Annotated in this window: 49 protein-coding genes and 1 pseudogene (1 of these 50 running past the window's edge); 20 read left to right on the forward strand and 30 right to left on the reverse strand. The window is 58.9% G+C overall.

Going from position 1 to position 57671, the window contains the following annotated elements; genetic code table 11:
- A partial coding sequence (locus tag CKW18_RS05240) for an S-layer family protein (protein WP_095187793.1) occupies positions 1–6647 on the forward strand: 6647 nt, incomplete at its 5' end.
- 229 nt (positions 6648–6876) lie between these two features.
- On the opposite strand, the pseudogene CKW18_RS31430 reads toward CKW18_RS05240, so the two are convergent.
- The 8 genes and pseudogenes from CKW18_RS31430 to CKW18_RS05275 all read right to left on the reverse strand — a co-directional run.
- Positions 6877–6969 (reverse strand): annotated as a pseudogene (locus CKW18_RS31430) (DUF6124 family protein); the annotation flags it as partial.
- A gap of 175 nt (positions 6970–7144) precedes the next feature.
- Entirely contained in the window at positions 7145–7504 is a 360-nt protein-coding gene (locus tag CKW18_RS05245) for a DUF6124 family protein (RefSeq protein WP_095187794.1), read from the reverse strand.
- A 494-nt stretch (positions 7505–7998) separates the two neighbouring features.
- Complete coding sequence (locus CKW18_RS05250; protein ID WP_095187795.1) at positions 7999–11061, reverse strand: YncE family protein; 3063 nt, start codon at positions 11059–11061, stop codon at positions 7999–8001.
- 237 nt (positions 11062–11298) lie between these two features.
- Complete coding sequence (locus CKW18_RS05255; RefSeq protein WP_095187796.1) at positions 11299–11658, reverse strand: DUF6124 family protein; 360 nt, start codon at positions 11656–11658, stop codon at positions 11299–11301.
- Positions 11659–12054: 396 nt separating this feature from the next.
- A complete protein-coding gene (locus CKW18_RS05260; RefSeq protein ID WP_095187797.1) occupies positions 12055–14652 on the reverse strand; it encodes a hypothetical protein in 2598 nt (865 codons plus the stop codon).
- A 304-nt stretch (positions 14653–14956) separates the two neighbouring features.
- Positions 14957–16906, reverse strand: coding sequence for an Ig-like domain-containing protein (locus tag CKW18_RS05265; RefSeq protein ID WP_095187798.1), 1950 nt, complete (start codon positions 16904–16906; stop codon positions 14957–14959).
- 272 nt (positions 16907–17178) lie between these two features.
- Entirely contained in the window at positions 17179–17574 is a 396-nt protein-coding gene (locus tag CKW18_RS05270) for a YbaN family protein (RefSeq protein WP_095187799.1), read from the reverse strand.
- 10 nt (positions 17575–17584) lie between these two features.
- A complete protein-coding gene (locus CKW18_RS05275) occupies positions 17585–18172 on the reverse strand; it encodes a YecA family protein (protein WP_095187800.1) in 588 nt (195 codons plus the stop codon).
- A 400-nt stretch (positions 18173–18572) separates the two neighbouring features.
- On the opposite strand from CKW18_RS05275, the gene recQ reads away from it, so the two are divergent.
- The 3 genes from recQ (at position 18573) to CKW18_RS05290 (ending at position 23178) form a co-directional block, all read left to right on the forward strand.
- The gene (gene recQ, locus CKW18_RS05280; RefSeq protein WP_095187801.1) at positions 18573–20702 is read left to right on the forward strand and encodes a DNA helicase RecQ; all 2130 of its coding nucleotides are present in this window, start codon (positions 18573–18575) and stop codon (positions 20700–20702) included.
- Positions 20703–20836: 134 nt separating this feature from the next.
- Complete coding sequence (locus tag CKW18_RS05285) at positions 20837–21271, forward strand: MarR family transcriptional regulator (protein WP_095187802.1); 435 nt, start codon at positions 20837–20839, stop codon at positions 21269–21271.
- A 128-nt stretch (positions 21272–21399) separates the two neighbouring features.
- Positions 21400–23178: a FimV/HubP family polar landmark protein gene (locus CKW18_RS05290; protein WP_095187803.1), complete on the forward strand. Its 1779-nt coding sequence runs from the start codon at positions 21400–21402 to the stop codon at positions 23176–23178.
- Between the two features lie 142 nt (positions 23179–23320).
- Here CKW18_RS05290 and CKW18_RS05295 read toward each other — a convergent pair whose 3' ends face one another.
- Positions 23321–25510 carry a patatin-like phospholipase family protein gene (locus tag CKW18_RS05295; protein WP_095187804.1) on the reverse strand — a complete coding sequence of 730 codons (2190 nt, stop codon included), beginning with the start codon at positions 25508–25510 and terminating at the stop codon, positions 23321–23323.
- Positions 25511–25581: 71 nt separating this feature from the next.
- Here CKW18_RS05295 and CKW18_RS05300 point away from each other — a divergent pair, with 71 nt between their 5' ends.
- Complete coding sequence (locus CKW18_RS05300; protein WP_095187805.1) at positions 25582–25869, forward strand: SelT/SelW/SelH family protein; 288 nt, start codon at positions 25582–25584, stop codon at positions 25867–25869.
- Here CKW18_RS05300 and CKW18_RS05305 read toward each other — a convergent pair.
- Positions 25863–26756 (reverse strand): DMT family transporter, encoded by an 894-nt coding sequence (locus CKW18_RS05305; RefSeq protein WP_095187806.1) that lies wholly within the window; start codon positions 26754–26756, stop codon positions 25863–25865. The two genes, CKW18_RS05300 and CKW18_RS05305, sit on opposite strands and share 7 nt — an antisense overlap.
- A 188-nt stretch (positions 26757–26944) precedes the next feature.
- Entirely contained in the window at positions 26945–27709 is a 765-nt protein-coding gene (locus CKW18_RS05310; RefSeq protein ID WP_095187807.1) for an AraC family transcriptional regulator, read from the reverse strand.
- Positions 27710–27844: 135 nt separating this feature from the next.
- Here CKW18_RS05310 and CKW18_RS05315 point away from each other — a divergent pair, with 135 nt between their 5' ends.
- Positions 27845–28660: a UDP-2,3-diacylglucosamine diphosphatase gene (locus CKW18_RS05315; RefSeq protein ID WP_095187808.1), complete on the forward strand. Its 816-nt coding sequence runs from the start codon at positions 27845–27847 to the stop codon at positions 28658–28660.
- A 140-nt stretch (positions 28661–28800) separates the two neighbouring features.
- Here CKW18_RS05315 and CKW18_RS05320 read toward each other — a convergent pair whose 3' ends face one another.
- On the reverse strand, positions 28801–29391 hold the full coding sequence (locus tag CKW18_RS05320; protein ID WP_095187809.1) for an HD domain-containing protein: 591 nt from the start codon (positions 29389–29391) through the stop codon (positions 28801–28803).
- A gap of 26 nt (positions 29392–29417) precedes the next feature.
- Positions 29418–29729, reverse strand: coding sequence for a DUF962 domain-containing protein (locus CKW18_RS05325; protein ID WP_095187810.1), 312 nt, complete (start codon positions 29727–29729; stop codon positions 29418–29420).
- 164 nt (positions 29730–29893) lie between these two features.
- On the opposite strand from CKW18_RS05325, the gene CKW18_RS05330 reads away from it, so the two are divergent.
- Entirely contained in the window at positions 29894–30955 is a 1062-nt protein-coding gene (locus CKW18_RS05330) for an AraC family transcriptional regulator (RefSeq protein ID WP_202864023.1), read from the forward strand.
- Here the strand turns inward: CKW18_RS05330 and CKW18_RS05335 are convergent.
- Entirely contained in the window at positions 30912–32366 is a 1455-nt protein-coding gene (locus CKW18_RS05335) for a TrkH family potassium uptake protein (RefSeq protein ID WP_095187812.1), read from the reverse strand. The genes CKW18_RS05330 and CKW18_RS05335 overlap by 44 nt on opposite strands.
- 121 nt (positions 32367–32487) lie before the next feature.
- Here CKW18_RS05335 and CKW18_RS05340 point away from each other — a divergent pair, with 121 nt between their 5' ends.
- On the forward strand, positions 32488–33054 hold the full coding sequence (locus CKW18_RS05340; protein WP_095187813.1) for a nitroreductase family protein: 567 nt from the start codon (positions 32488–32490) through the stop codon (positions 33052–33054).
- A gap of 111 nt (positions 33055–33165) precedes the next feature.
- On the opposite strand, the gene CKW18_RS05345 is transcribed toward CKW18_RS05340, so the two are convergent.
- The 6 genes from CKW18_RS05345 to CKW18_RS05370 form a co-directional block, all read right to left on the reverse strand.
- Positions 33166–34506 carry a cell wall metabolism sensor histidine kinase WalK gene (locus CKW18_RS05345; RefSeq protein ID WP_095187814.1) on the reverse strand — a complete coding sequence of 447 codons (1341 nt, stop codon included), beginning with the start codon at positions 34504–34506 and terminating at the stop codon, positions 33166–33168.
- Between the two features lie 177 nt (positions 34507–34683).
- Entirely contained in the window at positions 34684–35133 is a 450-nt protein-coding gene (locus CKW18_RS05350; protein ID WP_095187815.1) for a Spy/CpxP family protein refolding chaperone, read from the reverse strand.
- 237 nt (positions 35134–35370) lie between these two features.
- Positions 35371–36048, reverse strand: a complete 678-nt coding sequence (locus CKW18_RS05355) for a response regulator transcription factor (protein ID WP_016771129.1) — start codon at positions 36046–36048, stop codon at positions 35371–35373.
- A 7-nt stretch (positions 36049–36055) separates the two neighbouring features.
- A complete protein-coding gene (locus CKW18_RS05360; RefSeq protein ID WP_034153246.1) occupies positions 36056–36466 on the reverse strand; it encodes a translation initiation factor 2 in 411 nt (136 codons plus the stop codon).
- Between the two features lie 110 nt (positions 36467–36576).
- Positions 36577–36876: a YciI family protein gene (locus CKW18_RS05365; protein ID WP_007984134.1), complete on the reverse strand. Its 300-nt coding sequence runs from the start codon at positions 36874–36876 to the stop codon at positions 36577–36579.
- 1 nt (position 36877) lies between these two features.
- On the reverse strand, positions 36878–37474 hold the full coding sequence (locus CKW18_RS05370; protein WP_095187816.1) for a septation protein A: 597 nt from the start codon (positions 37472–37474) through the stop codon (positions 36878–36880).
- Positions 37475–37561: 87 nt separating this feature from the next.
- On the opposite strand from CKW18_RS05370, the gene CKW18_RS05375 reads away from it, so the two are divergent.
- From CKW18_RS05375 to rluB, 6 genes are all read left to right on the forward strand, one after another.
- Complete coding sequence (locus CKW18_RS05375) at positions 37562–38425, forward strand: PHP domain-containing protein (protein WP_095187817.1); 864 nt, start codon at positions 37562–37564, stop codon at positions 38423–38425.
- Positions 38426–38438: 13 nt separating this feature from the next.
- Positions 38439–39068 carry an L-threonylcarbamoyladenylate synthase gene (locus tag CKW18_RS05380; protein ID WP_095187818.1) on the forward strand — a complete coding sequence of 210 codons (630 nt, stop codon included), beginning with the start codon at positions 38439–38441 and terminating at the stop codon, positions 39066–39068.
- A gap of 123 nt (positions 39069–39191) precedes the next feature.
- Entirely contained in the window at positions 39192–39890 is a 699-nt protein-coding gene (locus CKW18_RS05385) for a ScpA family protein (protein ID WP_170947221.1), read from the forward strand.
- 11 nt (positions 39891–39901) lie between these two features.
- Positions 39902–40879, forward strand: a complete 978-nt coding sequence (scpB, locus tag CKW18_RS05390) for an SMC-Scp complex subunit ScpB (RefSeq protein ID WP_095187820.1) — start codon at positions 39902–39904, stop codon at positions 40877–40879.
- 147 nt (positions 40880–41026) lie between these two features.
- Positions 41027–41218 carry a DUF1289 domain-containing protein gene (locus CKW18_RS05395; RefSeq protein ID WP_016771121.1) on the forward strand — a complete coding sequence of 64 codons (192 nt, stop codon included), beginning with the start codon at positions 41027–41029 and terminating at the stop codon, positions 41216–41218.
- 154 nt (positions 41219–41372) lie between these two features.
- The gene (gene rluB, locus CKW18_RS05400) at positions 41373–42593 is read left to right on the forward strand and encodes a 23S rRNA pseudouridine(2605) synthase RluB (RefSeq protein WP_095187821.1); all 1221 of its coding nucleotides are present in this window, start codon (positions 41373–41375) and stop codon (positions 42591–42593) included.
- Positions 42594–42769: 176 nt separating this feature from the next.
- On the opposite strand, the gene CKW18_RS05405 is transcribed toward rluB, so the two are convergent.
- Positions 42770–43735, reverse strand: a complete 966-nt coding sequence (locus CKW18_RS05405) for a leucyl aminopeptidase (RefSeq protein ID WP_095187822.1) — start codon at positions 43733–43735, stop codon at positions 42770–42772.
- A gap of 71 nt (positions 43736–43806) precedes the next feature.
- Positions 43807–43944 (reverse strand): hypothetical protein, encoded by a 138-nt coding sequence (locus CKW18_RS30515; RefSeq protein ID WP_003222780.1) that lies wholly within the window; start codon positions 43942–43944, stop codon positions 43807–43809.
- An 893-nt stretch (positions 43945–44837) separates the two neighbouring features.
- Between CKW18_RS30515 and CKW18_RS05410 the strand changes: the two genes are divergently transcribed.
- Positions 44838–46256, forward strand: coding sequence for an amino acid permease (locus CKW18_RS05410; RefSeq protein WP_095187823.1), 1419 nt, complete (start codon positions 44838–44840; stop codon positions 46254–46256).
- A 74-nt stretch (positions 46257–46330) separates the two neighbouring features.
- On the opposite strand, the gene glyA is transcribed toward CKW18_RS05410, so the two are convergent.
- The gene (gene glyA / locus CKW18_RS05415) at positions 46331–47680 is read right to left on the reverse strand and encodes a serine hydroxymethyltransferase (RefSeq protein WP_095187824.1); all 1350 of its coding nucleotides are present in this window, start codon (positions 47678–47680) and stop codon (positions 46331–46333) included.
- Positions 47681–48212: 532 nt separating this feature from the next.
- Here glyA and CKW18_RS05420 point away from each other — a divergent pair.
- Positions 48213–48818, forward strand: coding sequence for a helix-turn-helix transcriptional regulator (locus tag CKW18_RS05420; protein ID WP_095187842.1), 606 nt, complete (start codon positions 48213–48215; stop codon positions 48816–48818).
- Entirely contained in the window at positions 48802–49677 is an 876-nt protein-coding gene (locus CKW18_RS05425; RefSeq protein WP_095187825.1) for a queuosine precursor transporter, read from the forward strand. Before CKW18_RS05420 ends, CKW18_RS05425 begins: the two co-directional genes overlap by 17 nt.
- Before the next feature lie 54 nt (positions 49678–49731).
- On the opposite strand, the gene queC is transcribed toward CKW18_RS05425, so the two are convergent.
- Positions 49732–50430 (reverse strand): 7-cyano-7-deazaguanine synthase QueC, encoded by a 699-nt coding sequence (queC, locus tag CKW18_RS05430; RefSeq protein ID WP_095187826.1) that lies wholly within the window; start codon positions 50428–50430, stop codon positions 49732–49734.
- Positions 50431–50594: 164 nt separating this feature from the next.
- Between queC and arfB the strand changes: the two genes are divergently transcribed.
- A complete protein-coding gene (arfB, locus tag CKW18_RS05435) occupies positions 50595–51008 on the forward strand; it encodes an alternative ribosome rescue aminoacyl-tRNA hydrolase ArfB (RefSeq protein WP_095187827.1) in 414 nt (137 codons plus the stop codon).
- On the opposite strand, the gene CKW18_RS05440 is transcribed toward arfB, so the two are convergent.
- The 6 genes from CKW18_RS05440 to phhA form a co-directional block, all read right to left on the reverse strand.
- On the reverse strand, positions 51005–52201 hold the full coding sequence (locus CKW18_RS05440) for an MFS transporter (RefSeq protein ID WP_095187828.1): 1197 nt from the start codon (positions 52199–52201) through the stop codon (positions 51005–51007). The two genes, arfB and CKW18_RS05440, sit on opposite strands and share 4 nt — an antisense overlap.
- 103 nt (positions 52202–52304) lie before the next feature.
- On the reverse strand, positions 52305–52487 hold the full coding sequence (locus tag CKW18_RS05445) for a hypothetical protein (protein ID WP_042558181.1): 183 nt from the start codon (positions 52485–52487) through the stop codon (positions 52305–52307).
- Between the two features lie 69 nt (positions 52488–52556).
- Positions 52557–52688: a hypothetical protein gene (locus tag CKW18_RS30905; RefSeq protein WP_016987951.1), complete on the reverse strand. Its 132-nt coding sequence runs from the start codon at positions 52686–52688 to the stop codon at positions 52557–52559.
- Positions 52689–52957: 269 nt separating this feature from the next.
- The gene (locus CKW18_RS05450; RefSeq protein ID WP_095187829.1) at positions 52958–54151 is read right to left on the reverse strand and encodes an amino acid aminotransferase; all 1194 of its coding nucleotides are present in this window, start codon (positions 54149–54151) and stop codon (positions 52958–52960) included.
- Complete coding sequence (locus CKW18_RS05455) at positions 54151–54507, reverse strand: 4a-hydroxytetrahydrobiopterin dehydratase (RefSeq protein WP_095187830.1); 357 nt, start codon at positions 54505–54507, stop codon at positions 54151–54153. Before CKW18_RS05455 ends, CKW18_RS05450 begins: the two co-directional genes overlap by 1 nt.
- A 69-nt stretch (positions 54508–54576) precedes the next feature.
- Positions 54577–55368, reverse strand: a complete 792-nt coding sequence (gene phhA / locus CKW18_RS05460; protein WP_095187831.1) for a phenylalanine 4-monooxygenase — start codon at positions 55366–55368, stop codon at positions 54577–54579.
- Positions 55369–55750: 382 nt separating this feature from the next.
- Here phhA and CKW18_RS05465 point away from each other — a divergent pair, with 382 nt between their 5' ends.
- Positions 55751–57310: a sigma-54-dependent transcriptional regulator gene (locus CKW18_RS05465; RefSeq protein ID WP_095187832.1), complete on the forward strand. Its 1560-nt coding sequence runs from the start codon at positions 55751–55753 to the stop codon at positions 57308–57310.
- 311 nt (positions 57311–57621) lie between these two features.
- Positions 57622–57671, forward strand: partial view of a flagellar basal body rod protein FlgF gene (locus CKW18_RS05470; RefSeq protein ID WP_095187833.1) — the 5' end (the start) only. 691 nt of this gene lie beyond the right edge of the window; only the first 50 of its 741 coding nucleotides appear in the window; its start codon is at positions 57622–57624; its stop codon lies beyond the right edge, outside the window.

Consider the following 57671-nt stretch of genomic DNA (forward strand, 5'->3'; position numbering starts at 1 on the left):
ATTTCACCTACACCATCACCGACTCCGATGGCGACACCAGCACCGCGAATCTGGTTTTGCAGATCCACAACAATGACGACCCGGTGATCATCAACGGCTTGGATGTGAACGGTGGCGAACTCACCGTTTACGAGAAAAACCTCAGCGACGGCAGCACACCGGATGCCACCGCGCTGACCCAAAGCGGCACGTTCACCATCACCGCGCTGGATGGCGTCACCACGCTGACCGTCGGCGGCATTGCCGTGGTGACCAACGGCGTGGCCGCAGGCTTCCCGCAATCGGTCACCACGCCACTGGGCAGCACGCTGACCATCACTGGTTTCAACGCCACCACCGGCGTGGTCAGCTACAGCTACACCCTGATCGACAACGAAGCCCATCCAACCGCCAACGGCGCGAACAACCTGCCAGAGCAGTTCGCCGTGACCGTGGTGGATGACAACGGCACCACCGCCAACGCGACGCTCGACGTGAACATCGTCGACGACCTGCCAAAAGCCGTGGACGACAGCAACCCAACTACCGCTTCGGAAAGCCAGCTGACCCTGACTGGCAACGTCCTGACCAACGACGTAGAAGGCGCCGACCGCGTAACCACTGGCCCGGTCACCGCTGGCACGTTCAACGGGACTTACGGCACGCTGGTACTCAACGCCAACGGCACTTACACCTACACGCTGAACACCAGCGACGCCGACTTCAAAAACCTGCACGGCGGCGGCAACGGCACCGAGAACTTCACCTACACCATCACCGACTCCGATGGCGACACCAGCACCGCGAATCTGGTTTTGCAGATCCACAACAATGACGACCCGGTGATCATCAACGGCTTGGATGTGAACGGTGGCGAACTCACCGTTTACGAGAGAAACCTCAGCGACGGCAGCACACCGGATGCCACCGCGCTGACCCAAAGCGGCACGTTCACCATCACCGCGCTGGATGGCGTCACCACGCTGACCGTCGGCGGCATTGCCGTGGTGACCAACGGCGTGGCCGCAGGCTTCCCGCAATCGGTCACCACGCCACTGGGCAGCACGCTGACCATCACTGGTTTCAACGCCACCACCGGCGTGGTCAGCTACAGCTACACCCTGATCGACAACGAAGCCCATCCCACCGCTAACGGCGCGAACAACCTGCCTGAGCAGTTCGCTGTGACCGTGGTGGATGACAACGGCACCACCGCCAACGCGACACTCGACGTGAACATCGTCGACGATCTGCCAAAAGCCGTGGACGACAGCAACCCAACTACCGCTTCGGAAAGCCAGCTGACCCTGACTGGCAACGTCCTGACCAACGACGTAGAAGGCGCCGACCGCGTAACCACTGGCCCGGTCACCGCTGGCACGTTCAACGGGACTTACGGCACGCTGGTACTCAACGCCAACGGCTCTTACACCTACACGCTGAACACCAGCGACGCCGACTTCAAAAATCTGCACGGCGGCGGCAATGGCACAGAGAACTTCACCTACACCATCACTGATTCCGATGGCGACACCAGCACCGCGAATCTGGTTTTGCAGATCCACAACAACGACGACCCGGTGATCATCAACGGCCTCGATGTGAACGGTGGCGAACTCACCGTTTACGAGAAAAACCTCAGCGACGGCACCAGCCCCAACACCCCGGCGCTGACGCAGAGCGGCACTTTCACCGTGACCGCCCTCGACGGCTTGCAAACCCTGACGGTGGGCGGCATCAATGTGGTCACTGGTGGCGTGGCCGCAGGCTTCCCGCAATCGATCGTCACGCCGCTGGGCAGTACGCTGACCATCACGGGCTACAACCCGGCGACCGGCGTGGTCAGCTACAGCTACACCCTGGTCGACAACGAAACTCATCCGAACGCTAACGGCGCCAACAGCATCACCGAGAACTTCAACGTCGTCGCCACGGACACTGACGGCAGCACCGCCAGCGGCCAGATCAACGTCAACATCGTCGATGATCTGCCGAGTGCTTATTCCGACGCGGCGTCGGTGGCGGAGGGCGGCACCGTCAGCGGCAATGTGCTGGACAACGACATCGGCGGCGCCGACGGCCCGGCCGTCACGGGCGCAGTAGTCGGCGTGCGCGCCGGCGCGGATACCTCGACCTCGGCCATCGGCGGCCTCAACAGCAACATCAACGGCACCTACGGCTACCTGACCCTCGATGCCAACGGCAACGCCGTCTATCACAGCAACCCAAATGCGGTGAACGGCCCGGGCGCGGTGGATGTGTTCACCTACACCGTGCGCGATTCCGACGGCGATGAAAGCACCACCACCATCACCATTGATGTCGCCAACAGCAAGCTGTACGCAACCAGCGACACCGACGTCACTGTCTTTGAGAAAGCCCTCGACCTGACCAAGGACGGCGCCGATCTGGCCCCTGGCACCGTCACCGGCAGCGACCCGACCAACACGGGCGAAACGGCGTCCGGCACGCTGGTCGGCTCGGTGACTGGCGCCGTCGGCGCGATCAGCTATGCGCTGGTCGGCAGTGCCACCGGCAACTACGGGCAGATCGTCCTCAACCCCAACGGCACCTACACCTACACGCTGACATCGCCAGCGAGCACCACGCCGCATGCCGACGACGGTGCCAATACCCTGACCGAAACCTTCACTTATCAGGCCACCGATTCACTGGGCAACGTCGTCACCAGCACCCTCGTCGTCAGCATCGTTGATGACGTGCCGAAAGCGGTGAATGACAGCAACGCCAGCAGCGCTTCGGAAACCCAACTGACGCTGACCGGCAACGTGCTGACCAACGACGTGCAAGGCGCGGACGCGGTCGCGACCGGTCCGAATGCCGGGCCTATCACGCCTGCCACGGTCGTCGGCACTTACGGCACCTTGGTGCTGAACGCCAACGGCACTTACACCTACACCCTGGACAGCAGCGACGCCGACTTTAAAGCCCTGCACGGCGGTGGCAACGGCACTGAAACCTTCACTTACACGCTGACCGATGCCGATGGCGACACCAGCACCGCCAACCTGGTGCTGAATATCCATAACAACGATGATCCGGTGGTGCTCAACGGTCTCGATGTGAATGGCGGCGAACTCACCGTCTACGAGAAAAACCTCAGCGACGGTACCAGCCCTGACACCCCGGCGCTGACCCAAAGCGGCACCTTCACCGTCACCGCGCTTGATGGTCTGCAAACCCTCACCGTCGGCGGTATTGCCGTGGTCACCAATGGTGTGGCCGCAGGCTTCCCGCAATCTGTTGTTTCGCCGCTGGGCAGCACGTTCACCATCACCGGTTACAACCCGGCGACCGGCGTGGTCAGCTACAGCTATACCCTGGTGGATAACGAAACCCATCCGAATGCCAACGGCGCCAACAGCATCACCGAGAACTTCAACGTGGTGGCGACCGACACCGACGGCAGCACCGCCAGCGGTCAGATCAACGTCAACATCGTCGATGACCTGCCGACCGCCAAACCCGACACCGGCTCGGTGGCGGAGGGTGGCACGGTCAATGTCAGCGTGCTGGGCAACGACATCAGCGGTGCCGATGGCGCGGCCTCGGTGGTCGGCGTGCGCGCGGGCAGCAACACCGGCACCTCGGCCGTCGGCGGCCTCAACAGCAACATCAACGGCGCCTACGGTTACCTGACCCTGGACGCGGCGGGCAACGCCGTTTATCACAGCAACCCGAACTCGGTCAGCCCACCGGGCGCCACCGACACCTTCACCTACACCATCCGCGACAGCGACGGCGATGAGAGCACCACGACCCTCACCATCAACGTCGCCGACAGCAAACTCGTGGCTTCGGTCGATCAGGACGTGACGGTCTATGAAAAAGCGCTCGACCTGACCAAGGACGGCGCGGATCTGGCCCCCGGTACAGTCACCGGCAGCGACCCGAGCAACACCGGCGAAACCGCCACCGGCACCCTGGTGGGTGCGGTTACCGGCGGCGCTGGCGCGATCACCTACACCCTGGTCGGCAGCGCCACCGGCACCTATGGGCAGATTCAGCTCAACGCCGACGGCACCTACACCTACACGCTGACCTCGTCACCGAAAACTTCGCCGAACGCCAACGACGGGCCGAACACTCTCAGCGAAAGTTTTACCTACAAAGCCACCGATGCACTGGGTAACAGCACCACCAGCACCCTCGTCGTCAACATCGTCGATGACGTGCCCAAAGCCGTGGCCTCGGATCGCTCGGTGGCGGCGGTGGAAATCGATTCCAACCTGCTGATCGTTCTCGACATCTCCGGCAGTATGGCCGACGCCTCCGGCGTGCCGGGCCTGTCGCGGCTGGCGCTGGCCAAGCAGGCGATCAGCGCCTTGCTCGACAAGTACGATGATCTGGGCGATGTGAAAGTGCAGCTCGTCACCTTCAGCAGCAACGCCACCGACCGCACCTCGGTGTGGGTGGATGTGGCCACGGCCAAAACCATTCTCGCCGGCCTCACCGCCGGCGGCGGTACCAACTACGATGCCGCCGTGGCGGTGATGCAAACTGCGTTCAACACCTCGGGCAAACTCACCGGGGCGCAGAACGTCGGCTACTTCTTCTCCGACGGCAAACCCAACGAGGGCGACATCAACGCTGCCGACGAAGCCGCGCTGAAAAACTTCCTCGATGCCAACAACATCAAGAACTACGCGATCGGTCTGGGCAGTGGCGTGAGCAACGCCAACCTCGATCCGCTGGCCTACGACGGCATCAGCCACACCAACACCAACGCGGTGGTGGTCACCGATCTCAACCAGCTCAACTCGGTGCTCTCGGGCACCGTGCAAGGCGCGCCGGTCACTGGTTCGTTGCTGGGCGAGGGCGGTACTTTTGGTGCTGATGGCGGCTTCATCAAATCCATCGTGGTCGACGGCACCACGTACACCTACGATCCGAAGGCCAACGGCGGCCAAGGCTCACTGGTGCCAAGCGGCGGCGTCAACCACGGCACTTTCAACACCGTGAACAACACGCTGAGCATCGCCACCAACAACAGCGGCACGCTGCTGATCAACCTCGATACTGGCGAATACACCTACACCTCGCAAAAAACCACCGCCGTGGTGATCACCGAGAACATCGGGTTCACCGTCAGTGACAACGACGGCGACCTCGCCAGCTCGACGCTGACCGTGAAAGTGATCCCTAACGCGCCACCAGTGGCGGCGGACGACCACGTCATCACCAACGTGCTGTCGAGCAACATCGTCGTGCCGGGTGAACTGTTGCTGGCCAACGACACCGATCCGAACGGCGATACCCTCAACGCGACGCCAACCAGTTTCAACACCGGTTGGATCTCGAAAGCGGCGGACTTCACCGGCACCGGCGCGATCAGCTTCACCGGCACCAATGCCAACAACGCCGCCAACCAGAACCTGGCCAACGTGCGCAATGCGTTCTCGGCCAACGCGGCAACCATGACCGCCGTGCTGGTGGTCAGCGGCTACCTCGGTGGGGTGAGCAACAGCAACGCCAACGATGAAGATCGCATCACCGTCAACCTGCGCCAGGGCGAAACCCTCAATCTGGATCACAACCTGGCGGCCGGTAACGTCAGCATGGAGTACTCGATCAACGGTGGCGCGTACATTGCGCTGGCGGACGGGCAAACCCTCACCGCGACGTCGGACGGCGTTTACCAGATCCACATCACCAACATCACCAACCCAACAGGTGGTAACGCCAACGGGTCGGAAAACTACCAGCTGACCATGACCCTCAACTACGCCGGGGCGCATGACATCACCCCGGACTACCACGGCACCTACACCGCCAATGACAACCACGGCGGCAGCGACACCGCCGCCGTGACCATCAGCTATCAGGATGGCCACACGCTCACCGGCACAGCGGGGGATGACATTCTGGTGGCCGGCACCGGTAACAACATCATCAATGCCGGTGACGGTAACGATGTGCTCACCGCCGGTTCCGGCAACAACGAATTGCATGGCGGCGCGGGCAATGACTTGCTCTACAGCGGCCCGGGCAACGACCTGCTGGACGGCGGCACCGGTATCGACACCGCGAGCTATGCGCATGCCACCGCCGGAGTCACTGTCAACCTTGGCCTGCTTGGCGCGCAAAACACCCTTGGCGCCGGGACCGACACCCTGACCGGCATCGAAAACCTCGTCGGCTCGAACTTCAACGACACCCTCACCGGCGACAACAATAACAACGTGATCAACGGCGGTCTGGGTAATGACATCCTTAATGGCGGGGGCGGCGATGATCTGCTGATCGGCGGCCTGGGCAACAACACGATGACGGGCGGGGCAGGGGCCGACACCTTCCAGTGGCTCAAGGGCAACAGCGGCCACGACCTCATCACCGACTTCACCCCCGGCACTGACAAGCTCGATCTGTCGCAACTGCTGCAAGGTGAAAACGGCACCACGGCATCGCTCGACGACTATCTGCACTTCACCGTCACCGGCACAGGCGCGTCCGTGATGACCAGCATCGACGTCAGCGCCATGGCCGGCGCCACCCCCAACCAGACCATCGACCTGGCCGGCGTCAACCTCGCCAGCCACTACGGCGTAACGCCGGGCGCGGGCGGGATGATTGCCAGCGGGCATGACACAGCGACGATCATCAGCGGCATGCTCAATGATCATTCGTTGAAGGTGGATACCGTCTGATCAAGGCCTGAAACGACAAAACCCGCCGTCCCGGTTGAACGGGACGGCGGGTTTTTTCTGCCTGAAGCGATGTATCGCCTGTGAGTCAGTCTTCGCGGGCAAGCCCGCTCCCACAGGTTTGGCGGTGGGGCAAAGATTTGTGATCGACCCGGATCCCTGTGGGAGGGGGCTTGCTCCCGAAGGCGTCAGCCACCACAACACATCAATAAAGGCTTGTCACTGAGGCCTGCTACTGCGGCAGTTCCAGATTATTCAGCACCCGATTCACCGCCAGCTCTCCCAGCATGATCAATTGCGCAATGCCCAGCACGGTTCTGCGTTGCTTCTGCCTGAAGCGATGTATCGCCTGTGAGTCAGTCTTCGCAGGTAAGCCCGCTCCCACAGGTTTGGCGGTGGGACAAAGATTTGTGATCGACCCGGATCCCTGTGGGAGGGGGCTTGCTCCCGAAGGCGTCAGCCACCACAACACATCAATAAAGGCTTGTCACTGAGGCCTGCTACTGCGGCAGTTCCAGATTGTTCAGCACCCGATTCACCGCTAGTTCCCCGAGCATGATCAATTGCGCAATGCCCAGCACGGTTCTGCGTTGCGGCGCGGGCAACAGGCGGGCGAAGTCATGGGCGATGGTCTTGGCCGATGCGAGTGTTTCGCAGGCATCGAGCAGCAATTCCTCGTTTTTGGTGTCGGCAGTCGCGGCATACATCCCGCGGGTTTTACGGGGCTGCGGCGTGGATCCGGGCGGGCAGAGGTAATGATCGAGGGCGCGGTCGGCGGCTTCGTGGAGTTTTTTTGAATCGAGGGATTCGTAAGGGGAGGTGGCGTCGGTTTCAGGCGGGTTGGGCGTTGGTTTGATCATGGTGAAGCTCCTACAGGTGAGGCCACCAAAACCTGTCGCTAAACAAGAAAAGGTGGCGGCTGGACGCAGGTTAGCGAACCGGGTGTAGGCGCCCGGCAGACCCGAAGGTCTCCCACGCACAGCCGCCATGACATCAATTGCAGACAGATCGTTTGCAATGAGTTTTGGAGCGCTGGTGCGCCTACACAGATTCGGGTCGCTAAACCCGATCGCTGAATGAGTCAGCGACCGACCCACAATAGAACCCGCCCCCAAGGCGCACAAGCCGGCGGATTCTGGCTTAGCTGTAGGCAAAGGCGCAAGGTTGCGTAGCCTGGAAGGCGTGTCTTCAGGTGTCTTTTAAACAGTCTGAGGTTTCCAGATAAATAAATCTGCCTCGGTTTTGCACTGAGTCAGCTTCTCGCGAGCAGGCTCGCTCCCACAACGGAATGCGGTGAACTGTGGGAGCAAGTGTGTTCATCCTGCTCTTTGTTACTGCCAATCGGTCCATATACTTAGTTTGGATGCACAGTAATCTGATTCGCGCTGAAATTGGAGAAGTATGCACGGGTGCCGTCGGCGCTCATGGCGGCGCTAATACAGTTACCCCCGCCAGGAATGCGACGTACATTAAAAGTTGTAGTGTCGACGATCACGGTATCTTTGACTCCATTCCATTCACTGGCACAGAGATACCTGCCGTCCGCACTCAGTGCCAATGCCCACGATGCTATTCCTATTGGGACATAACGGACCACAGTATTGGTCCTGGTATCAATTACCTCGATCCTTTGCAATGATTCCATTGCAGCAATGTAGATGTGGTGGCCATCCGGACTTACCGCAATGTCATGCGGGTTGGTTCCGACCTCAATGTGACGGAGAACACTATGTGTTTTTGTTTCAATAATCGAGACGCTACCAACGAACCTGGGAAAGACGGTGGTTCCGTTAGCGTTGGTAGCGTAGACATGTTCACCATCCGGACTGACGGTAACTCCCATATTGTTTTGCTGAAGAACTATTGTATGCAGCACAGCGAGGCTAGAAGTCTTAACTACGAGCAGTCTGCCATTGAAGGTTCCGGGGTAGGTGAAAGCGCCGCCGGCAATATAAGCATGGGAGCAATCCGGGCTCAAAGCAATTTGTCCACCGCCAAAATTTAAATTGTTGAATGGTAAGTTTCCAACTATTTCAAAGCTTGTCGCGTCGATTACGAACAGGCCTGGGCCAGCAGCTGCCGTTAAGGAACCTGTAAAGTAGATCAGGCTGTTATCCGGGCTAACGGATACCCCCGATGCTGACAGGAATGAAAGGGTATGAATGACCTTAAGAGAAACAGTATCGACGACAGACAGTGTGGCACTTTGGCCAGTATTGCTCGAGGCATAAATCCGATTTCCGTCGGGGCTTAATGCGAAATAGCCAACATTGGGTATGCCTATTGTTCCGATGGGGCCTTGGGCTCTGACCGTTGCCGCTGTCTTGGCAGTCAGGGTCGTTCCATAAGCCGCAGTCAAAGAGTACTCACCCGTCGTGGTATGGCCCACTACACCGATGACAGTAATCTTGCCATGTTCGTCAGTCACAAAGTCTTGGGTGCCTCCTTTGCCATCCCTGAAGGTTAAACCTGCAGGTATCGTAATTTTGACTGTTTCACCTGATAAACCGAAACCGGACTTTGCTAACGTCAGGCGTAAGGTAAACCGGCCAGCCGGGGCAATGCTGTAAGGACCGTTATCAAAAGTCAAAGTGGTCTGCGGCGCCAGAATTCTCAATCGCAACTCGGCAGAAGGTGTTTCCACGTTATCGCTGATTAATACCCAGCGAACTCTGAGGTTTCTTCCTTCATGCCTTTTGAGTAGCGGGTGGTCGAGCGTGAAGTTGGCGCGTTTTCTATCGTTTAATGGCCTCGGCGCAAAAAACGGAGTGCCGGGGAGTGCATTGAGTAACTCCAGGCGGGCTTGAACTCCGGGGTTGGCCGGCAGGTGTTCAACCCTCACTATTATCCCGTCAGGATAGAGGTCTGTATTGATCGGGTTCTGGGCTGGCGCCACTAAAAAAGGCGGGCGCAATTCCACGACTGCGGGTTCGCCAAACATCACATTCAGCAACCCGGAAGTCACTTCCCTCTCACCCGTATTGGTGATGGTGACTTGTACTGTCAACGGCGTGTTGGGGTAAGGCGCAATATACGGGGCGTCGATTTTAAAGATGACCGGTTGCGTCGGGACGGTGATGATCTGTTGAAAAATGAACAGCGCCACAATCCCGTTCTTGTCAGTGGTCTGCCAGCGCAGTTTGACGATAGCGCCTTCTTTCAGCGGCCAGTAACTGGCGAGGGTTACAGTCGCGATGGCCGTCTCGACCGGCAGTTTGCCTTCCACCAGCGGTTCGATCGTTGGCAGGCCCAAGGGGTGTGATGTGCCTTTGAAAGTGGCTTCGGCAGTTTTGGATAGTTGGGTCTTGCCGGCTCTGGTCAAGCGGTAAGACGCTAGCGCTGAACCGCCGATCAGATTGCGAACCCATTCATTTTTCACGGCGAAGGTCACAACTCGGCTGGTGACGTTCAGTGTCTGGCTATAGGTGTGAGTGACCTGCTCGCCGCTTTTGGTGACCGCGGTCAGTATTAACTCGATCACGTCACCTTTGGCAAAAAGATCAATGACGATGATATTCATGTCATAGCCCTTGAGCGAGTCGTGGTTAACCACGTCGTTAGCATCGGCCGGATCGAAAACCGGTGCTCTCAGTAACGCCGCACCGGGCTTGAACGCGAGGATCTGCGCATCTGACCAGCCACTGCTGTTTTCCACCACATCGAAGGCTCCCCAGCGCACTATCACGCTGTCGGTGAGGGGGAGTCTGGCGAGCATTTGCGGCGTCAGCTCAAAGATCACATCACCCAATTCGGTAACCTTGGTCTCCAGCTCCAGAGTACCAAAGGCCAACACCACGATATCGCCGATGGATTGATTGTCATACTTGCGCACCGTGACGAACATACCCTCCTTGATCACTGTCTGGTCGACGACACTCTCCGAAGCTACCGGCAGCTTGAGGCCCTGATTGAAGGGCTTGCCGCCGTCGGGATCCGCCTCACCCGGTGCGGGGTATTTGTAAAACAGTTTCACCGCGTCTGAGCTTTCAGTGGTGTTGCCGCTCACGCGCACCACTTCGAACCAGAAATCCTCGTTTGTTTTCTGTTGAGGCGAAAACCTGGCCTCCAGATCTTTGACGGAGATATAAAACGGAATGTTTTTAGCCTTGTGGTTCGCGTCGAAATGCGCTTCGGTGACCGAGAACTCCGCCACGGGAGCATTTTGGTTTTTGATAAATACCTTGATGTTGTCGCCAACGGACATGTTCAAGTACACGAGGATATACACCAGTAAGCCGTGACGGCTGGCACTGACAAGATTGATGCCGAGTCCGAGGGCTCCGTCCTCTTGAAGCTTGAAGCCTACCGGGTAGGGCGGCGATAGCTTCACGGCGAACACACCGAAGCCGGAAGCAACAGGCGGAAATACCAGCATTTGATTTGAAGCAGGATCGGGATCGGTCACTGGGCTGTTCATGCGCGCTTTCCTTCCATAGGAGGTGCCTAGGGGGCACCGGCAAGAAATGATTAGAACGCTGGAGAAAGACCCTGCCTACTGTCATATCTGACAGGTGCTTGAAGGTTTCAGATGAACGGTCGTGCGTGTCGGGCGTTGGGATGACAAACCCGCCGTCCCGGTTGATTGGGCCGTTGGGTTTTGTCTGCCTGACGTGATCGTTCCCACGCAGAGCGTGGGAACGACCGGTTGTCTGACTTACCCCGGCAACTCCAGATTATTCAGCACCCGATTCACCGCCAGTTCCCCGAGCATGAGCAATTGCGCAATGCCCAGCACCGTCCTGCGTTGCGGCGCGGGCAACAGGCGGGCGAAGTCATGGGCGATGGTCTTGGCCGAAGCGAGTGTTTCGCAGGCATCGAGCAGCAATTCTTCGTTTTTGGTGTCGGCAGTCGCGGCATACATCCCGCGGGTTCTACGAGGCGGCGGCGTGGATCCGGGCGGGCAGAGGTAATGATCGAGGGCGCGGTCGGCGGCTTCGTGGAGTTTTTTTGAATCGAGTGATTCGTAGGGGGAGGTGGCGTCGGTTTCGGGTGGGTTGGGTGTGGGTTTGATCATGGTGAAGCTCCTTGATGAATGGAGCTGCCAACGTTCGCGGTCAAACAAACAGGGTGGCAGCTGTACGCGGGTTGACCGACCGGACATCAAGGACTCCGGCACACCCGAAGGTGTCCCACGCACAGCCACCGCGACATGATTTCAGGCAATGCCTGAACACGTGCAGGACGCTGCTGCGCCTTGATGTTGGGCGGACGGTCAAATCCGATCACTGATTCGTCAGCGACCGCCCCACAATAGAACCCGCCCCCAAGGCGCACAAGCCGGCGGATTCTGGCGTAGCTGTAGGCAAAGACGCAAGGTTGCGTAGCCTGGAAGGCGTGTCTTCAGGTGTCTTTTAAACAACCTGAGATTGCCAGATAAATAAGCCTGCCCCGGTTTTTGCTCCAAAGGCACTTAGCTCGCATAAAGGGCATCCACGAACATGTCATTGTGGTTAGTAAACTCAACCGAAATTATGTTGGCATGGCTCGAGGTATAGGAAACGTAGGCATGTTGAAACGAGTTGGTGTAAGGCAGGGGTCTGCGAGCAATAATGTTGCCCGCTTCATCCCGGTAAATCACCGCGTCGTTTTCCTGCAACTGATGCGAGTCAATGAGGAAGCTGACGGAGGTTGCCGGGCTGGGGAATGTGAAGCGAACGCTGCCCAGCATATTCAATGTGCGTGAGCCGAGCAGGGGCGTGTGGTGTTGCCCCGGCAAGAGGTGAGAGCTGGTGATAAAGGTAATGCCTCCCAGGTTGGTGAGAATGATGCCGCTTGGCAGTGTGTAGGGCTGGCCCGTCTGGAAGTAGATCAAAGGTGTGCTGTCGAAGTTTTCGTGTGCTGTGAATGATGGGCGGCGCACCGTATAGACGCTGTCTCGCAAATGCACAGGATTGGATGGCAGGGCTCTGTTGCTCACACTGGTTTTAAGTGTGACGGTGGTGTTGTTCGGCAGGCTTTGCAGAGGTGCACGGGCAATCGACCGGCTCAAACCGTTAATGGTGTCGCTTGCTGTGACCGAATGGTTTTGCAGCACAGCGATGGATTGCCCTGTTGCAGTTAAAAGAAATGCATTGACCAGTTGCCCCACTTCAATCCAGGGCCACGGCCCCAGCCAGTACGTTGCATTGCCAGTAAATCTGCTGAGGTCAATGACTGAGCCATTCGCTTCGCGAATTGTCGCCTGGGGCAGACGCGAATCGACTGGAGAAATAGGCAATACGGTGAACGTGGCAGCGGGGGACTCGCCGACCTGCTCCCCAGCCCTGTGCAGACGCCACAGGAACCTGATCGCTCTCCCGTGTCTTGCTGCCAGGAATGCTGAACTCAACTTGATATCGGCATTGTTGTCACGGTCAAACTGCGCCAATGGAAACTGTTGAGCAGGCGAATCAACGTCAACTGGCTGCGCTAAATCCCCGGCCCGTGCGCGAGGGTAGTGAATGCGCAGCGTCACCCCGTTCCTGTAAGTAATCGCATCTACCGGGCTCGTGGCGTCTACGAGTAACGGCGGTAACAAGTCGATGGTTGTTTCTTCGCCAAACTTCAACACGCGCAATTGGGAAACGACTTCCACCTCACCCGGATTGGTAATTGTGTTCTGCAGAAACAGCGGTTTATTGGCGTAGGGCGCGATGTATTTGGCTTCCACGGTGAAGATGACAGGTTGCAACGGGTCGGTGACGATCAACTGGAAGATAAACAAGACGCCGATATTGTCCTGATCACTGGTTTGCCAGCGAAGTTCGACTTTCGCACCTTTTTTCAAAGGCCAGTAATCGGCGACTTTCACGGTAGCCCTTAGCGTATCGACTGGCAGTTTACCGTCCTCCAGCGGCTCGATAATCGGCAGGCCCAATGGCAGGGAGGTGCCGCTAACCGTTACGTCTGCGGGTTTTGAAAGCTGAGTCTTGCCTGTTTTGATCTGTGAGTAAGACGCCCGCACCGAACCACCGATCAGATTGCGAACCCGTTCATTCTCCACCTCAAACTTCACCGCCCTGCTGGCGACGTTGAGTGTCTGCCTGTAGGTGTGAGTGACTGGCTCGCCACTTTTGGTAACCGCTGCCAATAGCAGTTCGATCAGGTCTCCTTGCGCGAAGACTCCGGTGACAAGGATATTCATGAAAGCGTCTTCGAGCATTTCGTAGTTGACCACGTTGTCGGCATCGGCCTGCTCGAAAATCGGTGCCCTCAACAACACCACGCCAGGTTTGAATGTGAGGATCAGTGGATCCGACCAACCACTGGAGTTTTCCACCACATCGAATACTTCATAACGCACTACCAGACTATTGGTAGGTGCCAGCGTGGCGAGTTGCTCAGGCGTCAATTCAAAAATCACATCGCCCAATTCGGTGACCTCGGTCTCCAGTAGCAGAGAACCAAAGGCCAACACCACGATATCGCCGATCGATTGGTTGAAGTACGCCAGCACCGTGACGAACATGCCTTCATCGATCACGGTCTGATCGACGACACTTTCCGAAGCGACTGGCAGCTTGAGGCCCTGATTGGATGGCATGCCGCCGTCGCTGTCGGGTTCTCCGGGCGCGGGATATTTGTAGAATAATTGAGCGTGCGTTGAATCTTCGGGGGTATTACCGCTCACGCGCGTGACCTCGACCCAGAACGCCTTGTTTTGCTCCTTCAGGGGTTCAAATTTGGCCTTCATGACTGCGGCGGGAATGTAGAACGGGATGTTTTTGGCGGTGCCGTCAGCTTTGAAATGCGCCTCGGTGACCGAGAATTCGGCGACAGGGATGCCCTGATCTATGAAGACTCTTATCCCGTCACCGATGGCCATATTGATATAGGCCAGAATGTATACCAGCAACCCGCTACGGTCGCCGGAGACCATTGCGATGTTGACCCCATGCGCACCATCATCCTGGGGTTTGAAATTGATCACTAAGGGCGGCGGAACGGCAAGCACACCGATGCCAGGATCAGGCGGGAACACTACGGTTTGATTTGAAACAGACTCGGCGTTCGTGATCGGACTGTTCATGCGTGCTCACCTTCCATAGGCGGTGCCTGAGGGGCACCGGCAGGAAATGATTAGAACGCCGAGAAAAGATCCTGCCTACTGTCATATCTGACAGGTGCGGGCATTTTTAAGACGAACGGTCAGGAGCGTCTGACTTTAAAACGCAAACCCCGCCGTCCCGATGATCGGGGCGGCGGGGTTTGTCTGCCTGAAGAGATGTATGGCCGTGAGGCAGCTTTCGCCAGCAAGCCCGCGAAGGGGGGAACTGGGGACGGTTTCCTCACGCAGTTGAATGCTGATCAGCCTCCGGGTTTCTCCAGCCCGATCATGATGGAATCAGGGTAAATGCGGGGCCCTCAAAGCCTCTTATCCCCTCAGGTCCCCAAGCAATCGCAGACAAATTACCGCCCGGCGTGATGTAGTGTCCCGCCACGAGTCTTTGTTGCGTCGGCGTCTGATAGACAACCCTGTAACGTGGGTCCATACCCGTGGTTGCCTGTCTGAAAAACTGATGATAGTTAGAAAAATTTGCTTCAAATGCCCGAATGACCGGGCCGGCATCTACCGCGCCGGGTAATACCACACCGCCTCTTGCCACGCCCCATGAGTGGAGCTGATCAAAATTCATTCTGTCGGTAATGGGACTCAGGATCAGGGTATAGATATTTGACACTCGCACTGGAAAGGACACTTCAGCGCCTGTGCCGTCCTTTGCGATGATGTTCGCTGTTCCGCTACGTAATCCGGATACTTTCCCCGTATTGCTCACATGGGCGATAGCTGGATTCGAAGATCTGTAGGTGATGCCAGGCACGCCCCCGGTCGCCTGCCGAATCCCCGTATTGCGTGGAACTTCTCTTGTTGAGAGCCCGTAGGACTGGTGAAACTTGACACCGTCCAGCACCATCAACGAACTATCGATCGACAATGGGCTTCTGATCGTCAATGTCCTCTGCGTCGACTCGGCCCCGCTGCCATACAACGCTTTGACCTTGTAGCGGTGATTGCCGAGTGTCTGGGCCCTCAGGGTGCAAGTCCATTCACCGGAGTCAGGTACGAGGATCGTGGCCTTCAACACATTCGCGTCAAGCAGTTCAATGTTCTTCCCGGCGTGCCCCTTGCCGACCAATACGAATGTGGTTTCGGGGGTACTGGTACCGTCATGGATCTCAACATTACTCGGCAAACCTTTGAGCGAATCAATCGTTGGAGGGACATAGGCGATCTTCGAAATACTCAGCTTCAGCACGGGAGATTTTTCTGCTTGCCCGCCATTGGGATTCAGAATCCATTGAAATGAAATCTCCGTACCTTGCCGAGCTACGAGAAACGCCTGCGTCAGCACCGTATTGACGCGATTGTTTGTGTCGAATTTCTCCAACGGATATGGAGGTGTCCCGTCCGGAGGATTGACCTCGACCAATTGCGCCCAGTCGTCAGGCAGGGCGCCCGGGTGTTCAATTTGCACTGTCACACCCTCCGGATAGGCCGGTACATCAATCGGACTGACCGCTGGTTTGACCAAGGTGGGGGCGAGCAACGGCTCATCCTGAGTGAGGTGAATATCCAATGTCGTGCTGGCGGAAATGGCAGTGTGGCCCAACTGGTCGACCACCACAAAATCGACTTCGCTTCGGCCTTCTCCCACTTTTTCGAAGTCGGCGGTATACAGCGTCATGGTCACGGGGGTTGGAGGGTCGCTCACCTCCAGGGTGAACAACTCATTGCCCATCCGAAGGCGCACCTCATCATAGGCCTGCACGGGGTTGTAGGTGAGCGTGAATTGGACTCCTTGCTCCGCCCGTTCAGAGCTGACGCCATTGGTGACCACGTCGTCTGGGATTACGAGGGTGAGGTTGACCGGTCCGCGCAGGTGGTAGAGCAAGAGCAGGTCGCGCGACTTTTCGACGTTGCCACTGAGGCGCCTCACTTGGTAATGCAGGCGGTTGACGCCGTGAATGAAATGCCCGTGCGGTACGTTCAGGGAGATGCGCTTTTGCTCGTCGCCAGGCTGGATAGTGGTGCTGTCCACCGGCGTGGGGTGGCCATTGACATGCAAGTCAACCGAATCGTATGCCTCCACGACCTGATTGCTAAGCTGCATTTCAGTCAACGGATCAGCCACGCACAGCAGGCCGGCAGGCTTATCGTTGTAGAGCGGTCTGGGGACGCCGACGTTGGCGCGTTCAGGCGGTTTGATCGGCTGCAGCGAACCGGGTACGAAAAGCGGAAAAAGATCAAAAACCACATCAAGCGTAGAATCGTTGATTTCCATGATGCTCTCCTGACCGAAACAGGTCGGTGGGTGGTGGTAGGAAGGCATCACACATCGTTTGTAGAGCACCGGCAACTGTCAGATCTGACAGGTGAGGGCAGATTTCAGACAAGCGGTCGTTGCGCCTTGGGCTAAAACGACAAAATTTTTCACCTCCGGTAGATGAAGGACGTTTTTTCTGTCTGGAAGGCATGGGTTTGCGATGAGTCAGTCTTCGCGAGCAGGCTGGCTGCCACTGCGTGCCCTGAAAAAGAGAGGGGCTTTACCGAGACTCAAGACTTGCGCAGGGTCTTCTGCCGCAAAATATAAACCGTCACCAGCACCGCACTCGTCAACATAAACCCCCGCGCCCACATCAACGGCACCAGGTAGCAGGAAAACAGAATGCTCGCCCACATCAGCCCGATCGCATAGACCTTGCCCTTGAGCGGAATGCCGTTGCCGTCGAGGTAATCGCGGATCCACGGCCCGAGCCGGGGATGCTCGACCAGCCATTGATAAAAACGCGGAGAGCTGCGCGCGAAGCAGGCCGCGGCGAGCAGAAGAAAAGGGGTGGTGGGCAGGACGGGCAGGAAAATCCCGATCACCCCCAATGCCACGCTAAGCCAGCCGATGGCCAGCAGGATGTAGCGCAACATCAGGGGGCGGTTGCCTATGGGGTTGTCCATAGGCCGGTTCTTAGTGGTGACGTGGCTTGAGGATCGCCGGTTTTTCGTCAGGCGCCTGGCACAACAGGTACAGCGCGGTCAGGGCTTCCGGGATCTGTACGATCATGTCGTCCATCAGGTTGGCGTCTTTGGCAATGTCTTCGAACTCTGGCTGTTCGTCGAACAGGCCCGAACCGACCATGATCGGCAGGAGCATTTCGCTGACTTCTTCTTCGGCGGTTTCGAACCAGGCGGCTTCACGCAGGAACACGCCTTCCATGAAGCCGATGCACCAGCCGCGCAGCTCGGAATCGTCCGGCTCTTCGCCCAGATCCAGTTCGCAGGGCAGCTCGAATTCTTCGTCGGACGCCAGTTGACGGGCGATGTGCGCCTTGAGGCCGATCAGCGTGGCTTCGATCTCTTCGCGCTGGGCTTCGCCGCTGTAGTGCGGTTCTTCGGCGAACAGGGCGTCGATCCATTCACGCTCCGGCACTTCTTCCGAGCAGATCGACAGCGCGGTCAGGTAACCGTGGGCGGCCACGTAGTCCAGCGCCTCGTCATGCAGTTCGTCGGCGTCGAGGAAGACTTGCAGGCGGGTCAATTGCTCAGCGAAGGACATTACGGGGCTACCTTGGGGGAATAAACAATGCGGGAATTCTAGGCCTTCTTGCGCGCTCAAGCCAGCCGCATGGCAGATTTGCCGCAATTGCCGGACAGCATTGCAAACCTTGTGGGAGCGAGCCTGCTCGCGAAAGCGGCGTATCAGGCGCCTTTGTATCTACTGACCCATCGTGTTCGCGAGCAGGCTCGCTCCCACAGGGTCGTTGGGAGGCTGCTTACAGAATGTGTCTTATAAGCGGCACCCTGTGCAGGGGAGGGCTCGGGTATACTGCCGCGTTTTGCGATCCCTGCCCGTATTGCGGCCGCTGTGCAACGCGCCCTTACCTTTTGTTTAAAGCAGCCATGGCTGACTTGAACCAGCCTGAGCAGGGATGTATCGGTAGATTTTTGGAGTTTTTATGCTCGAACAGGCTCAACGCGTCCTCAAGGACATCTTCGGCTACGACAGTTTCCGTGGCCGTCAGGGTGCAATCATTGAGCGCGTGGCCAGCGGTGGTGATGCGCTGGTGCTGATGCCTACCGGTGGCGGCAAGTCGCTGTGCTTCCAGGTCCCGGCACTGCTGCGTGATGGCCTGGCGGTGGTGGTCTCGCCGTTGATTGCCTTGATGGACGATCAGGTCGCCACCCTCGATGAACTGGGGGTCGCCGCCGCAGCGCTGAACTCCACGTTGAGCGCCGAACAGCAGCGTGATCTGGCTGCGCGGATCAAACGCGGTGAAGTGAAGATGCTCTATCTGGCGCCGGAGCGTCTGGTGCAGCCGCGCATGTTGTCTTTCCTGCAGGGGTTGAACATCGCGCTGTTCGCCATTGACGAAGCACACTGCGTGTCGCAATGGGGTCACGACTTCCGTCCGGAATACCTGCAACTGGGCCAGTTGGCCGAGATGTTCCCGGACGTGCCGCGCATCGCCCTGACCGCCACTGCCGACAAGCGCACCCGCGAAGAAATCGTCACGCGTCTGCATCTGCAGAACGCCGAGCGCTTCCTGTCGAGCTTCGACCGGCCGAACATCTTTTATCGCATCGTTCCCAAGGAGCAGCCGCGCAAGCAGTTGCTGGCGTTCCTCGCCGAGCGACGCAGCGACGCCGGCATCGTCTATTGCCTGTCGCGCAAGAAAGTCGAAGAAGTCGCGGCGTTCCTCAGCGAACAGGGTTTCCCGGCGCTGCCGTATCACGCCGGCCTGCCCAACGAGCTGCGTGCGTTCAACCAGAAGCGCTTCCTCAATGAGGAAGGTCTGATCATGGTCGCCACCGTGGCGTTTGGCATGGGTATCGACAAGCCTAACGTACGCTTTGTCGCCCACCTCGATCTGCCGAAATCCCTTGAAGCGTATTACCAGGAAACCGGGCGCGGCGGCCGTGACGGCCTGCCGGCGGATGCGTGGATGGCCTACGGTCTGCAAGACGTGGTGATGCTCAAGCAGATGCTGCAGAACTCCGAAGGCGACGAGCGCCACAAGCGTCTGGAGCAACACAAGCTCGACGCCATGCTCTCGCTCTGTGAAGAGACCCGTTGCCGCCGGCAGACGCTGCTGGCGTATTTCGATGAAGACATGCCCGAGCCGTGTGGCCATTGCGACAATTGCGTCGATGGCGTGCAGACCTGGGACGCCACTGAACCTGCGCGTCAGGCGCTGTCGGCGATTTTCCGCACCGGCCAGCGTTATGGCGTCGGCCATCTGGTCGATGTGCTGCTGGGCAAGGACAATGAAAAAATCCGTAGTTTTGGCCATCAGCATCTGTCCGTGTATGGCGTCGGCAAGGCACTGAGCGAGAGCGAATGGCGTTCGTTGTTCCGCCAGTTGGTCGCCCGTGGTCTGGCCGATGTCGATCATGAAGGCTATGGCGGTCTGCGTTTGAACGACAGTTGCCGGCCATTGCTCAAGGGCGAAGTGAGCCTGGAACTGCGCCGCGATTTGAAACCACAAGTCACCGCCAAAACTGCCAGCAAGAGCCCGGCCAGCCAACTGGTGCGTGGCGAAGAACGCGAACAGTGGGAAGCCCTGCGTGCCTTGCGCCGCAAGTTGGCCGAAGAACATGGCGTGCCACCGTACGTCATCTTCCCGGATTCGACGCTGCTGGAAATGCTCCGCAGCCAACCGACCTCGCTGGCGGACATGGCCCGGGTCAGCGGCGTTGGCGCGCGCAAGCTGGAGCGTTACGGTGAGGCCTTCCTCGAAGTGCTCGGTGGCGAAGCCGAGGCGCCGAAAGTGGTGGCCGATGTGCGCCACGAGCTGATCACTCTGGCCCGCGCCGGCATGACCCCGATGCAAATCGCCGGGCAGTTGCAGTGCTCGGAGAAGAACGTTTACACCATGCTTGCCGAGGCGATTGGCAAACAGCAGTTGTCATTGGAGCAGGCGCTGGATCTGCCGGAAGAATTGATGGGCGAAGTGCAGGACGCGTTCCTTGATGGCGAGGGCGAACTGCCGTCGGTCGCCGAAATCGCCGAGCTGTTTGCCGGCCGCGTGCCGGAAGGCGTGCTGTATTGCGTGCGGGCTGCGCTGCAATCGGAATTCGAGATGTGAGACGGCGTTTGCGCCAACCCCCATACAGTTGTAACGATTCAGTACAGACCGCCACTTGCCTATAGCTGCAGCTCATGCTTAGCTGACTAATAATTAGTTTTTCTCTATTACATCAGTCTAATCATGAGTGTTTTATGCCGTTAACCGATCAACACCGCTTTGGCATGCAACTGGCCCAGATGTCTCGCGGCTGGCGTGCCGAGCTGGACCGGCGTCTGGCCGGTCTGGGCTTGTCCCAGGCGCGCTGGCTGGTGCTGCTGCATCTGGCGCGTTTCGAGGAAGCACCGACCCAACGTGAGCTGGCGCAAAGCGTCGGTGTCGAAGGCCCAACCCTGGCACGCTTGCTCGATAGTCTGGAAGGCCAGGGTCTGGTGCAACGCCAGTCCGTGATGGAAGACCGCCGGGCGAAAAAAATTGTCCTCTGCGCTCCGGCTCTGCCGCTGATCGAACAAATCGAAACCATTGCCACACAATTGCGTCACGAATTGTTCGAAGGCGTCGATGAGGCGGATTTGAAGGTGTGCATGCGCGTTCACGGGCACATTCTGGCCAACCTGGAAAGATCTTGAGGCACAACCGCGTGCCGGTTTTTTGAGAGATCGCGCTGAGCAGACTATAAGAACTACTGGGCAATATCGTGTTCGTACCGGATGTGCGAACCGCATAGAAGTCGGTTTTGCTTATTTAAGGGATGCTCATGCTTGCAAGTTGGCACGTGGTACTGCGCGTTTGCGCCAAAGGGTTGTTGGTTGCTGGCGCAGTCGGCTATTCAACCTTGTCGCTGGCCCTGGGGCTGGGTGAGATCACGGTTCACTCAGCCCTCAATCAGCCGCTCAAGGCCGACATCGCACTGGTCGATGTCGGCGGTCTGACGCAGAACGATCTCTCGGTGAGCCTGGCCACAGCGGACGAATTCGGCAGTGCCGGGGTCGAGCGGGTGTTCTTTCTCAACGACCTCACGTTCACGCCGATCCTGCATGGCAATCGCCAGATGATCCGGGTGACCTCCAGCAAACCGGTCAACGAACCCTTTCTGAATTTCCTCGTACAGCTCAATCAGCCCAATGGCCGCTTGCTGCGTGAGTACACGGTGCTGATCGATCCGCCGGGTTCGCCCGGTATCGTTCCGGCCACCGACGAGCCGGATCCGCGCGCGCAGTCCTCGGCGTTCCCTACTGTCGAACCGATGACCGCGCCGCCACAGGCAGTTCAAGGCAAGCGTGACACGCCAGCTCCGCCATCAGCAACGCCGCCGGCCAACGATGCGCTCGCCGAGCAACTGGCCGCCAGCGCATTGCAGAACCAGCAGTTGCAAAAAAACCTCGACGAACTGAACACGAAATTGCAGGCGCAGGATGTGCAGATTGTCGCTGGCAAGAGGCAGGTCAGTGACCTGCAAACCCGCTTGGCCGAACTGCAAAAGGCACCGCCCGCTCCGGCAGTGACTGCGGCACCTGCGCCGGTTGTTGCACCGACCGAAGCCACAGATGAAGGTTTGAACTGGCCGCTGCTCGGGGGGCTTCTGCTGTTGCTGGGGGCATTGGCTGCGCTGTTCCTTTATCGCCGCCGGCAACAACAGAAACCGGGTGACGCGCCGCTGCCGATCGTGCCGCTGCACGATGAAGCCGACGTGGATGAGGCCGAACCTGCCGAACACGTCAGAAGTCATGCCGCGACCGAGCATCGCGAGGAACCGGCCGCAGGCGATGTTCTGGAAGCGGTGGGGATCTATCTGGCCTATGGGCGACTCGGTGAAGCGGCCGGGTTGTTGCGTGATGCATTGCACAAGGAGCCGGAGCGCATCGATCTCGGTCTGCAATTGCTCGACGTGTTGGGGCGTCAGGGTGATAGCGCAGCGTTCGAGCAACAGGAAAGTCATCTGCGAGCGCTGGGTGTGGAGGCGCAATCCTTGGAGGACATACGCGCCCGGCATCCGAAACTGGTGACTGCTGCATCGCGGGTGGCAGCCGCGCCACTGGTCGCCAACGCCGCGCCGGTGATTGCCGTTGCCCAAGAGCCTGCGGCAACCGAGGACGAGTTCGAGTTGAATCTGGAAGCGTTGTCGATGGATTCCAGTTGGGATCTGGAGGACAGCCGTTCGGCGTCGGTTCAGCCATCCGCCGAAACTTCTGCTCTCGGCTCCAGCCTGCAAGTGTTGCCTCAGGATTTTGAGTTGCCGGAAGCCACCGCCAGTGGAGACGCTGAGCTTCAGTGGATCCCGGAGTCGGAGGCGCAGCCGCTGGACGATGACTTCCTTGAAGCATTTTCCGATCCGCAGCCGTCGCTGGCGCTGGAGCCCTTGAATTTACAGATGTCAGTGCCAGACGAGGCGGGGGCGGGGAAGCTCGAACAGGCCCAGACCTGTATCGATGATGGCGACATCGACAGCGCGATTGCGCTGCTCAATGAATTGCTCAAGGACGGCGATGAGCCCTTGAAGCAAACCGCCCGAACCCTTCTGGCAGGCATCCGCTGAATTGAGTGTCAGGTGTTGTTGGGCTTGACTGTCCTGCCGCCTTCGCGAGCAGGCTCGCTCCCACAGGGGAACGCTATCCAACTGTGGGAGCGAGCCTGCTCGCGAAGGCGAATCATCAGGCGCCATCAATCCCGGGCAGTGCTCAAAACGTCTGCCCCAGATTCAAATACACCGCCTGTTCATTCGCATCATTCAAGCCATAACTGAAATTCAACGGCCCCAACGGCGTGTCGAAACCGATAAACACACTCGCCGCATTGATGTAGCCACTGTCGAATTCGTTGTCGTTATTCCACGCCCGCCCGCGCTCCAGCGACGCACCGGCGTACAACGGGAAGTCCAGCGGCAGATACGAACGCGGCGTCAGGCGGCGGTAATACACCGCCCGCATCAAGCTGACGTTCTGCCCGGAAATGGCATCTTCGCGAAAGCCCGACAACTGCCGTGCGCCACCGAGCAGGAAGCTCGACGTCACCACGTTGGTGTCATCGAGCGTACGGCCATAGCGCCCGCCCAGAATCAATGTGTCCGGGCCGTGGCTCATGGCTTTGTCGAGCTTGAATTCCCACTGCCGGTAACGCGTGTCCGAGCCCAGGCTCGGTTCGAATTGCAGGAACGTCAGACTGACGTCTTTGCCTTCGTGGGGGTAGTAAACGTTGTCCAGCGAATCGTAGGAATACTTCAGCGAGTAGAAGCCTTCATTGAAGTTTTCGCTGGGCAGGTCCTGATCGCCAATACGCACATCGGCCTTGCCCCAGGCTTCACCGACGCCGAACCGCACTTCACCGTTGTTGCCAATCTGCCGCCCAACGTTCAGGGCCATGCCGTAACGCTCGACGCGGTATTGCGCGACCGGATCGTTGTCGAGCACCGCGTCGACGTTCTGCGCCTCGAACACCACCGAGGGCGCGATGAAATAGCGCGAACCGACGTCCAGTGGCTGATAGAACTCGCTGTACAGCTCCTGTTTGTCGCCGAGTTGCACACGGGTCAGCCATTCCGCACCGAGGCGGTTGATGCCGTTGACTCGGTAACTGGCGCCGAGGTTGAAGGCGCTGTCGCCGCGCATGTCGTCCGACAGGTTCAGACCGACCCTCAAGTAATCGGTGCCACTGCGCTTGCCTCGGGCATTGATCACCAGGGTGTGATCCTGGCCCTTGTGGACCACGCGATATTGCACCTGCTCGAAATAGTCGAGGCCGTACAAAGTGCCCATGTCCGAATGCAATCGGCCCAGATCCAGCGGCTCGCCGATGGGTTGGCGGATGTAGTAGCGGATCACGTCGTCATCGACTTTCGAGTCGTTCTCGACCCTGATCGCGGTAATGATCGGCGTGCGCTGGCCCGGCGCGCGGGCGGCGTTGAGCTCGGCATTCTGCGATTCGCTGGGCTTGAGCCCGGCGAGGCGCGCGTCGAGGGTTTTCGTGGCGCGGTAACCGGCGTCGATCATCTCCTGGGCGCGGCCGAAATCAGTGACGCCGAAACTCGCCAGCGCCGGTTGGATCAGCACGTCTGTCGATTTCAGCGCGGCCAGTTGTTCTTCGGAGTTGCGTCGGGTCATCAGGGTGATCGACTGGTTCAGCACATCGACCACGGTGGTCAGTTGTTTGCGATTGCGCAGCGGCGTGCCGATGTCGACCACAATGGCGATGTCGACGCCCATTTGCCGCGCGACATCGAGCGGGATGTTGTCGGTCATGCCGCCGTCCACCAGCAGCCGCCCGTCGAGTTCGACCGGAGCGAACACCGCCGGGATCGACATGCTGGCGCGGATCACCTGAGGCAGGTGGCCTTTGCGAAACACCACTTTTTCGCCGTTGGCGATGTCGGTGGCCACGGCGCGGAACGGGATCGGCAGTTTGTCGAAATCGCGGGTATCGCTGGTGTGGGCCAGCAGGCTTTCCAGCAGCAGCGCCAGATTTTGCCCCTGAATTACCCCCAGCGGCAGGCCGAGGCTGCCGTCGTCGCGAAAGCTCAGTTTCTGTTTCACCAAGAAATCGCGGTCATCCTGTTTGCGCCGAAACGGCACGTCTTCCCGGGGTGGCGCATCGGACAGCGCCTGTTGCCAGTCGATGCTCAGAGCGAGCTTTTCCAGTTCGTCGATCTTGTAGCCCGAGGCATAGAGGCCGCCAACCACCGCGCCCATGCTGGTACCGGCAATCGCGTCGATCTTGATGCCTTGCTCCTCCAGCGCCTTGAGCACGCCGATGTGCGCCAACCCGCGCGCGGCGCCGCCGGACAGCACGAGGCCGACTTTCGGTCGCGGCGCTTCGCTGGCGAAGGCGAACAGAGGAAGAAAACCAAGCAGCAGGCAGAACAGCAAACGGCGCATTGTGAGTCTCGGGGCAAGCAGTAAAGCCGGCTATTATAGCGGCGCCCTCTGTCTCAGGAGTTTCAGCGAACATGACTGTCGCAAAAGCAGAAGTTGTCATCACGTATTGCACTCAATGCCAGTGGCTGCTGCGCGCGGCGTGGCTGGCGCAGGAACTGCTCAGCACCTTTGGCGATGATCTGGGCAAAGTGTCATTGGTGCCGGGTACCGGCGGAGTTTTCCACATTACGTGCGATGACGTGCAGATCTGGGAGCGCAAGGCCGATGGCGGTTTTCCCGAAGCCAAGGTGCTGAAGCAGCGAGTGCGCGATCAGATCGATCCTGACCGCGACCTCGGCCACAACGACCGTACTCAGTGAGAGGTTGCTTCGGCGGCGACGGTTTTTTTGTCGGCCTGGCCGGACATCCGCGCTGACACCGCGATGGCGACGATGATCAGCGCGCCGCCGAGCAGCATGCGCAGCGTCGGGTTCTCATTGAACAGCAGCCACGCGATGGTGATGCCGTAGACCGGCTCCATGGCGAACACCACTGCGGCGGTGCGCGCCTTGATTACCGCCAGGCTGGCAACGAACAGACTGTGGGCGACGCCGGTGCAGAACACCCCAAGCAGGGCGATCCATAGCCAGTCGAGTGCGCGCACTTCGCTCAGTTGCGGCGCCGCCACCGGCAGCAGACACAGCGCCACCACCACGTTTTGACACAACGCCGCCTGCACCGCCGGGACACGCCCGGAGCTGGCGCGGTTGGTCAGCGACAGCAGGGAAAACAACAGCCCGGACAGCACCGCCCAGAGCAGACCGACCGTCGCGCCGCTGGCCAGATCGAACGCCGGGGTCACCAGCACCAGACCGACACTGACTAAAACCACCAGCACGATTTCATTGGCGCGGATACGCTCGCGGAAGATCAGCCCTTCGAGAATCACCGTAAAGGCCGGAAAACTGGCAAAGCCCAATGTCGCGATGGCGACGCCGGCAACCTTCACCGCAATGAAAAAACTCACCCAGTGGCCGGCCAGTAGCACGCCACTGAGGGCCAGGCGCCGCCAGTCCACGGCTTGCAGTTTCTGCCAGCCGTTCTGGCTGGCGAAACGGGCAAAAAATGCCAGAGCGAGCACGGCGAAGGCGGCACGGCCGAAGACGATCACGGCGGGGGAGGCGGCGGCGAGTTTGCCGAACACACCGGTCAGGCCGAACATCAGAGCGCCGATATGCAGGGCGCCGAGGGCGGTACGCGGGGTCATTGCAATCCTTAATCCAGACAAGGTTTTTTGATCGATCGTTGATCGTTCCCACGCTCTGCGTGGGAACGCCTCCAGGGACGCTCTGCGTCCAGTGACGCGGAGCGTCATGGGCTGCATTCCCACGCAGAGCGTGGGAACGATCAATAGGTCCATTGAACCCTGTATCCGCCTACAAGTCTGTCGGCAGACTATCGTCTTTTGTCGTAGGAGCCGCGCCGAAGCTGGCCGGGCGATGCACCGAACTCACGTAGAACGGCAGCCGAGAAGGCGCTTTGCGAGCTGTAGCCGACCCGACTGGCGATTTCGCCGATGGGCAGCACGGTCTCGCGCAGCAGAGCGACAGCCTTGTGCAGTCGCCGACTGCGCATGTAATCCATCGGTGTCTGCCCGCACTCGGCCATGAAACGCGCGTGCAGGCGAGCGCTGGATAACCCGGCGACCCGCGCCAGATCGGCGACTTGTAACGGATACGCGGCGTATTGCTCGATGTGCGCATCCAGCGCCGCATAGGGCAGGCGTCGCGTGGTGAGTTCGACGGGTTGTGCATGATTCAGACTGGCCAGCAGTAACACCGCGCCTTGCTGGGCAATCAATGGATCGCTGACCGGGCTGCTCGCCAGCCAACTGACCAGTTGGCTTTGCCCCGAGTCCAGCGACAAGCGAGCAGGGTTGCCGAGCAAGCGCCGGCTGGCCTCCGCATGGTCACCGAGTGAATCGGCGACCCATTGGCCGTCGGGAATATCCAGCACCAGACAGCGACTGCCCTGCGGACTGCCGCAGGCATGATGGGCGCCGGCCGGGACCACCACGAAACTCTGCTGACGCACCTGGCTGCCACAGCCCTCGACCTCGAAATCCAGCGCACCGGACAGACCGAACACCAATTGGGCGTGCTCGTGGCTGTGGACGATCAGATCGTGGGTGTACTGACGCAGGCTGAGGATCGGTCGCATGGCAGGTCGTCTCCGAAGTGATCGCCAGTCTACACCGGCATGCCCGGGATGCGCTGTCACAGGACTGACTCGTGCCTGTCATGGTCGATTAACCGGACAGGCGCACTCTGGCGAAAACATCGCAGAGGGTTGCCCATGACCAGCGCCGAGCTCGCCAGACCCAGCCGCAAACAACGCGTGCGCACCTTGTGGATCTCTGACGTGCACCTGGGCACACGGGACTGCCAGGCCGAACACCTGTCGCAGTTTCTCAAGGGCTACCATGCCGACAAGATTTACCTGGTTGGCGACATCATCGACGGTTGGAAACTGCGCGGCGGCATGTATTGGCCGCAGGCGCACACCAACGTGATTCGCCGTTTGTTGACCATGAGCAAACGCGGCACCGAAGTGATCTACGTCACCGGCAACCACGATGAATTCCTGCGTCGTTATTCGAAGCTGATCCTGGGCAATATTCAGTTGGTCGACGAGGCGGTGCATGTCACGGCAGACGGTCGGCATTTGCTGGTGATTCACGGCGACCAGTTTGATGTGATCACCCGCTATCACCGTTGGCTGGCCTTTCTCGGCGATTCCGCCTACGAGTTCACCCTGACCCTTAATCGCTGGCTCAACCATTGGCGCGCCCGCTATGGCTACGGTTACTGGTCGCTGTCGGCGTATCTGAAGCACAAGGTGAAGACAGCGGTGAGTTTTATCAGCGACTTCGAAGAAGCCATTGCCCATGAATGTGTGAAGCGTGAGCTGCATGGCGTGGTCTGCGGGCACATTCACCATGCCGAGATCCGTAAAGTCGGCGAGGTGGATTACTTCAATTGCGGCGATTGGGTGGAGTCTTGCACGGCGCTGATCGAACACTGGGACGGCACGATCGAGTTGTATCGCCTGGCGGATGCGCAGGCGCGTGAGGCGCAGCTCAAGGCGGCCAAGGTTGCCGAACTCGCCTGAGTTCACAGGGTAGTGACCCCTTGTGGGAGGGGGCTTGCTCCCGAAGGCGGTGGATCAGACACAAATTATGTAGCCTGACACACCACTTCGGGAGCAAGCCCCCTCCCACAAGGATTACCACAGTTTAAGCGGTGGAGTTCTCAGGCCGGGCTGTGTTCTTCCATCGCGGCCTTGTAAATCGAGTGCTTCGGTTGCGCAAACAACCTTTCCATCATCGGCTCAAAGAAGCTTAACGGCAGCGTGTCATAGTCAGGATCAAACGCCGCTGCATCGTACTTGGCGCAAAACTCGGCTGTTGCCTGAAACTGCGGGTGTTCCTTGAACTGCTCGCGCAAGTGCCGATCCATGCCCAGGTGATGGAAGAAGTAATAGCCCTGGAAGATCCCGTGCTTTTCTACCATCCACAGGTTTTCGGCGCTGACGAACGGCTTTAGAATCGCTGCGGCAATGTCCGGATGGTTGTACGAGCCGAGGGTGTCACCGATGTCGTGCAATAACGCGCAGACCACGTATTCCTCGTCACGTCCGTCACGAAAAGCACGGGTCGCGGTTTGCAGGGAGTGGGTCAGGCGATCTACCGGGAAGCCGCCGAAATCACCTTCGAGCAATTTCAGGTGGGTCATGATCCGCGACGGTAACTGTTTGGCATAGGCACTGAAGTCGGCGGCGATGATCGCCCAGTCTTCCTCAGTGCCATCCTTCATGTGGGTGAAACGGGTAGTGGCGTTCATCTGCAATCCTCACTGTTTCTTGTTTTTCAGAACGCCACGCGACCCAGAATCATGTCGCGGTACATGACGAAATCGCCAAGCAGGCTGTACAGCGGATGCTGGAAAGTCGCCGGTCGATTCTTTTCAAAGAAGAAATGCCCGACCCAGGCGAAGCTGTAACCGGCCAGCGGCAGGGCCAGCAACAGCAGCCACGCGCCTTTGGCGATGGTCATGGCGAGAATAAAAATCACCAGTGTCGTGCCGATGAAATGCAGGCGCCGGCAGGTACTGTTGCTGTGTTCGCTGAGGTAATACGGGTAGAACTCGGCGAAGCTGTTGAAATGTTTGATGTTTTCCACGACCGCTATCTCTGTGGTTATTGTTCTGGCGACGAGTTGTTCTGCGGGTAGCTTATTTGAGTCTAGAGTGATCAGTAGCATCAGCCAGTGACAATGGGCGCCACTTTAGTATCCTTCGCAAATCAGGCCGTAGCATGCGGCCCCTCATGTAAAAGAAAAACACCATGAGCGAACGAACGACTTCTGCAAGCTGGGCGATGGGGATTGTCAAAGCATTGGAGATGGACGGCCTGGATTGCCGGGTTCTGTTCAAGCAACTGGGGCTCGATTACACCGCCCTGGATGATCCGGATGCGCGCTTCCCGCAAGACTCCATGACCCGACTCTGGCAACGGGCGGTCGAGCTGTCCGGAAACCCGGCAATCGGCCTGAACATGGGCAAAGTGGTGCGGCCGGCTTCTTTTCATGTCGCCGGTTATGCGCTGATGTCCAGCAATACCCTGGCCGAAGGCTTTCAGCGACTGGTGCGCTATCAGCGCATCATCGCCGAAAGTGCCGACCTGAGTTTTCGCCTGCTGGAGGAAGGCTATGCGCTGATCCTGACCGTGCACGGCGACCATCTGCCGCCGACCCGGCAAAGTGCCGAAGCGTCGCTGGCCTGTGCGTTGGCCCTGTGTGGCTGGCTGAGCGGGCGCACGCTGCAGCCGGTCAAAGTGCTGGTGCAGGGCGATGAACCGGAAAATCTGCAACCCTACAAACAGGCTTTCCATGCACCGCTGACGTTCAACGCACCTTACGACGCGTTGATTTTCGAGCGCGCCGACATGGAGGCGCCGCTGCCCACCGCCAACGAGGCGATGGCGCTGCTGCATGACCGGTTTGCCGGGGAGTACCTGGCGCGGTTTTCCGAGAGTCGCGTGACCCACAAGGCCCGCCAGGTGCTCTGTCGCTTGCTGCCTCAGGGCGAACCCAAGCGCGATACCGTCGCGCAGACCCTGCACTTGTCACAGCGCACTTTGCAGCGTCGGTTGCAGGAGGAGGGCACGAGTTTTCAGCAATTGCTCGACGACACCCGCCGAGAACTGGCCGAACAGTATCTGGCGCAACCGAGCATGACCCTGCTGGAAATCGCCTATCTGTTGGGTTTCGCCGATCCGAGCAATTTCTTCCGCGCGTTCCGTCGCTGGTTCGACACCACGCCCGGCGATTACCGGGCGCGGCTGTTACAGGCGCCGAATGCGATCAGTGACGCCAAAAGGCCGGAATACACAGTACAAACACCGTGATGATCTCCAGTCGGCCGAGCAGCATGCCGAACGACAGAATCCACTTGGCTGCATCCGGCAGGGTCGCAAAGTTGCCCGCCGGGCCAATGGTTTCGCCAAGGCCCGGGCCGACACCGGACACGGTGCTGGCGGCGCCGGTCAGTGCCGTCATCCAATCGACGCCGAGCAGCGACAGCAACAGGGCGATCACGCAGATGGTGATGGCGAAGAAGAACGAAAAGGTCAGAATCGAGCGCACGATCTCTTCGTCGAGGCGATGACCGTTGTACTTCTGCTTGATCACCGCGCGCGGATGAATCAGCTGATTAAGGTTGGCCTTGAGCAAGATGTAGGCGACCTGGAAGCGGAAGATCTTGATCCCGCCCGCCGTCGACCCGGAACAGCCGCCAACAAAACCCAGATAGAAAAACAGCATCAGCGAGAAGTTGCCCCACAGGCTGTAGTCGCCGAGGGCAAAACCGGTGGTGGTCAGCACCGACGTCACGTTCAGCGCCACATGACGCAGCGCATCCAGCCAATGCAGTTGGGTCGTCCACCAGTACCAGGTGCCGAGCACCAGCCATGTCACTAACAACATCGCCAGCATGCCCTGTACCTGCTGATCCTTGATCAACGCTCGACGATTGCCGCGCAATGTCGCCACGTACAGGGTGAATGGCAGGCTGCCGAGAATCATGACCACCACCGCGACCCAGTGCACTGCCGGTTGCGTCCACTTGGCCAACGACTGGTCGGACGTCGAGAACCCGCCGGTGGAAATCGCCGACATTGCGTGGTTGATCGCATCGAACGGGCTCATCCCGGCCCACCAGAACGCCAGGCTGCCGAGGACGGTGATGCCGACGTAAGCCGCTACGATCAGCCGCGCCACCATGTGCGAGCGTGGCATGACCTTTTCCGAGCGATCCGAGGATTCGGTCTGGAACAGGCGCATGCCACCGATGCGCAGCAGCGGCAGAATTGCCACCGCCATGCCGATAAAGCCAATGCCGCCAAGCCAGTGCAGCAGCGAGCGCCACATCAGGATTCCCGGCGACATGTTGTCCAGGCCGCTGAGTACGGTCGAACCGGTGGCGGTGATGCCGGACATGCTTTCGAAGAACGAGTCGGTGTAGCTGATGTGTTGTGTGAGCAAAAACGGCAACGCGGCGAAAATACACACCACCAGCCAACTGCTGACGGTGAGCAGGTACATGTCGCGCGGGCGCAAATGAATGTGTTCGGGGCGACCGGGAATCACCAGCGCGAGGCCGGCGACAAAGGTAATCATGCTCGCCCAGAGGAACGATGGCAGGTCACTGGTGCGCTCGAAAATCACCAGCGTGGCCATCGGCACGACCATGGCAACCGCCAGGGTAATCAGGAAGATGCCGATGATGAAACCAATGATCCGTAAGGTCGGCAACGCCATGAAGTCCGCTCGGGTTGATGTGGGAAGGGCGCCATTCTACCCGTGGGGCAGGGCATGTAAACCGGCATCCTGTTGGCAGATAAAGCTAGAATAGCCGCACATTTTTCTCAGGAGGTGGCCGATGCAGGCTCTCGACGCTTTGCTCAACCGTGTTTCCGTTCCCCGGCTGGTCGAACCGGCCCCGACTGCCGAGCAGCGCGAAGCCCTGTTCGGCGCTGCGCTGCGTGCACCGGATCACGGGCACTTGCAGCCGTATCGCTTCTTGACCGTTGAAGGCGCGGCGCGTGAGCAGATGGGCGAGTTGCTGGCCGAGGCTGCGCAGAAGCAGGACGGCGAAGTCACCGAAGCGATGATCGACAAGGCGCGCAACGGCCCGCTGCGGGCGCCGCTGGTGGTTGTGGTCATCGCGAAGTTGCAGGAACACGTCAAGTATCCAAAAGCCGAGCAGTTGCTGGCGGCGGGCTGTGCGGCGCACGGGATTTTGCTGGCAGCGTATGCGCAGGGGATTGGCGCTGTTTGGCGTACCGGTGATCTGGCCTATTCGGCGCATGTGGCGAAAGGCTTGGGGTTGGCGGAAGGTGAGGAAGTGATTGCATTCCTGTACCTCGGCACGCCGCAGAAAGAGCCGCGTGTGGCGGAGAAGGTTGATCTGGCTGAGTTTGTCAGCGAGTGGCCCGGTAAGGCCTGACACCCTGAACCAAATGTGGGAGCGAGCCTGCTCGCGAATAGGGAGTGTCAGACGCCATGTACATGGACTGACACACCGCTTTCGCGAGCAAGCCCGCTCCCACAATATTGATCAGGGTTGAACCACCGCTCCCGGTACCAGCGGCAATTCGAGACTGGCAATAAACCCGCCCTGCGGATGATTGGCCAACGTCAAACTGCCGCCATGGCGCTCCGCTGCTCGCCGGGCAATCGCCAGGCCCAAGCCATGTCCTGCCGCCGTCTGCCCCGGCGCCCGATAAAACGGCTCACCCAACTGGTTCAAATGCTCGGCCTGTACCCCGGGGCCATGGTCGCGCACGCTGACGATGATTTTTTCACCCTGACGTGAGGCCTGCATTTCAATCGGCTGACCTTGCGGGTTGAAGCGCTGGGCATTGCGCAGCAGGTTATCCACGGCGCGCTCGATCATGGTCGGCCAACCCTTCAGGTTCAGCTGCGGTTCGGCATCGAGACGCACCGTCTGCTCGGGCGATCCAAGTTGTGCATCCTTCTGCAATGTGCCGAGTAACGCATTCAAATCAACGTCTTCAGCACTGGCATTGTCGGCATCGACCCGCGCCAGCACGAGAATTTCGCTGATCAACGCTTCCAGTCGATCGCATTCGCGGGTCAGTCGGGGCCAGAGTTTTTCCCGTTCTTCAGGGTTGGCTCGCTCTGCCAGTGCAAGCGCAATACGCAGCCGTGCCAGCGGTGAACGCAGTTCGTGGGAGACATCGCGCAGTAATTGCCGCTGACTGCCGATCAGGCTTTGCAGGCGTGCGCCCATGCGGTTGAAGTCAGTGGCCAGGACGCCGAATTCATCACGACGATTGGCCAGTTTTGCCAGGCTGTTCTGCTGATAGGTGGTCTGCCCCAAGTCATGCACCGCGCCGCGCAAGCGGCTGAGCGGACGAGTGATGGAGAAGGTCACCAGCAGGCTGAACAGGGTCAGGACCACCAGCGCAATCCCCAGCGCGCTCAACGGCCAGAGCAGACTTTCACGGTGCCAGGCGTCGAGTTCCGGGTGTGGGATGCGGTAGATGAACAGGTAGGTGTCACCGGTTTTGTCACTGGTGAATTCGTCGGTCAGACGTCGCCACGGCAGGCGTCGGTCATCGTTGTTCTGGCGCGCTTCAAAGGCTGCCGCACGGCGCGGGAAGGTGCCGCGCACCACCGGGTCGCCGGTCTCGTTGAGAACCTGAACGTCGATGTGGTACTGGCGTTTGCGTTGTTCGAGGATGTTCTGGGCGGCTTCTTCGCCTTGGGCTTCGTAGGTTTGCGTCCATTCGGCGGCCAGCGTGTTGAGGCCCGGATGACGGCTGAGAATCCACGCGTCTTGGTTAAGCATGTGTCCGAGCAGAATGGACAACCCGGCCACCAGTGCGATGGCCAGCCAGAAGCTCGCGAGAATACGCCAGAACAATGAACGCACAGAAAATCCTCAAAACAGACGCAATGCCCATGTGGGAGCGGGCTTGCTCGCGAATGCAGAGTGTCAGTCAACCTATGCTTGTCTGATACACCGCATTCGCGAGCAAGCCCGCTCCCACATGGGGACTGAGTGGCAACAGGCCCGACGGGGTAAGCCGTCGGGCCTGACGTTAGAACATTATTGCGCTTTTTGCGGCTGTTGCGCTTTCCACGCTTTGAACTCGGCCCATTCGGCGCGACGCTCGGCCTGTTTCTTCTGGATCTCGTCGAATTTCTTCTGTTGATCCGGCTTCAGCACCGCTCGCACATCGGACTCGGCTTTCTTGTGGTTGGCCGCCATCTCGTCCTTCATGGCTTTCTGGTCGGCTGGCGAGAGTTTTTCCAGGTACTTGTCGACCACTTGCTTACGCTCGTGCATCTGCTCGCCCATGATCTTGCGGATCTGTTCACGCTGTTCGCGGGACAGGTCGAGTTGGCTGTACGGGCCTTTGCCGTGCATGCCGTGCATCTGACCGCCGTGGCGTGGGCCGTCGAGCGGGCCACCCATCGGGCCGCCATCTTGCGGCATGGCCATGGCGACGGTTGGCAGAGCGGCAGCGAACATCAGAGCGATAAGAGTCTTGCGCATGGTGTATCTCCTTGTCTCGTTCCCGGTACGTTCCGGATGAGTTCAGATTACGGAGATCAAGGTCAGCGGCGGTCAGCGGTACGTAAAGCTTGGGTAAAGACGCTTTGTTGTAAGCCTTACACATATCCGGTGTAGGAGCTGCGGCACGCTGCGATCTTGAGGCTGTGGGACGCAGAGCGTCCCCGGCTGCATTCCCACGCAGAGCGTGGGAACGATCAACTCCTACAAGTGGGAGGTTCAGAGGCTGTAGTAGTAACCGCGGCTGCGCAGGGCGACGATGCGCGGGCGGCCGTCGGGGTGCGGGCCGATCTTTTTGCGCAGGTTGCTGACGTGCATGTCGAGGCTGCGGTCATACAGGGTCAGCTTGCGGCCGAGGGCGAGTTGCGCCAGTTCCTGTTTGTCCAGCGGCTCGCCGGGTTGCTTGAGCAGTGCTTCGAGCAGGCGGCTTTCGGAGACGGTGAGCGTCAATTCTTTCTCGTCGATGCTGACCACGCCGCGCACCGGGCTGAAGCTCAGGTCGCCCAGCTCAAGCTGGGTCGACACGGCGGCCGGATGGCTGCGGCGCAACACCGCGCGCAGGCGGGCGGTGAGTTCGCGCGGATCGCAGGGTTTGGCCAGGTAATCGTCGGCGCCCAGTTCCAGACCGAGGATGCGATCCAGCGGTTCGCCACGGGCCGACAGCATCAGCACCGGCAGGTCGGCGTGATCGTTGCGCAGTTGCTTGAGCAATTCCAGACCGCTGCCGTCGGGCAGCATCACGTCCAGTACCACCGCCGCCGGGGCGGTTTCGGCCAGTGCCTTGCGGGCGCTCTGACCATCGTGGCAGGCACGAACCTGGAAGCCTTCCTGGCTCAGCCAACTGCTCAGGAGCTCGCACAGCTCCTGGTCATCATCAATTAATAACAGCTCGCTCATGACTCACTCAATTTAACCATTGCCGACGTTTTCGGCTTGCACCACTGGCAAAGATACCGCAGAGCAGCGCCAATAGCGCTACCCCGGCGCCAGTGACGAACCACTGTTGCTGATCGGTCAGCAGGCGCGGCAACGGGCTGGCCTGGGCTTCCTTGAGTTGCAGCTTCAGACGCTGGTTCTCTTGGCGCAACCGGGCGAGCTGGGCGCTTTCGCGTGTGTTGTCGGCATTTTGCAGTTGTTTGTTCAGTTCTTCGCGCTGCTGCTCGCTGGCCTTGAGGCGCTGCTGCAACTCGGTGATCTGGCTGCCGGCACTCAATGACAATGGCGTGGAACTGCCGCCTTCGGTGGTTTCCTCACCATGGGCGGGCGCCATGATCGATAACGTGACCAACATCAGACACAACGGACCCTTGCGCATCGCGACACCTGCTTCCAAATGGATATTGGGCAGGTTGTCGGCAGGCAAACGAGAATAATGAGCGATTGAGAACGCGATGAACCGAGAAGGTTCATCGCGTGGGGAAAGCGTTACGGCAGGACTTGCTTGAACGGCTTGACGAGCACATTGGCGTAGACGCCAGCGGCGATATACGGATCGGCATCGGCCCACGCTTGTGCAGCGCTCAGGGAATCGAATTCGGCGACGATCAGGCTGCCGGTGAAACCCGCTGCGCCCGGATCATTGCTGTCGACGGCCGGGTGCGGACCGGCCAATACGATGCGGCCTTCACCCTTGAGTACTTGCAGGCGTTCCAGGTGCGCAGGGCGCGCGGCCAGGCGAGCTTCCAGCGAGTTGGCGACGTCGGTGGCAATAATGGCGTAGAGCATGTCAGTCCTCGGTTTTTGGTGTTGTGGTGTCGGTGTCGTGCAGGTGACGGGACAGGTAAATGCCCTGTGCGACCAGGAACAGCACGGTCATGCCCAGGCTGCCGAACACCTTGAAATCGACCCAGTAACTCTGGAAGGTGAAGGCGACGAACAGGTTGGCCGCCCCGCAGAACAGGAAGAAGGCGATCCAGGCAATGTTCAGGCGCGTCCAGACCGGGTCCGGCAGGGTCAGCGCGTGGCCCATGATGCGTTTGATCAGCAGGCGGTCACCGATGAAGTGGCTACCGATGAAAGCGACAGCGAACAGCCAGTTGACCACCGGGGCTTTCCATTTCAGGAAGGTCTCGCTGTGGAAGGCCAGGGTCAGACTGCCAAAGACCAGGCAGGCGATCAGGGTCAGCCATTGGCTCTTTTCCAGCTTGCGCTGTTTGATGAACAACGCGCCGTAGACCACCAGTGAACTGATGATCAGCATCGCCGTGGCGCTGTAAATACCGCCTACAGTGACCTCATGGCCGGCAATGTCGACGACCCGGGGATCAAGTTTGTAGACGATGAAAAACAGCAGGAGCGGGATGAAATCGATGAATTGTTTCACAGTGAGAGCCAGAAGCTGGATGTGGCGGCATAATAACAAACATATGGGCGCGCGATAGCGCCGGCTGATTTGAGGTTACAACTCTCCGTGAATGTTGATTTGCACTGCCATAGCACGGCCTCCGATGGCGCCCTCGCGCCTGCGGTTCTGGTTGCGCGTGCGTTCGAGAACGGCGTGCGAGTCCTGGCGTTGACCGACCACGACACCCTCGAAGGCCTCGCCGAAGCGCGCGCGGCCGCCAACGAATTGGGCATGCAACTGGTCAACGGCGTCGAATTGTCCTGCACCTGGGGCGGGGCGACCATTCATGTGCTCGGCTACGGTTTCGACGTCAACGCCGCGCCGTTGGTCGAAGCGATCGCCAAATTGCACGATGGCCGCTGGCTGCGGTCGGAAGAAATAAGCCGCAAGCTCGCCCTCAAGGGCATGCCCGGCGCCCTCGATGGCGCGCGCAAGATCCAGCAGGAACTGGGCGACAGCGGCAATGCGCCGGCCCGTCCGCATTTCGCCGACTGGATGGTGCGTGAAGGTTTTGTAAAGGATCGTGCCGAGGCATTTCGCAAATGGCTCGGCGCCGGCAAGCTGGGCGACGTCAAACTGCACTGGCCGACGCTGGAAGACACCGTCGGCACCCTGCGCGCTGCCGGTGCCTGGGTCAGCCTGGCGCATCCGTGGCACTACGATTTCACCCGCAGCAAGCGCCGAAAGCTGATTGCCGACTATATTCAAGCGGGCGGGCATGCGATTGAAGTGGTCAATGGCCATCAGCCTGCGGAACAGGTGGGCAGCCTGGCGATCCTTGCCCGTGAGTTCGGTCTGCTGGTCAGCGCCGGCAGTGATTTTCATGGCCCTGGAGGTTGGTCCGAGATCGGCCAGTACCGACCGGTTCCCGAGGACCTACCACCCCTGTGGTGTCGGTTCAAACATGACACAGATATTGCCGCCGTCTGAACAGGTAGAGAATGTGAGTCAATTTTTCCAGATCCATCCGGAAAACCCGCAAGCGCGCCTGATCAAGCAGGCCGTCGAGATCATCCGCAAGGGCGGGGTGGTGATTTATCCCACTGACTCTTCCTACGCAATCGGTTGCCAGATGGGCGACAAGAACGCTGTGGAGCGCGTTCGGCGCTTGCGTCAGCTGGATGAGAAGCACAATTTCGCGCTGATCTGCAGTGACCTGTCGCAACTGGGCCTGTTCGCCAAGATCGATACCGGCACCTTCCGGATTCTCAAAGCGCATCTGCCGGGCCCTTACACCTTCATTCTCAACGCGACCCGTGAAGTACCGCGGCTGTTGCTGCATCCGAAAAAGCGCACCATCGGCCTGCGCGTGCCGAGCCATCCGATTGCCTTGGCGTTGCTCGCCGAACTTGGCGAGCCGCTGATGAGCGTGACTCTGATCATGCCCGGCGACGAAGATCCGCTGACCGATCCGTACGAAATGCGCCAGTTACTGGAACATCAAGTCGACTTGATCATCGACGGCGGCTTTGGCGGCATCAAGGCCTCCACCGTGATTGATCTGACCGGTGATGATCCGGAAGTGGTCCGCGTCGGTTGCGGCGACCCGGCGCCGTTCATGGTCGAGGCCTGAATGTCCGCAGTGGAAACCGTTGTCGATCCCCAGGCCGGCGCCCAGCAGGAACTGCCGTTTGCCATGGTCTATGGCCAGGCGGTCATGGAAATGCCGCTGGACCTGTACATCCCGCCGGATGCCCTGGAGGTTTTCCTTGAAGCCTTCGAAGGCCCGCTCGACCTGCTGCTGTACCTGATCCGTAAACAGAACATCAACATCCTCGACATCCCGGTGGCGGAAATCACCCGCCAGTACATGGGCTATGTCGAGTTGATGCAGTCGGTGCGCCTGGAGCTGGCCGCCGAGTACCTGGTGATGGCCGCGATGCTGGCCGAGATCAAATCGCGGATGCTGCTGCCGCGGGCCGAAACCGTCGAAGACGAAGAGGACGACCCGCGCGCCGAACTGATCCGCCGCCTGCAGGAATACGAACGCTTCAAGGCGGCCGCCGAAGGCATCGACGGCTTGAGCCGGGTCGGCCGCGATGTCATCGTACCCAAACTCGACGCCCCGCAAGCGCGGGCGCGCAAGTTGTTGCCCGATGTCGCGCTGGAAGAGATTTTGATGTGCATGGCCGAAGTCCTGCGCCGTGGCGATATGTTTGAAAGCCATCAGGTCAGCCGTGAGGCACTGTCGACCCGCGAGCGCATGAGTGATGTGCTGGAACGGCTCAAGGGCGGCGGTTTTGTGCCGTTCGTCGAGCTGTTTACCGCCGAAGAAGGGCGCCTCGGTGTGGTGGTGACCTTTATGGCGATCCTTGAACTGGTCAAGGAATCCTTGGTCGAGCTGGTGCAGAATGAGCCGTTCGCCGCGATCCACGTGCGAGCCCGAGCCGAATAACGAGTCGAAACATGAACCTGACTGAACCCCGCGAGCTGGCGCCCCTGCTTGAAGCCTTTCTGTTGGCCTCGGGAAAGCCGCAATCCCTTGAGCGCCTCTACGAACTCTTCGAAGAAGGCGAGCGGCCCGAACCGCCGGTCTTCAAGAAAGCCCTGGCGTTGTTGGCCAAGTCCTGCGATGGCCGCGCATTTGAACTCAAGGAGGTTTCTTCGGGCTATCGCCTGCAAATCCGCGAGAAGTTTTCGCCGTGGGTCGGCCGCTTGTGGGAAGAGCGCCCGCAGCGTTATTCCCGGGCCTTGCTGGAAACCATCGCGCTGATCGCCTACCGCCAGCCGATCACTCGGGGCGAAATCGAAGATGTGCGTGGCGTCGCAGTCAACAGCAACATCGTCAAGACGCTGATCGAGCGTGAGTGGATTCGCATCGTCGGTTACCGCGACGTGCCGGGCAAACCGGCGATGTTTGCCACCACCAAGGCGTTTCTCGATCACTTCAACCTGAAGAACCTCGAAGACTTGCCGCCGCTGGCCGAACTGCGCGAGATGGAAGCCGACCCGGTGCTCGACTTCGACGACGCCCCGGTGCCGCAGGGCTTGCAAGAACTGGCCGATGCCAGCGCCGAGCCGGAAGAGGAGAAGGAAGAAACCAGTTTCCATACCTTGCTGCTGGAACTGGACAGCATGGAGGAGGGGATCAAGACCGACTTCGACGATTTGCTGCGCGATGCTGCCGATGGTGAAACCCCGTCAATTGAGCCAGAAGCGCAAATCACCGAGCCGGTGATTGAAGTTGAACTCGAAGCCGAGCCGCAAGCCGAACCTGAAGAGGACGTGCTTGGCGTCGCCGAGGCGCGGGAAAAACTCCTTGCCGCTGTTGCTGCCCTCGAGCAATCAGCGCCAGAACCCGAGACTGAGTTGAGCGAAGAAGAAGCCGAAGCCCGCGCCCTGGCCGAAGCGATCGAAGCCGAGCGCCGCGAGTTCGAGGACTGACCCGCTTTCAAAAACACCGCGAAACCCCTGTGGGAGCGGGCTTGCTCGCGAAAGCGGTCTATCAGAAGCAAGTAAATTGACTGACACACCGCTTTCGCGAGCAAGCCCGCTCCCACATTTGGATCTATGTCCAGCCAGGAGATGCTGATGAGTTCCACCAAAGACCCCTGCATCAGCCTCTGCAAATTTTCCGACGACATCTGCCTCGGTTGCGGCCGCAGCAAGCGCGAAATCAAGGCTTGGAAGAAACTCGACAAGGACGACAAGCGCACGGTATTGGCCGAAGCCGCGTTGCGCTTGATCAAACTGGGCGGTGCCGGTCGGCGGAAAAAGAAATAACCTTGGCCTGATCGACTAGTCTCTGATGCGCGACGGCTCACATCCGCGTATGATTCGCGACCCTTCGTCGATCCCTTCGACTTAGTACCCAGATTTCAATGCTTCAGGCGTCCAGTTCGGAGCGCTTGAACAGACCACACCGGGAGGTGCCCAGATGAGCGACATCATTCAGAAAGACGACCAGGAAATCGGCCCAGCAGGCGAAAAACTGCAGAAAGTCCTCGCCCGTATCGGCGTCGGCTCGCGCCGTGACGTGGAGTCCTGGATCAGCCAGGGCCGGATCAAGGTCAATGGCAAAGACGCCACCCTTGGCCTGCGCGTCGACATGCACGACGCCATCACCATTGATGGCAAGGTGATCAAGCGTGAAGAGGCTGCCGAATCGGTACGCCGCGTGATCATGTACAACAAACCCGATGGCGAGATCTGCACCCGTGACGACCCGGAAGGCCGTCCGACCGTGTTCGACAAGCTGCCGCGTCCGAAAGAAGGCCGCTGGATCAACATCGGTCGTCTCGACATCAACACCACCGGTCTGCTGATGTTCACCACCGACGGTGAATTGGCCAACCGCCTGATGCACCCGTCCTACGAGATGGACCGTGAGTACGCCGTGCGCGTACGCGGTGAAGTCGATGACGAAATGATCGAGCGCCTGAAGGCTGGCGTGGTGCTGGAAGACGGCCCGGCCAAGTTCACCGACATCAAGCAGGCGCCGGGCGGCGAAGGCTTCAACCACTGGTATCACTGTGTGGTAATGGAAGGCCGTAACCGTGAGGTTCGTCGTCTGTGGGAATCGCAAGGTCTGGTGGTCAGCCGTCTGAAGCGCGTACGTTTCGGTCCGGTGTTCCTCAACTCCGACCTGCCGATGGGCCGCTGGCGCGAAATGAGCCAGTACGAAGTCGACATTCTCAGTGCTGAAGTGGGTCTGACGCCGGTTGCCATGCCGCAACTGAACGCCAAGAGCAAAGACAAGCTGGAACGCATGCAGCGCAAATCGTCGCGGCCGATGGCCAAGACCGAGCGCGTGCGTACGTTGCGTCCAGCCGCTGGTGCGCCAACCGGCCCGCGTCCAGGCCGTGAGCCGCAGATCGAAGGCGAGCGCCCAGGTCGCAAGCCTGTCGCTCGTGACGGCGAGCGCGCTCCGCGTCCGGCCAATGGTCGTACTGAGCGTGGCGAGCGTGGTGCTCCTGCCGGTCGCGGTACGCCAGTAGCGGATCGTCCGGCGGACACCACCAACAAGCGTCCGGCCAAGCCTGCGCCGAAGCGCCCAGGGATCAAACTGGTCGACGGTGACAAGCCGTCGGGCAAGCGTCGTGGTGCTCCGGCCGGTTCCGGTCAGCGTCCGGGCTTCGGTCGCAAGAAGCCTGAGTGATCGGCATTAGCGCCTGAATGAAAAACGCCAACCGCAGGGTTGGCGTTTTTTTTCGTCTGGCGGAGCTTATGGAGCGTCTGATTGGGCCTCTTCGCGAGCAGGCTCGCTCCCACATTGGCGTTGCGTCGAACATAAATCCCTGTGGGAGCGAGCCTGCTCGCGAAGGCGTCAGTCGCCTAAAACACAAACCGCCCATCAAACACCGGCTTGTCATCCAGCGCCAACACCCCGCCCGAGAAGATCAGGTCCAGGTGATGACTGCCCTTGGCGCCACCGCCAAGTCCCAGATGCAAACCACAGTGCCGTTCTTCGAATCCGGCATTGCGCGCATACAGTTCCTTCACGCCTTCGTTGGTGCCAATCCCCAACTCCTCAATCCGCCGGTTCGACGGGTTGGCATCCAGGTACTTGTTGAAATCGTGCTCCAGCCCCGGCACATCGGTGGCGATGCGGCTGATGGTCGAGTTTTCGATCCACAGTTCCAGCGGTGATTCCAGCACGCCGTATTTGCGCGCAAATGGAATGGTGCTGAGGAAGGTGCCCTTGAACTTCACATGGCCGTTGATTTCTTCGCTGTGCGTGGCGATTTCGCCGGGGGCCAGGTCGAAGTTGCCGACGCCGTTGATGTCGGTCCATTTCTTGATGCTGCTCAGCGGCGTTTCAAACCGCGAACCGTGTTCATCGGTAAAGCTCAGCGTCGTGGCTTGCGACATGCGCTGGATCAAATGGCTGTTCAGGCCCGCGATGCGTTGCGGGGTGACGCTGAAGGTGTCGTAGAAATAGTCGCCGTAATCCTTGAACAGCAGCGACTTCTTCCAGTTTTGCGCCATCACCGCTTGCAGGGCGCGGACAAACTCCGGGCCTTCGGGGCGTGGATTGGGCAGCGTGGAAGAGTCGTAGAAGAAAATGTACAGATCGCTGTCGGTAATCGCCGAAGTCAGCGCGGCAGTGCTTTCCAGATCCAGACGCCGGGCGCTGAACCGAAAGCGTGGATGTTCGCCGGCCTGTTCGGCGATGGCGCCGGTCAGGGCTTCGTATTCGGCGGTGTGGCCGAGCAATACCTTCGCCGAGTCGAGGCCGGCAAGGGCAGGGTGATGTTCGAGGTAGTAAAGGAAATGCGAGATCGCGCGTGGCTTATCCATGAGTCCTCCCTGACTGACCGAGAAAAAAAGCGGCGGGCATGACCGGCCGGATCATGCCCGCCCGGGATGTCTTACAGAGGCCACATCGCCGTGCCGAACGGTACGACCGCATCGGCTTGCATCATTTCCACGGCCGCTTCGTGAGTCGGTGCTTCAAACCATTCGTCCAGTTGCAGTTCGGTATCCAAGTCTTTTTCCAGTGCTTGCATGGTCGATCTCCTAGATGACGTTCACGGTTGTGACTGGCCGGTCGAAGTGGCCGGCAAGACGTGAAGAACCTAGTTCAGGGTTTTTTGTAATGCAAAAAATTATTTATTTAATTTTTAAATAGACTTTTTATTCTGTTTTTACGCTGCGGATTTCTTATTTAAAAACATAAAACTAGCTGGCTGATTTAGTTAGCAAGCTTGCTACCGTCAATTTGCAGACGTCTGACGGAAATTTCTCGATTGGAAATTTTACGTTACGCAGCGTAAGGAAATATTTACGAAAACTGCGGTAAAACCCCGTGAACGAGAGTCTGCGTCGACGCTGTAAGGAAAAGCTGCCGAAGCCCAGCTGCACGGGGGGCGCGCAAGGCTCTGGCGCGCTTGTTTCAGCGTCGCAGGAAGGGTGAGATGCGCCCCATGCCTGTCGTGCAGGTGCATAACAAGAAGGAGGCGCAATGAACGCCGTGATTGATCTCCACTTCTCATCGTGGGACGGTTTTCCCCTCGTCCACGTCGATGGCCTGCAAAGGCCTGACTCAAATTTTGCAGCCGCTCGGGTCTTCCGGGGCGGACACACGCAATCCCGGCAACCGACTCGCTGATCTGGCAGGGTCTGGCAGCAGGGGGTTAGCGGTGTACAATGCGCCGCGTTTTAACTGTGACCCTCTGCGTAATCGCGTAACACTCAAGGCCATCCGCCTTGTTCACTCCGCCGCGCCACAAGCGTGTCGGGTTCGATTTCGTCACAGATAAAAACAAACAGGTGACGCATGACCGTTGTAAATGAGCTGAACTCCTGGTGCCTGCGCTGGGGTTTGATCGGGGCTGCTTGAAATCGCAACCTTGCAGCAACGTCTACTGAACATCATCAAACCTTGCGTGAGACCTTTTTCATGAGTGGACAACCCTCGCAATCAGGCGAGCTTAAGCGCGGCCTGAAAAATCGCCACATTCAACTGATCGCCCTCGGTGGCGCGATCGGTACCGGATTGTTCCTCGGCTCGGCCGGGGTGCTGAAATCCGCTGGCCCGTCGATGATCCTTGGCTACGCCATCTGCGGCTTCATCGCCTTCATGATCATGCGCCAGTTGGGTGAAATGATCGTCGAAGAGCCGGTGGCCGGCTCCTTCAGCCATTTCGCGCACAAATACTGGGGCGGCTTTGCCGGGTTCCTGTCGGGCTGGAACTGCTGGATTCTGTACATTCTGGTAGGCATGTCCGAGCTGACCGCGGTCGGCAAATACATTCATTACTGGGCGCCGGATATCCCGACCTGGGTGTCCGCTGCCGGGTTCTTCGTGCTGATCAACCTGATCAACCTGGCCAACGTCAAAGTCTTCGGTGAAGCCGAATTCTGGTTCGCGATCATCAAGGTCGTGGCGATCGTCGGCATGATTGCTCTGGGCAGCTACCTGCTGGTCAGCGGCAACGGTGGCCCGCAAGCCTCGGTCAGCAACCTGTGGTCCCACGGTGGTTTCTTCCCCAACGGCGTCAGCGGTCTGGTGATGGCCATGGCGATCATCATGTTCTCGTTTGGCGGCCTGGAAATGCTCGGTTTTACCGCAGCCGAAGCCGACAAGCCGAAGACCGTGATCCCCAAAGCGATCAACCAGGTGATCTACCGGATCCTGATTTTCTACATCGGTGCACTGGTCATTCTGCTGTCGCTGACCCCTTGGGACAGCCTGCTGGAAACCCTCAATGCGTCTGGCGATTCCTACAGCGGCAGCCCGTTCGTGCAAGTGTTCTCGATGCTCGGCAGCAACACTGCTGCGCACATCCTCAACTTTGTCGTGCTGACTGCGGCGCTGTCGGTGTACAACAGCGGTACTTACTGCAACAGCCGCATGCTGTTGGGTATGGCCGAGCAGGGTGATGCGCCCAAAGGTCTGGCGAAGATCGACAAGCGCGGTGTGCCGGTGCGTTCGATTCTGGCTTCGGCGGCGGTGACGCTGGTGGCGGTGTTGCTGAACTATCTGATCCCGCAACATGCGCTGGAGTTGCTGATGTCGCTGGTAGTGGCGACCCTGGTGATCAACTGGGCGATGATCAGCTTCTCGCACTTCAAGTTCCGCCAGCACATGAACAAAACCAAGCAGACGCCGCTGTTCAAGGCGCTGTGGTATCCGTACGGCAACTACATCTGCCTGGCGTTCGTCGCGTTCATCCTTGGCGTGATGCTGCTGATCCCGGGCATCCAGATCTCGGTGTACGCGATTCCGGTGTGGGTGGTGTTCATGTGGGTCTGCTATGTGATCAAGAACAAACGCAGTGCGCAGCACGCTGTGCACGCGGCAGGCGTTGCCAAGTAAGGGTTGTCGCAGAAACACAAAACCCGGCCTGAGTGCCGGTTTTTTTTATGGGTACAAATGCTGTGAGTCGGGTGCTATTGATAGTCGGCGACAGGGTAGTCCCTGCACAAGGTTTCGACCTCTGAACGAAACTGCGCAAGGAGCAGGGGTTCCAGTGTGTAGTCCTGCTCGCCGAGCGGCGCCACCGTATTCAGAATCCGCACGATCAAATCGACGATCTGGCGGCTGCCGTGGACATCGACGCGGCGTTGCGCCAGAGCGCCCGTGCCGATGCGCAGCCCGCTGGTAACAAGTGCCGAGCGGTGATCGCCGGGGACACGATGTTTGCTGACGATGATCCCGCAGTGCCCCAGCGCCGCCTCCGCGATGGCGCCCGTAACGCCGCCACGCAGCCGAACCAGCACCGTGTGGTTTTCACTGCAGCCGCCGACCACCTCATAATCCTTGGCCTGAAACGCTTTGGCCATTTCATCCGCTGTACCGCGGATCTGCGCCATGCAGGCATCGAACTCTGCGGACATTGCATAACCCAGCGCGGCCGCCTTTGCCGCGATCATGTTGGCGGCGGGCGCACCCTGCATTCGCGGGTAAACGGCTTGCTCAAGCAGGCGACTGAAGGTGGTCCGCAAGCCGGGAATCTTGGTGTTCGCATCAGCACCGCTGAGGATCAGGCCGCCGCGAGGCCCGGCGAGTTGCTTGTGCGTGCACGTGACGGTGACGTGTGCGGCGTCGATCGGACTTGGATGGCGCGCGGTAGCGACAAGCCCGGCGATATGCGAAATATCGGCGAGCAGGATGGCGCCGGCTTCATCGGCAATTTCGCGAAACCGCTTGAAGTCCACCACGCGCGAATAGGCGGTGGCGCCGCAGAGGATGACGCGTGGGCGATGGGCGAGTGCGAGCAGGCGTACCTTGTCGTAATCGATCAGGCCGTCGGAGGTTGTGCCATACTGGATCGCCTTGTAGTAGGCGCCGGAAAACGCGGCAAGGCTGCCATGGGTCAGATGACCGCCGTGTTCCACCGCCATGCCCAGCAAGGTGTCGCCGGGCTCAAGCAAGGCCGTGAGTACCTGGTAAATGGCGTTCGACGCTGAGTGTGGCTGCACGTTGGCGTATTGCGCGCCGAACACTTCCCGCGCCCGGCGGATGGCCAGCGATTCGACCAGCTCGACGTTCTCGCACCCCGCGCTGTGGCGTTTGCCGGGCATGCCTTCAGCGGTCACGTTGACCAGCACGGAAGCGGAGGCCGCCAAGGTTCGCGGCTGGACTGCGCAGGAGGAGGAGACCAATGAAAGCGTGTGCTGTTGACGCGTGACTTCAGCGTCGAGAATGGCCGCCAGTTCGGCGTCTTCTGCGCGAAGATCTGCCAAGCCGCGTCGCAGCAAGTCAGCCTGGTTTTTGAGCGGTTCAGTAATGACTGCCATTGCTTGATTCCTTCCCTGGTGTTGCGTGATTTGCGCATGTCCTTGCTTGCCAGATCTGTACAGGCGAATCCGTGTTTTGACCGCTGTGCGCGCAAAACTAAACCCTGTACAGGCCCACCGTTTTTTCGTTCTTTCACTCGCGAGAATGAGACGCCGGATTGACGCATCATAGATTTTTCAGTGAGGAACGCCACAAAATTAAGCAGAAAAATGAACATTCTTCAAAGAAAATGATTCTTTTTGTAGTCGTTGCGGGTGTAAAACAGGCATTGCCCGGTGTCGCTTTTCAAGCGCCGGGTCGAAGGCAACAGGAGCTGACGAGTCGGTACGGAGGCTGAAATGCCCCCGCAGGTTGGCGCAAGCAGCCTGTGAAAGCTGACTTTTTATACCGAACCCAGGGAGGGAGAATGCTATGATCCTGCGCGGCACTGACAGGGATATAACTGCAATTTCCTACCTCACTTGTGTGTGTCCTGAATGATCATTCGGGGCGTGACAATGATTGCAGTTAAAAATGGATGATAAGCATGTGATGCACAGAAGAGAAAGATCGGAGAATCTGAAGAACAACATCAAATACCTGATAAAGAGTCGCGGGGAAACGCAGTTGTCCCTGTGCCACTCCAGTGGTCTGACCCGAACGACCATCTACAACATCCTTGAAGGCAAGGTGGTCAATGTCCAGCAGTCGACCGTCCGCAAGATTTCTGATTTCTTCGGGGTGTCTTACGAAGAAATAGAGACGATTGATTTTGAAGAAAAAGAAATCATTGAAAGCAGTATTTCGCCACAGGGGAATATGAATCCGGCGGCGGTGCCTGTCATCAAGGAAAGTCTGCTGCTGCAAAGTCTGGATAAAAGAATTGGCGAGTTGGCCACTATTTACCCACTGACTTACTATTTTGGCGCGTCCTTTAACCTGATTGGCGTGCTTCTGGAACATGAAATCAGCGGCATGAATGAACCCGGCGATCTATTGATTGTGCAGAAAGGAGCATCGACCAGCGACAGGGAAAAGCTGGTGTATGACAAAATCACAGCGAAGTTATCTATAAGCCATGAAGGCAGCTTTGATACGGATCGTGTATGCGTGATCGGAGATGTAATCGAGGAACGATTTAATGGATTGCAGTGTTGACGTTGAAAACAGCAAGTACAAGTTGCTGGGGTTCGAAAATGGAAAAAGCCTGGCCGTCATCATGGTCATCGCGACAGGCAAAATAATTAAAATAAAGCTAAGTGAAGTATTGAATAGTGAGATTATGGATAATCTGAATAAAATCGAAGTGAAAAACCTCTACAAGAAGTTTTACTCCCAGGGCGGAGCACTCACCGCTTACGAAATAAATGACCGGCATGAGAGTTCCTGGATGATCTATATCATTCTGAACCTGATGCTGTTCACGCTTTACATTTTTACCAGTATTGCTGCGACAAAGCCGATCTACCTGGATTACTTTGACATTGTCGTGACCCCGGGAACCTTTCTTTACCCGCTGACCTTTCTGATCGTTGACTTGTTGAACGAGACCTTTGGTCTGCGGCTGGCACGCCGGGCAATTCTCTTTGCGTTCATCAGCAATGCGGCGATTATCATTCTATTGGCGATTACCACCCATTTGCCGGGGCTGCCGGGGTGGAAGCTCGATGGGCCTTACAATGACGTGATCAGTCAATTGTCTTCTGTTCTGGTAGCGTCTTCGATATCGTTTCTGGTGTCCGAAAACATAAACTCGTATCTGTTGTGCAAGATCAAGGAGCTGACCAACTCCAGATTCCTGTTCTTGCGCGTATTCTTGAGTACATTGTTTGCAGTAATCATCGACAGCTTTCTGTTCTGTTACATCGCATTCTATGGAACGATGGAGAATAGTGCGATCTTGAGCATGATCTATGTGCAGATCGCGATCAAAGTGGGTTTTGCTTTCTTTAATATCATGCCCGCTTATGGGGCGCGGTCGCTGTTCAAGAAGTATCTGACGGGAAACCAGGTTTGATCGAATAGCAGAAACGCTCGCCTGGATGGTCCAGGCGAGCGTTTTTTTTGTGCCTTATTTTAGTTTGAGTTTCAATTTCAAACTGTTGGCTACCTGCTCTTTGTTCTCCAGGAACTCGTTGAGGCCTTTCGCGCGAAGATTGCACGCGTCACAGTCGCCGCATCCGCTTCCAGCTATACCGTTGTAACAGGTCAGCGTCTGATGACGAATCAGCTCAAGTTGATTGTGGTAATCAGCCAGCGCCCAGGTTTCGGCTTTGTTCAGCCACATCAGTGGCGTTTCCAGACGTAACTTGTAATCCATGCCCAGTTCAAGCGCGTTGTTCAACGCCTTGACGAACTCATCCCGGCAATCCGGGTAACCCGAGAAGTCGGTTTCGCAAACGCCGGTAATGACTGTTCTGGCTTGAACCTGATACGCATAGATAGAAGCGAGGGTCAAAAATAGAATGTTTCTTCCCGGTACGAAAGTGCTGGGCAGACTTTCTCCGGAGCTGTTGACGGTCGGCACGGGAATGTTGTCGCGGGTCAGGCTGCTGATCGCCAGTTCATTGAGCAGAGAGACGTCCATTACCTTGTGAACGGTCACGCCAAGCTGTTTGCAAAGTTGCTGCGCAACTTCAATTTCCGCGTGGTGACGCTGACCATAATCAAAGGTGATGCAGTGCACTTCATCATAGTGGGTCAGCGCATGGATCAGGCAGGTCGTAGAGTCCTGGCCGCCACTGAAAACGATAACTGCCTTGTTGCTCATAAGTCTGCTTCCTGCATTAAACGGGTAAATTTAAAGGTCGCAATGGTAACTCGAAATGACGCTCGATATAAGTGCGCTAGAAGTTGCGCCCGCAGGCCGCAGGCCGCAGGTCGCGTTGCAGCTAATCGCGGTATCCTGTGCGCTCTGAATACGGACGCTTTTCCATGCTGGTGATTTCCAACAATGTGCATCTGCCGGATGCCGAGATCGAATTGACGGCCATTCGCGCGCAAGGCGCCGGTGGGCAGAACGTCAACAAAGTCTCCAGCGCCATGCACCTGCGCTTCGACATTCCGGCCTCGTCCTTGCCCGAGTTCTACAAGGAGCGGCTACTGGCGTTACGCGACAGTCGTATCACCGGCGACGGTGTGTTGATCATCAAGGCTCAGCAATATCGCACGCAGGAAGCCAATCGCGCCGATGCGCTGGAGCGTCTGGTCGAGTTGATCCTCAGTGCCACCAAAGTCGAAAAAAAACGCCGTCCGACCAAGCCGACTCTCGGTTCGAAGAAGCGCCGGCTCGAATCGAAAACCAAGCGCGGCAGCATCAAGGCCGGGCGTGGCAAGGTGGATTTCTAGTCTTCGCGATATTTCGCCGTGTGCTTGTACAGATACACGCTCAACGCCAGACCGCTCAATGAGGCGAGGGCGGCGAACAGGAAGATCGAAGCGAAACCGAATCCTGCCGCAATTGCCCCGGCCAGTGGCCCGGTGATCCCCAGCGACAAATCGATGAACAGCGAATAAGCGCCGACTGCCGCACCACGACTGGAGGCTGGCACCAGGTTCACCGCTTCCACACCCAGCGCCGGGAATACCAGCGAGAAACCAAAACCGCTCAATGCCGCGCCGGCCAAAGCCCAATGCGCATCGGGCGCTAGCCACAACAGCAACAGGCCGAGGGTTTCCACCGACAGGCAGGCAATCGCCACGCGAAAGCCGCCGAGACGGTTGATCAGGTTGCCAAACAGCAGTCGCGCGCCAATGAAACTGGCGCCGAACAGGCTCAGGCACAACACCGCGTTGTCCCAATGTTGAGTCGCGTAATAGAGGGTGATGAAGGTGGCGATGGTGCCGAAGCCGATCGAGCCCAGCGCCAGTCCGCAGCCATGGGGGAACACGCGGCCCAACACATGCATGAACGGCAGGCGTTCACCGACAACAATCGGCGCAGCGGTTTTCGGCCACGCGAGCAGCAGGCCCAGTGCGGCGAGCAGGATGATGCTGACGCCCATGCTCCACAAACCCAACTGGCCGACCAGCCACACGCCGAACGGTGCGCCGACGGCCAATGCGCCGTAACTGGCGATGCCGTTCCAGGAAATCACTTTCGCGGTATTCGCTGCGCCAACCCGGCCGATGCCCCAGCCAATCGAGCCTGAACCGACGAGGCTTTCCGCGCTGCCCAGCACCAGTCGGCCGATCAACAGGCTGATCAGGCTGAGCATCGGCAGGTTCGGCGTCCATGCCGAAATCAGCATGAACACGCCGCTCAAGCCACAACCGGCCAAGCCAATCATCACTGCACGTTTGCTGCCCTGGTTGTCGATGATCTTGCCGGCGTACGGACGGCTGAGCAGGGTGGCGAGGTATTGCACGCTGATTACCAGCCCGGCGATCACCGCACCGAAGCCCAGGTCGCTGTGGACATAGCCCGGCAGTACCGCGAGCGGGATGCCGATGTTCAGGTAGCCGATGAAGGTGAAGAGAACGATGGAAACGACTTGTAGCGTGACCGCCAAGGGGCGCTGGGGTTCGGATGAGGACGACATGGGGAACGATCCACGGGAAAGCAGGATTAGATAGGCTGCTTATGATACCGGCGAGATCGGGTCAGGGGCGGGGAAAAGTAAAACTATTTAGCGGATGGCGGATTTACGGTTTGGCCGGGGCGACCAATTGCGTGGTGACCAGTGCGGCGAGGGCATTTTCCTCGCTGCCGAAACGGGCGAGCAGGGCGGCTTGTTTCTCCGGGGAGAGACGACTCCAGATCTCGATCATTTTCTCAGTGGCGCCGATCAGCACGGCAGCTTGGCTTTCGGAGAATTCGTCGGTCATGGCGGGCTCGGGTTCAGGCAGTGTGGAAAGCGCATGTTAGCGCTTTCCACACGGTCTGTACGGCGGTTCTTACTCTTCGTTGTCGGCCGGGCGGCTCTCAACGGCTTCTTTCGGTTCGGGCTGCCCCGCGCCGGCTTGTTGCGTGGTCGTCTGCTCAGGTACGTGCAGGCTTGGGAAGGGGAGATTAGGAATCTCGTGCATGGTTGCGCTCCTCGCTAAGTCTGTTGATAGATCTGGTAGATCCGCGCTTTTAGAAAGCCTGCGCAGGATACAGCAGGAAAAATGACAATCAGACTTTTAATTCGAATTATTGCGACAAATGGCCGCAGGGAGCAGAAACAAAAGGTCAGCGCAAAACAAATGTGGGAGCGGGGATGCTCACGAAAGCGATGTATCAGGCAACTTGATTGTCGACTGACACTGCGCCTTCGCGAGCAAGCCCGCTCCCACAGGGTGGTGTGTTGCAGTAACTATTTGCAGACGCTGGCGATGGCGTCGGCCAGCAGCGCAAGGCGCGTAGCGTCGATGCCGGCAACGTTGGCCCGTCCCGAACTGACCATGTACACGCTGTGATGCTCACGCAGTTGTTTCACTTGCTCCGGCGACAGCCCGGTGTAAGAGAACATGCCGCGTTGCACGCCAATGTGCGCAAAGCGTTCGCGCAAGCCGTGCGGTTCCAGTGCTTCGACCAAGCCACTGCGCAACTGCGCAATACGCAAACGCATGGCTTCCACTTCGTCCGCCCAGCGGGCTTTCAAATCTGGATCGGCGAGGATGGTGGCGACTACCGCGGCGCCGTGATCCGGTGGCGTCGACCACAAGTTGCGGGCGATGTTGGCCAGTTGGCTGCGGATGTCGATGAGCTTGTCGGCGGTTTTCGCGCAGACGATCAGTGCACCGGTGCGGTCGCGATACAGGCCGAAGTTCTTCGAGCAAGAACTGGTGATCAGCAGCTCCGGTACCTCGGCGGCGAACAGTCGGGTCGACCACGCGTCCTGCTCCAGACCATCGCCAAAACCCTGATAGGCGAAGTCGATCAGCGGCAGCAGGTTGCGGTTGCGCACAACCTCCAGCACACGCCGCCAGTCGTCGTGACTCAGGTCGAAACCGGTCGGGTTGTGGCAGCACGCATGCAGCAGCACCACATCGCCTTTGGGCACGTCATTGAGCACGGCGAGCATGGCGTCGACGTCGAGGCGGTTGTCGCTGCCCACGTAAGGGTAGTGACTGACCTTGACCCCGGCCGTGGCGAAAATGGTTTCGTGGATCGGCCAGGTCGGGTTGCTCAGCCACACGCCCTTGCCGGGCAGGCACTGCGCGATGAAGTCAGCCGCCAGACGCAGGGCACCGGTGCCGCCCGGCGTCTGGGTCGCGCCGGCACGTTGTTCGGCGATCAACTTCGAGTCGGAGCCAAGCACCAACTCATTGATGACTTTGCCGAACAGCGGATTGCCGTGACCACCGATGTAGGTCTTGGTGTCCTGGCTTTCGACCAGTCGCGCCTCGGCGATTTTCACCGCCTCGGGGATCGGTGTCAGGCCTTGGGCATCCTTGTAGACGCCAACGCCGAGGTCGAATTTGCGCGGATTGCTGTCCTGCGCATACGCCTCCATCAAACCGAGGATCGGGTCGCCGGGTACCCGGCCGATGGCGTCGAAGTGCATTACTTGCGTCCTTCTGCGGTCTTGGCCACTTCGTCAGTGCGCGCGGCCATGATGAAGTCGTTGCGGTGCAGGCCCTTGATCGAGTGGCTCCACCAGGTCACGGTGACTTTGCCCCACTCGGTCAGCAGGCCCGGGTGGTGACCTTCGGCCTCGGAGATGTCGCCGACGGCGTTGGTGAAGGCCAGCGCATGCTTGAAGTTCTTGAACAGGAAAACTTTCTCCAGCTGCATGATGCTGTCGCGTACTTCGATGTTCCAGTCAGGGATCTGCTTGATCAGGATCGGCAGTTCTTCGTCGCTGACTTGTGGCGCATCGGCGCGGCAGGCTTCGCAGTGGGCTTGGTTCAATGTGGACATGGTGGTTTCCTGAATTCGATTCTTGTTGGAAATTACTATCTTTGCACGCAAGTCGCGAGCGGGTTCTGCTCAGGCCGCTTTCGGCTTTGGCGGAAATTTCGGCGCATGCAGACCCAGCTGCATGCCTTGTCTGACCATGGCCATGATGTCTTCATGGGCCACGTCGAACAGGCGCTTGAGGTTCGGCAGGACAAAGTACAGCGGTTGCAGGATGTCGATGCGGTAAGGCGTGCGCATGGCTTCCAGCGGATCGAAGAGCTGATGCTCAGGCTCGTCCGACAGCGAATAAACAGTTTCTTTCGGCGAGGACAGGATGCCGCCGCCGTAGATGCGTTTGCCTTGTGGGGTGTCGACCAGGCCGAACTCGATGGTCATCCAGTACAGGCGCGCCAGGTACACGCGCTCTTCTTTGGTGGCCTGCAGGCCGAGCTTGCCGTAGGTGTGGGTGAATTCAGCGAACCACGGGTTGGTCAGCAGCGGGCAGTGACCAAAGATCTCGTGGAAAATGTCCGGCTCTTGCAGGTAGTCCAGCTCTTCGCGGGTGCGAATGAAAGTGGCCACCGGAAATTGCTTGCTGGCGAGCAATTCGAAGAAGGTCTGGAAGGGGATCAGCGCCGGGACACGGGCGACCTGCCAACCGGTGGTCTCGCCGAGCACCTTGTTGATCTCGCCCAGTTGCGGAATGCGGTCGTGGGGCAGACCGAGTTTTTCGATACCGTCCAGGTATTCCTGGCACGCACGACCTTCGATCACTTTCAACTGGCGAGTGATCAGCGTGTTCCACACCGCGTGTTCTTCGGCGGGGTAGTCGATAAAACCTTGCGCATCGGGCTCGCGGGCCACGTATTGCGTCTGCTTCATACTGCTCTCCTGCTAGGGGAATTCGTTCTTGTTATGTCCAGCGATGGGGTCAGGATTACCCGAGAGTGGGAGGGTGTGCAGTAGGTTGGATCGCGACCGCGTAGGAAATTTCCGTGGAATTCGTAAAGTAATCGTTACGGTTTGGCTGATATCACGCGTTTGTGGTGATTTGCAGGTTTGAAAAGGGCTGTGGCTGTCACATAATCTTGACAACTATCTGCGCGCCTCGACAGAAAAGTCTGGCGCTAAGCCCTGTGGGAGCGAGCCTGCTCGCGAAGGCGATCTGTCTGGCACATCAATGCTGAAGTGCCACCGCCTTCGCGAGCAGGCTCGCTCCCACAGGGATTGTGTTTAACCGCTCATCCTCGTCGGGCCTCTTTATATGCGCATCAAAGTCCACTGCCAGAACCGCATCGGCATCCTGCGCGACATCCTCAATCTGCTCGTGGAGTACGGGATCAACGTGGCCCGCGGTGAGGTCGGTGGCGAGCATGGCAACGCGATCTATCTGCATTGCCCGAACCTGATCAATCTCCAGTTCCAGGCCTTGCGGCCGAAATTCGAAGCGATTGCCGGGGTGTTTGGCGTCAAGCGGGTAGGGCTGATGCCCAGCGAGCGACGGCACATGGAATTGAACGCACTGCTCGGTGCGCTGGAATTTCCGGTGCTGTCGATCGATATGGGCGGCTCGATCGTCGCGGCCAACCGTGCGGCCGCGCAGTTGCTCGGCGTGCGGGTCGACGAGGTACCGGGTATTCCGCTGTCGCGCTACGCTGAAGACTTCGACTTGCCGGAGTTGGTGCGTGCCAACAAATCGCGAATCAACGGCATGCGCGTGAAGGTCAAGGGCGACGTCTTTCTCGCTGACATCGCACCGCTGCAATCGGAGCATGACGACAGCGAAGCCATGGCGGGGGCCGTGCTGACCCTGCATCGCGCTGATCGCGTTGGTGAGCGCATTTACAACGTGCGCAAGCAGGAGTTGCGCGGTTTCGACAGTATCTTCCAGAGCTCGAAAGTCATGGCGGCGGTGGTGCGTGAAGCGCGCCGTATGGCGCCACTCGACGCTGCGCTATTGATAGAAGGCGAAACCGGCACCGGCAAAGAATTGCTGGCGCGGGCCTGTCACCTCGCCAGTCCGCGCGGGCAGTCGCCTTTGATGGCGCTCAACTGCGCGGGCCTGCCGGAGTCGATGGCCGAGACCGAGTTGTTTGGCTACGGCCCCGGTGCGTTCGAAGGGGCGCGTGCCGAAGGCAAGCTCGGGCTATTGGAGCTGACGGCGGGCGGTACGCTGTTTCTCGATGGTGTCGGCGAAATGAGCTCGCGCCTTCAAGTCAAATTGTTGCGCTTTCTGCAAGACGGTTGCTTCCGTCGGGTCGGCAGTGACGAAGAGGTTTATCTCGATGTGCGGGTGATCTGCGCGACGCAGGTGGACTTGTCCGAGTTGTGCGCGCGGGGCGAGTTTCGCCAGGATTTGTATCACCGCTTGAACGTGCTGTCGCTGCACATTCCACCGCTGCGCGAATGCCTTGACGGTTTGACGCCGCTGGTCGAGCACTTCCTTGATCAGGCCAGTCGGCAGATCGGTTGCGCGCTGCCGAAACTGGCACCGGCGGCAATGGAGCGTCTGAGTCATTACCACTGGCCAGGCAATGTGCGGCAACTGGAGAACGTGCTGTTTCAGGCGGTTTCGCTGTGCGATGGCGGCACGGTGAAGGCCGAGCATATTCGTCTGCCGGACTACGGCGTGCGTCAGCCGCTAGGCGATTTTTCGCTGGAGGGTGGGCTGGACGAAATCGTCGGGCGCTTCGAAAAAGCGGTGCTGGAGCGGTTGTATTCCGAGCATCCAAGCAGTCGGCAGTTGGGTAAGCGTCTTGGCGTTTCGCACACGACCATTGCCAACAAGCTGCGTGAGTATGAAGTCGGCAAAACCGAGTCGTAACCCAAACATGTGTGGGTAGTGATGGCCTCTTCGCGAGCAGGCTCGCTCCCACAGGGGTATGCATTTCAAATGTGGGAGCGAGCCTGCTCGCGAAAGCGATAGTCCAGGCAACACCAGCGCCAGACATTGCCACCTACCGGCATAACACCGCCGGTTTTTCGACTTCGATACATTTCCCCAATCCTCTAAATCTCCCCCAAGTCCTTTGTTTACCGGGCCGCGCGCCGCCAGAAAAAAGTTGGTCTGCAAATTGCTTGTGGCTCAGCAGTACAGCGGTGGACGGCAAACGTCCGGCATGCAGAGGAAAGAGTGTGGACAAGTACCTTTATGTGGCAATGACCGGCGCCAGCCAGAACGCACT

The organism is Pseudomonas sp. Irchel 3E19, from assembly GCF_900187585.1.
Lineage (GTDB): Bacteria > Pseudomonadota > Gammaproteobacteria > Pseudomonadales > Pseudomonadaceae > Aquipseudomonas > Aquipseudomonas baetica.

What these genes read in the sequence shown, in the direction of transcription:
- CKW18_RS05330 (WP_202864023.1), top strand. Translation starts at nt 29,894, where the DNA reads ATGAGCGAACGAACGACTTCTGCAAGCTGGGCGATGGGGATTGTCAAA.
- queC (WP_095187826.1), bottom strand. Translation starts at nt 50,430, where the DNA reads ATGAGCAACAAGGCAGTTATCGTTTTCAGTGGCGGCCAGGACTCTACG.
- scpB (WP_095187820.1), top strand. Translation starts at nt 39,902, where the DNA reads ATGAACCTGACTGAACCCCGCGAGCTGGCGCCCCTGCTTGAAGCCTTT.
- CKW18_RS05425 (WP_095187825.1), top strand. Translation starts at nt 48,802, where the DNA reads ATGGATTGCAGTGTTGACGTTGAAAACAGCAAGTACAAGTTGCTGGGG.
- CKW18_RS05255 (WP_095187796.1), bottom strand. Translation starts at nt 11,658, where the DNA reads ATGATCAAACCCACACCCAACCCACCCGAAACCGACGCCACCTCCCCC.
- CKW18_RS05275 (WP_095187800.1), bottom strand. Translation starts at nt 18,172, where the DNA reads ATGTCCTTCGCTGAGCAATTGACCCGCCTGCAAGTCTTCCTCGACGCC.
- glyA (WP_095187824.1), bottom strand. Translation starts at nt 47,680, where the DNA reads ATGGCAGTCATTACTGAACCGCTCAAAAACCAGGCTGACTTGCTGCGA.
- phhA (WP_095187831.1), bottom strand. Translation starts at nt 55,368, where the DNA reads ATGAAGCAGACGCAATACGTGGCCCGCGAGCCCGATGCGCAAGGTTTT.
- CKW18_RS05410 (WP_095187823.1), top strand. Translation starts at nt 44,838, where the DNA reads ATGAGTGGACAACCCTCGCAATCAGGCGAGCTTAAGCGCGGCCTGAAA.
- CKW18_RS05290 (WP_095187803.1), top strand. Translation starts at nt 21,400, where the DNA reads ATGCTTGCAAGTTGGCACGTGGTACTGCGCGTTTGCGCCAAAGGGTTG.
- CKW18_RS05260 (WP_095187797.1), bottom strand. Translation starts at nt 14,652, where the DNA reads ATGAACAGTCCGATCACGAACGCCGAGTCTGTTTCAAATCAAACCGTA.
- CKW18_RS05335 (WP_095187812.1), bottom strand. Translation starts at nt 32,366, where the DNA reads ATGGCGTTGCCGACCTTACGGATCATTGGTTTCATCATCGGCATCTTC.
- CKW18_RS05300 (WP_095187805.1), top strand. Translation starts at nt 25,582, where the DNA reads ATGACTGTCGCAAAAGCAGAAGTTGTCATCACGTATTGCACTCAATGC.
- CKW18_RS05365 (WP_007984134.1), bottom strand. Translation starts at nt 36,876, where the DNA reads ATGCTCTACGCCATTATTGCCACCGACGTCGCCAACTCGCTGGAAGCT.
- rluB (WP_095187821.1), top strand. Translation starts at nt 41,373, where the DNA reads ATGAGCGACATCATTCAGAAAGACGACCAGGAAATCGGCCCAGCAGGC.
- CKW18_RS05265 (WP_095187798.1), bottom strand. Translation starts at nt 16,906, where the DNA reads ATGGAAATCAACGATTCTACGCTTGATGTGGTTTTTGATCTTTTTCCG.
- CKW18_RS05360 (WP_034153246.1), bottom strand. Translation starts at nt 36,466, where the DNA reads ATGCGCAAGGGTCCGTTGTGTCTGATGTTGGTCACGTTATCGATCATG.
- CKW18_RS05320 (WP_095187809.1), bottom strand. Translation starts at nt 29,391, where the DNA reads ATGAACGCCACTACCCGTTTCACCCACATGAAGGATGGCACTGAGGAA.
- CKW18_RS30905 (WP_016987951.1), bottom strand. Translation starts at nt 52,688, where the DNA reads ATGCACGAGATTCCTAATCTCCCCTTCCCAAGCCTGCACGTACCTGAG.
- CKW18_RS05305 (WP_095187806.1), bottom strand. Translation starts at nt 26,756, where the DNA reads ATGACCCCGCGTACCGCCCTCGGCGCCCTGCATATCGGCGCTCTGATG.
- CKW18_RS05420 (WP_095187842.1), top strand. Translation starts at nt 48,213, where the DNA reads ATGCACAGAAGAGAAAGATCGGAGAATCTGAAGAACAACATCAAATAC.
- CKW18_RS05295 (WP_095187804.1), bottom strand. Translation starts at nt 25,510, where the DNA reads ATGCGCCGTTTGCTGTTCTGCCTGCTGCTTGGTTTTCTTCCTCTGTTC.
- CKW18_RS05340 (WP_095187813.1), top strand. Translation starts at nt 32,488, where the DNA reads ATGCAGGCTCTCGACGCTTTGCTCAACCGTGTTTCCGTTCCCCGGCTG.
- CKW18_RS05350 (WP_095187815.1), bottom strand. Translation starts at nt 35,133, where the DNA reads ATGCGCAAGACTCTTATCGCTCTGATGTTCGCTGCCGCTCTGCCAACC.
- CKW18_RS05405 (WP_095187822.1), bottom strand. Translation starts at nt 43,735, where the DNA reads ATGGATAAGCCACGCGCGATCTCGCATTTCCTTTACTACCTCGAACAT.
- CKW18_RS05285 (WP_095187802.1), top strand. Translation starts at nt 20,837, where the DNA reads ATGCCGTTAACCGATCAACACCGCTTTGGCATGCAACTGGCCCAGATG.
- CKW18_RS05395 (WP_016771121.1), top strand. Translation starts at nt 41,027, where the DNA reads ATGAGTTCCACCAAAGACCCCTGCATCAGCCTCTGCAAATTTTCCGAC.
- CKW18_RS05450 (WP_095187829.1), bottom strand. Translation starts at nt 54,151, where the DNA reads ATGCACTTCGACGCCATCGGCCGGGTACCCGGCGACCCGATCCTCGGT.
- CKW18_RS05465 (WP_095187832.1), top strand. Translation starts at nt 55,751, where the DNA reads ATGCGCATCAAAGTCCACTGCCAGAACCGCATCGGCATCCTGCGCGAC.
- recQ (WP_095187801.1), top strand. Translation starts at nt 18,573, where the DNA reads ATGCTCGAACAGGCTCAACGCGTCCTCAAGGACATCTTCGGCTACGAC.
- CKW18_RS05445 (WP_042558181.1), bottom strand. Translation starts at nt 52,487, where the DNA reads ATGACCGACGAATTCTCCGAAAGCCAAGCTGCCGTGCTGATCGGCGCC.
- CKW18_RS05245 (WP_095187794.1), bottom strand. Translation starts at nt 7,504, where the DNA reads ATGATCAAACCAACGCCCAACCCGCCTGAAACCGACGCCACCTCCCCT.
- CKW18_RS05315 (WP_095187808.1), top strand. Translation starts at nt 27,845, where the DNA reads ATGACCAGCGCCGAGCTCGCCAGACCCAGCCGCAAACAACGCGTGCGC.
- CKW18_RS30515 (WP_003222780.1), bottom strand. Translation starts at nt 43,944, where the DNA reads ATGCAAGCACTGGAAAAAGACTTGGATACCGAACTGCAACTGGACGAA.
- CKW18_RS05270 (WP_095187799.1), bottom strand. Translation starts at nt 17,574, where the DNA reads ATGGACAACCCCATAGGCAACCGCCCCCTGATGTTGCGCTACATCCTG.
- CKW18_RS05355 (WP_016771129.1), bottom strand. Translation starts at nt 36,048, where the DNA reads ATGAGCGAGCTGTTATTAATTGATGATGACCAGGAGCTGTGCGAGCTC.
- CKW18_RS05250 (WP_095187795.1), bottom strand. Translation starts at nt 11,061, where the DNA reads ATGAACAGCCCAGTGACCGATCCCGATCCTGCTTCAAATCAAATGCTG.
- CKW18_RS05455 (WP_095187830.1), bottom strand. Translation starts at nt 54,507, where the DNA reads ATGTCCACATTGAACCAAGCCCACTGCGAAGCCTGCCGCGCCGATGCG.
- CKW18_RS05440 (WP_095187828.1), bottom strand. Translation starts at nt 52,201, where the DNA reads ATGTCGTCCTCATCCGAACCCCAGCGCCCCTTGGCGGTCACGCTACAA.
- arfB (WP_095187827.1), top strand. Translation starts at nt 50,595, where the DNA reads ATGCTGGTGATTTCCAACAATGTGCATCTGCCGGATGCCGAGATCGAA.
- CKW18_RS05310 (WP_095187807.1), bottom strand. Translation starts at nt 27,709, where the DNA reads ATGCGACCGATCCTCAGCCTGCGTCAGTACACCCACGATCTGATCGTC.